Here is a 55,900-nt window from a genome sequence, read left to right as displayed (position 1 = left end):
CGAGGCGCGCCGCCGGTGAACACATCCGGGGCAATCGCAATCGCTCGCGGGATCGAATTCCTCGAATACCGGAGTCTCCATGCGATGCCCCTCACACTCCAGGTGGAAATATCCGCGCTCGTGCACATCCGCCAGCTTCTCAACTGTCATCCGGACTCGCATGTTGACGGTCCGAATGATGTACAGCGGCCCGTGCGGACGGGGGAGGCCGGTCCGGAGCACCCCTCGGCGTCCGGTAGAGTTGTGCAGGTCAACACGCGCCGCTAGCTCAGTTGGTTAGAGCAGCTGACTCTTAATCAGCGGGTCCGGGGTTCGAGTCCCTGGCGGCGCACAGACAGCGAGGCCCTCCGCGGTGCGGGGGGCCTTTCGCATGGGTGGAACATCGGTGCGGGCGGAACACAGCTGTCCCCCCGTTTGGCCGGTTACCCTCTGGCCATGACAGCCCGTGACCTGCAGGAGCGGATCAAGAAGCTCATCCTCGACCGTCGGCTGTCCTCCGGGGCCCCGCTGCCGACCGAGCCCGAGCTGATGGTGTTTCTCGGTGCGAGCCGGAACTCGGTGCGCGAGGCGCTCAAGGCGCTCCAGGCGATGGGGATCGTCGAGATCCGGCACGGCTTCGGGACGTACGTCGGCCCGATGTCGCTCGCGCCGATGGTCGAGGGGCTCGCGTTCCGTACCGTCGTCGGGCACTACCGCGGCGAGGACAGTCTGCTGCAGTTGCTCGAACTGCGGGAGGCGGTGGAGTCGGGGCTCGTGGCCCGGCTCGCGGGGCGGCTGCCGGAGCGGGATCTCGTCGAACTGGACGCGCTGGTACGGCAGATGGAGCGGGAGGCCGCCGAGGGCGTGGGGCTCGCGGCCACCGACCGCGCCTTTCACGCCACGCTCTACCGGGGGCTGGACAACGCGCTGCTGAGCGAGGTCCTGGAGGCGTTCTGGGACGCCTTCCACCGCGTCCACACCGATCTCGCGGCCGGCCCGCAGGACCCCGGCGTCACCTGCCGCCAGCACCGGGCGATCCTCGACGCGGTCCGGTCCGGGGATGCGAAACGTGCCGAGAACGCCATAAGAGAGCACTTCGACAACGTGCGTACACGACTGTCCACAACAGCACCGCATGATCCCCACACGCGCCCCAATGAACGCGTATGACCGGTAAACACCGCGTTTCGTCTCTTGCGATCAAGATGAGCACCGTAGAACCCTGGTTTTGAAGATACTGCCGATACATGGCAGTTGAGGGGGTACGGAACCGGTTGCGCGGTTTCGCGGGGAGGAGGGGCCCCGCCCTGGAACAGATGTCGGAGGGGGCATCGCGCAACCGGACGGTCGCAGTCGCATATCTCTGTGCATGGACTGTGTGGTGACTGTGGCCACCACTGACACGTCCGGCGGGGTCGAGGGGGACGCCGACGGGCGGCCGCGACAAACAGACACGCGCGTTTTCGCGTGTGGGGGGATGACTCATGACGTCGACGCCGACGGGCGCCCGGCAGGGCTTCGACCCGTCACAAACCACCGAACTCAGAGTCCCGGGACACCGGACCGGCGGCTTCCGCAGGATCAAGAACACACTTCCGAGATACGACTACGAGCACTACAGCCGCCTGGCGGGACCCCTCACCCAGCCCGCCCCGGACCGGCCGTACAAGGTCCAGTACCGCTCGCTGCTGTCGCAGGAGACCCACCGGATCCGCGCCGCGCTCATGCTGAGCGCGGCGCCGCTGTTGTCCCTGGTGCTGCTGGGCTGGCTGATGCAGCCCAAGCACTGGACCCAACGCGACTATCCCGCCTACGACTTCCTGCCCGCGCTGGACATCGTGATGCTGGTCGCGATCGGTCTGATCGAGTTCTTCCGCTGCATGAACGTGCTGTCCAACGCGCACGCCACGCTGGTCGCCCGCGACCCGGTCCCGGTGGTGCCCGAGACCGGCACGAGGGTCGCGTTCATCACGACGTTCGTGCCCGGCAAGGAACCTCTCGAGATGGTCACCACGACCCTGGAGGCGGCCATGAAGCTGCGCCACCGAGGTCTGCTGCACGTGTGGCTCCTGGACGAGGGCGACGACCCCGAGGTCAAGGCGGTGTGCGGGCGGCTCGGCGTACATCACTTCACCCGCAAGGGAGTTGAGCGCTGGAACCAGCCCAAGGGGCCGCACCGCGCGAAGACCAAGCACGGCAACTACAACGCCTGGCTGGAGGCGTACGGCGACGCGTACGACTACTTCGCCTCCGTCGACACCGACCACGTACCGCTGCCCAACTACCTGGAGCGGATGCTCGGTTTCTTCCGCGACCCGGACGTCGGCTTCGTCATCGGCCCCCAGGTGTACGGCAATTACGACACCCCGGTCACCAAGGCGGCCGAGTCGCAGCAGTTCCTCTTCCACGCCCTGATCCAGCGGGCCGGCAACCGCTACGGCTCGCCGATGTTCGTGGGCACCTCGAACGCCGTACGGATCAGGGCACTTCAGCAGATCGGCGGGCTGTACGACTCGATCACCGAGGACATGGCCACCGGCTTCGAGATGCACCGCGCCAAGAACCCCGTCACCGGCCGGAAGTGGAAGTCGGTCTACACGCCGGACGTGCTCGCGGTCGGTGAAGGGCCCAGCGCCTGGACGGACTTCTTCACACAGCAGCTCCGCTGGTCCCGAGGGACGTACGAGACAATCCTGAAGCAGTACTGGAAGGGCTTCTTCTCGATGCCTCCGGGCAAGCTCTTCAACTACACCATGATGATCATCTTCTACCCGATGTCGGCCCTCAACTGGATCCTGGCGGCGCTGAGTTGCGCCCTGTTCCTGGGCCTGGGCGCCTCGGGTGTGAACATCGACCCGACGATGTGGCTGATGCTCTACGGCAACGCGTCCGCGCTGCAGATCGGCCTCTACATCTGGAACCGGCGGCACAACGTCTCCCCGCACGAACCGGAGGGGTCGGGGGGCGTCGCCGGCATGGTGATGTCGGCACTGTCGGCGCCGATCTACGCCCGCTCGCTGCTGGACGCCGTACTGCGCAGGAAGAGCAGGTTCGTCGTCACGCCCAAGGGCGACTCGGCCAGCCCCGACACCTTGTTCGGGACGTTCCGGGTGCACTGGTTCTTCATCGTGATCTTCGCCGGGTCGCTGCTGGCCGGGTTCGGGAACGGGCACGCGCACCCGGCGATGCTCACCTGGGCCACGTTCGCCCTGCTGATCACCGCGTCGCCGATCCTCGCCTGGCGGTACATGCTGCGCCAGGAGCGGAAGAAGCCTCCCGTCGTGCCCACCGTCCCCCAGCAGAAGCCCAGTTGGGCGCCGGCGGGCAACAACGAGCAGACCCTGCAGATCGCGCTCGGTGCGACGGGGGGTCGTAAGGAATGAGGGAAGCCGGCCGGCGCCGTGCCCGTCGACTCGCGGTCAGCACGGTGGTCGTCATCGCCCTGGCCGGGATGAACGGGCCCTGGCTGTACAGATTCGGGACCGAGAGATACCACCAGTACGTCATCAACAAGCCCGAGTACAAAGCCGACAACGGGCACTGGGACATCATCCAGTTTCCCAAGAAGTACCGGCAGGACACCATTCACGCGGTGCTGCTGCACACCGGGAAAGTGCTGCTGGTGGCCGGTTCGGGGAACAACCAGGACAACTTCGACGCGAAGAAGTTCGAGTCGCGGATCTGGGATCCCGTCAAGGGCACGATCAAGAAGATCCCCACGCCCGCCGACCTGTTCTGCACCGGGCACACCCAACTCGCCGACGGCAATATCCTCATCGCGGGCGGCACCAAGAAGTACGAGAAGCTGAAGGGTGACGTCAAGAAGGCCGGCGGCGTCATGATTCTCTACAACGAGAACCCCGACAAGCCGATGACCGTGCGTCAGGGAACGAGGTTCACCGGCAAGGCGAACGGCAAGACGTTCGTGTCCACGGACTCGGTACTGATACCGCGCGCGAAGAAGGTGTTCGACAAGCAGACCGGCAGGTTCCTGCGGAACAACCCCGGTTACGCCCGGGTCGTCGTCGAGGCACCGAAGGAGGGCACCCGGTACGAGACCGGCGCGCAGGACAACTACCGGATTCTGGGGCTGACCGGCGCGGACGAACGCAACACGTATGGCATCGGGAACAAGTTCGGACTGGACAAGCGGGACTTCGAGGGGATCAGGAACGCGTACGAGTTCGATCCGGTCGCCGAGAAGTACATCAAGGTCGATCCGATGAAAGAGGCGCGCTGGTATCCGACGTTGACGACACTGAGCGATGGGAAGGTGCTCAGCGTGTCCGGGCTCGATGACATCGGGCAGTTGGTGCCGGGGAAGAACGAGGTCTTTGATCCGGCGACCAAGAAGTGGACGTACACGAAGACGAAGCGGCAGTTCCCCACGTATCCGGCACTGTTCCTGATGGAGAACGGGAAGTTGTTCTACTCGGGATCGAATGCGGGGTACGGGCCGGCCGACGTGGGGCGTGATCCGGGTATGTGGGATGTCGACACCAACTCGTTCACCAAGGTGCCGGGGTTGAGTGATCCGAAGATGTTGGAGACCTCGGCGACCGTGCTGTTGGCTCCGGCGCAGGACGAGAAATACATGGTGATCGGGGGTGGAGGGGTTGGGGAGTCGAAGTTGGCGACGAACAGGACTCGGCTCGTCGATCTCAAGGATGCCTCGCCAACGTTCGTGGACGGGCCCTCGTTGGAGAAGGGGACCCGGTATGCGCAGACGTCCATCCTGCCCGACGACACGGTGCTCGTTTCCGGTGGGTCCGAGGATTATCGGGGGCGTAGTGACTCCGACATTCTTCAGGCTCGGATCTATCATCCGGACACGAACACGTTCGAGGAAGTCGCCGATCCGTTGGTGGGGCGGAACTATCACTCCGGGTCGATTCTGCTGCCGGATGGGAGGGTGATGTTCTTCGGGTCCAATCCGTTGTACGCGGACAAGGCGAACACGAAGCCGGGGGTTTTTGAGCAGCGGATCGAGATCTATACGCCGCCGTATCTTTACCGGGATTCTCGGCCGGATCTTTCTGGGGGGCCGGAGTTCATTGCTCGGGGGGATTCGGGGACGTTCGTGTCTGAGCATGCGGCTTCTGTGAAGAAGGTGCGGTTGATTCGGCCCAGTGCTTCTACGCATGTGACCGATGTTGATCAGCGGTCTGTCGCGTTGGACTTCAAGACGGCCGGGAACAAGATCACGGTGACTGTGCCCAAGGACAGGAACCTGGTGCAGTCGGGGTGGTACATGCTGTTTGCGGACGATGATCTGGGGACACCCAGTAAGGCGCTCTGGGTCAGGGTTCCGTAGCGGTTGTGTTGTGGGTGCGGGGGCGTGGGGGCTGGTCGCGCAGTTCCCCGCGCCCCTAAAAGCAGGGGGTTGGGCCGAAGGCTAGCCAGAGGATTTGGCCAAGTTCAGTGCGTAACTGGGCCACCACTCGCCCGCCTTTGGACCGTTCTTGCATTCGCCGTCCGACTCTCCTGGGCGTTTGATCCACAGGTAGGCGTCCACCAAGGGGTCCGCTGTTTTTGTGGTCGGGGTTTCACCCAGGGACCTGCCTGGGGGGTTGCACCAGTTCTCGTCCTCGTCGCCCTCCGTATACGGTCCGTTGCCGTTGCGGCTGGTGTCGATGACGAAGTGTTTGTCGGCGGTCTTGGCCGAGAGCTGTTTGCCGTAGGTGATGGAGTCCTGGGTGGAGTAGAAGTTGGAGACGTTCACCGCGAAGCCGTCGGCCTTGGTGATGCCCGCTCGCTGGAGGGGCCGGTAGATCTCGTCGGGGTGGCCCCAGCCCGCGTTTCCGGCGTCCAGGTAGACCTTCGTGTTCTTCAGGGACTTGAGCTTGGTGATGGCGTAGTTCAGGAGGTCGTAGCGCTCGGCCTGGTGCTCGGCGGGTGTGCAGCCGTCCACCAGGTGGAGCAGGGCGTCCGGTTCCAGGATCACCGTGGCCGGGCGGTCCGCGATGCCCTGGGTGACCGCGTCGAGCCAGGTGCGGTAGGAGTCGCCGTCGGCCGCGCCGCCCTGGGAGTACTGGCCGCAGTCGCGGTGCGGGATGTTGTAGAGGACCAGGAGCGCGGTGCGGCCGGCCCGGTCGGCGGCCTCGGTGAAGCCCTGGGCCTCCGCCTTGGGGTTCTCCGGGCCGATCCATTCGCCGGTGGGCTGTTCGGCGATCTTCCGGATCTGTTCGGCGTCGGCCGTCTTGCCCGCCTTGGCGTAGGCGGCCACCTGCCGTGCCGCGTTGGTGTCCGGGTTGACCCAGATCGGGTCCGCTCCCTTGGGCTGTTGGGTGATCTTCGCTCCCGCGTCGGGTTTCTTGCCCCCGCCTCCGGAGGAGGAGCATCCCGCGACCAGTAGTGCCGCCCCCAGGACCAGCGCCGACGTCCGTGTGCCGAAGGCGACCGAGGTCCCCTGGCTGCCGTACATCCAACTCCCCCTTGGCTGTACCGATCCAAGGCTCAATCGTGACATACGTGGCGTGCCGCCCACGAGGACACCGGGCATGTTGTCGGTCGGCTGTTACACCCCCGCCCCGCTGGACAGGCGCTCGGCCCGGGGCAGGGGAAGGCGGTGGCCGTCATGCACCACGCGACCCGGGAGGACCGGCTCGCCGCGGCGCTGGTGGAGGCCGCCGACACCCTGAGCGAGACCTTAGACACCGGGGAGTATCTGCGGCGGCTGTCCGACCGGTGCGTGGAACCGCTGTCCGCGTGGGCTGCCGGAATCATGTTGATCGATGGCGATCGGACTGTGGCTCTGGCCGGGAGCGGGTGCGGTGGACGGGAAGCGGTGACGCTTGAGCTGCTCGCCGCTCAGCGCAACGGCGGGCCTTGTAGGGAGAGTTACGGCTCCGGGCGGGCTGTTTCACCGGTCGCGATCAGCGTGGCCCATGCGGACGGACGCTGGCCCGAGTTCACCGAGCGGGCTCTGCGGCACGGTGTCGTGGCGACCTTCGCGGTGCCGGTGCGGCGGCTCGACGCTCTGCTCGGCGCGCTCAATGTGTTCGTGCCGACGGTGCCCAACGGCGCCTCGGACGGCGGGAGTTCGGAGGTGTCGGTGGCGCAGGCACTCGCCGATGCCGCCGCTCTGGGGTTGCGAAATCATCGCGCTTACGCCCCATACCGAGCGCTGGCAGGTCGGTGTCGACGAGGCGTTCGGCGCGCTGCGCGGGTATGCGTGACGGCAGCGGCCGCCGATGGACTTGGTCGCCCGGGCGGCGCTCGAACGGGACCTGGGCGACGCCGAGTTGAGGGCGTCGTAGAACCCTGAACGACCTGTGCATATGACAGGGAGCTACCACACCGGGACATGGCGTCATTCGCCCTCTAGGCCCGGGCGCTCATTCGTTCTACAGTCGATTCGAGCGGCCCTGGCCCCTGCCGGTCACACCCTCCACCACGGGGTTTCCCAGACCTCCCGCGTCGTCCGCCGGGTTACTCCCGCAGCCCGTGCGTGCGCGGTCGAGGACCAGCCCGGTCGACGGCTTCCGGGGGGAGCGGGTCGTCGGCCGGGCAAGGTGGTGTCAGAGACCGGTTCCGGTGAGGTAGGCGGAGACGATCACATTCGCCGTGTAGCTGTGGCTGCCGCGGTCGAAGGTGCCGCCGCAGGTGATGAGGCGGAGTTCGGCGCGGCCCGACTGCCGGCTGCCGTAGGCCTGTTGGGCGTCGAAGCGGGCGCGGGTCAGGACGCGTACGTCGTCGACGGTGAACTCGGCGACCTTGCCGTCGTCGCGGATGACTCGGACGGTCTGGCCGGGCCGTAGCGTGCTGAGCTTGTAGAAGACGGCGGGGCGGGTCTCGGTGTCGACGTGGCCGACCATCAGGGCGGTGCCGGCGGCCCCGGGCCGCACTCCGTTGCCGTACCAGCCGACCACGCCCGCCTGGTCGAACGGCGGCGGGTCGATCGCGCCCTGCGCGTCGAGGCCGCGGGTCACCACCGGTGCCTGTACGGCGAGTTGGGGGATGTCGATGCGCTGGGGCAGTGCGTCTCCCAACGGCTTTGCCGCGGGCGGGAGTTCGGCCTCCGGGGGGCGGCCGACCGCCGCCACGTCGCCGGTCGTCGGCGCGGATATGCCCAGCCGTATGTCGGTCAGGTCCTGACCCCACAGCCAGAGCCCGAGCAGCAGCACGGCCCACGCCACCCCGGTCAGCAGCCGCCCGGTGCCGGTGGACCGCTCGTGCTCGGCGGGTCGGTCGTGATCGAACATGCCGGTCAGCCCGTCCTGCGGCTCCGTCGGGCGCTGCGCAGCGCCACGGCCGCCGCGGCGACACCGGCCAGCAACAGACCCACCACCGCCTGCGCGGTACCGGGACCGGCCGCACGCGCGTCCACGGCCGCGAGATGCGCCGTACCGCCACCGCCCGCGTGAACGGGGGCGACGGGTGAGGCGGGTGCGGAAGGCGCCACGGACGGGGACCGCGACCCGCTCTCCACGACCTTGATCGCGCCCTTCACCGTCACGCTGCCGCAGGTGATCTTCACGTCGTAGCTGCCCGGTTCCAGGGCGGTGCGGACGCGGGTCTCGCCGGCGAGGGTGCCGGCCGCGCCGACCAGCTCGGCGTCGGCGACGAACGCGTCCGAGGCCGCCGAGCCCGTCGTAGCGGCGCAGCCGCTGATTTTGAGGGCGACGTCGGCGCCGGGGGCGGGGGACGCGGGGGTCACCGAGACGGTGCCTCCGTCCGCCGCGTACGCCGTCGGGGTGAGTGCCGCGAAAGCCGCCGCACCTGCACAGAGAGTGACTTTGAGTGAGCCCATCGTGAACCTCCAGATAACTGGAGACTCCTCCTCGTCCCCCGGTCACGCATCCCTGGCGGGGCCCTATTGCTCCGTATGGGGGAGGGGGGGGTGGGAGTGCTTAGCATGGTGGCCATGACAGAGCGCAAGCCCATCGAATCGTGGCTCACCGACATGGACGGGGTGCTGATGCACGAGGGCGTCCCCGTGCCCGGCGCGGACGCGTTCATCAAGACGCTGCGGGAGAAGGGCCGTCCGTTCCTGGTCCTCACCAACAACTCGATCTACACCGCGCGTGATCTGCACGCCCGGCTGAACCGGATCGGCCTCGAAGTCCCGGTGGAGAACATCTGGACCTCGGCCCTGGCCACCGCCGCCTTCCTGGACAACCAGCACCCCGGCGGCACCGCCTACGTCATCGGCGAGGCCGGGCTGACGACGGCCCTGCACGACGCGGGGTACGTGCTGACCGACTCCGACCCCGACTTCGTGATCCTCGGCGAGACCAGGACCTACTCCTTCGAGGCTCTCACCAAGGCGATCCGGCTGATCAACAACGGGGCCCGGTTCATCGCCACGAACCCCGACAACACCGGGCCCTCGCCCGAGGGCGCCCTGCCGGCCACCGGATCGGTGGCCGCGCTGATCACCAAGGCGACCGGCAAGGAGCCGTACTTCGTCGGCAAGCCGAACCCGCTGATGATGCGGAGCGCGCTCAACACCATCGGCGCCCACTCGGAGAGCAGCGCCATGATCGGCGATCGGATGGACACGGACGTACTGGCCGGTCTTGAGGCCGGGATGGAGACCTTCCTCGTCCTCACCGGGCTGACGACCAGGGGCGATGTGGAGCGCTATCCGTACCGGCCCACGAAGGTCGTGGAGTCCATCGCCGACCTGGTCGACCTGATCTAGCTCGATGTGACCCGGTCGGGCCCGGGGGTCCGGTCAGCTGTCGGTGGCGGACTGCCAGTCCTCGATGTACGACGTCAGGTTCTTGTCGACGTCGGTCCAGTCGGGTTCGAAGATCTGGACGCCGGTCATGAGCTTGGTCAGGGCGGTCGCGTTGGCGTCGGTGGCCTTGACGTCCTGCCGGGCGCCGAAGCCGCCGCCGATCGCGCTGACCTGCTGCTGGGCGGTGCGGCTGAGCATGTAGTCGAGGAGCTTCTCGCCGCCTGCGCCGTGCGGGGCCTTGGTGACGAGGCCGGCCGCGTACGGGAGGGCGAAGGTGGTGGGCTGCCCGCCCCGCTTCGCCGGGAACCAGATCCCGAGGTTCGGCATGGTCTTGGACTGGGCGTAGTTCATCTGCACATCGCCGTTGGCGACGAGCAGTTCGCCCTTGTCGACCTTGGGCGCGAGCTTGCCGGTGGAGGCGGAGGGGCCGACGTTGTTCGACTGGAGCCTCTCAGATAGGCGAGGGCCGCGTCCTTCCCGCCGAAATCGTGAATTGCCTTGATCAGTACGGCGGTTCCGTCGCCGGCGACTCCGGGCGTGGAGTACTGGAGCTTGTTCTTGTAGGTGCCGGCGAGCAACTCCTCCCAGGTCGTGGGCGCTTGGGTGAGCTGCTTCTTGTTGTAGACGAACCCGAAGTAGTTGTTGACGACGGAGGTCCAGGTGCCGTCGGCCGCCTTGTCGGCTCCCGCACTCCTGGAGCCGGGCCCGGTCCATGACGGCGATCCGGTCGGCCAGTGTCAGCGCCTCGACCTGGTCATGGGTGACGTAGAGGATCGACACGTCGGGCAACTCCCGGTGCAGCCGGGCGAGTTCGGCGAGCATGCCGGACCGGAGCTGGGCGTCGAGCGCGGAGAGGGGCTCGTCTAGAAGGAGGACGCCGGGCCGGATCGCCAACGCCCGTGCGATCGCGACCCGTTGCTGCTGCCCGCCGGACAACTCCCGTGGATGGCGCCGGGCGTAGGCGCCCATGCCGACCATCTCCAGCGCCTCGGCGACCCGGGTACGGATCTCACCGCGCGGCACCTTGTGCGCCTTGAGCCCGAAGGCCACGTTGTCCTCGACCCGCAGATGCGGGAAGAGGGCGTACTGCTGCACCACCATCCCGACCCCCCGCCGGTACGGCGGCAGGTCGGTGACATCGCGTCCGCCGAGGAACACCCGCCCGGACACCGGCCGCACGAACCCGGCGACCGCCCGCAGCGCGGTGGTCTTGCCGGAGCCGGACGGTCCGAGCAGCGCCATGACCTCGCCGGGTTCGACGGTGAGGTCGAGGGAGTCGAGGACGACGGTGCCGTCGTAGGCGACGGTGACGGAGTCGAAGCGGATGCCTTCGGTCGAGCGGATGCCGTCGGTCATCCGAGGACTCCGGGCAACTGTCCTACCCCGTCCAGGACTTGGGTCGCCCCGGCCGCCCGCAGCGCGTCCGCGTCGTGGGCGCCGGTCAGGACACCGGCGACCACGCCCGCTCCGGCGCGGACCCCGCTGAGCATGTCGTACGAGGTGTCGCCGACGACGGCGAGCTGCCGTACGTCGTCCGCGGCGGCCGTCCGCAGGAACGCGGTGAGGACCATGTCCGGGTAGGGGCGACCCCGGCCGCCGGCGTCGGCGGGGCAGAGCGTGAGGTGGGCGAGGTCCTGCCAGCCGAGCGCGGCCAGGATGGCGTCCTGGGTGGTGCGGGCGAAGCCGGTCGTCAACACCACGGTGCGGCCTTGGGACGTGAGCAGTTCGATGGTCTCGCGGGCACCGGGCAGGGCCGCGACCCGGCCGGCATCGACGAGTTCCGCGTACCCCGCCTCGAAGGCCTTGTTGGCTTCCTGGGCCTGCGCTTCCGTCCCGAACAGGTGCCGGAAGACGGAGATCTTGGACTCGCCCATGGTGGCGCGGACGTAGTCGAGCATGTCGGCGGGTTCCGCGCCCAGGTACCGGGCCGCGGCGGCGAACGCCTCCTCGACGAGGCCGCCGTCGGCGACGGTGGTGCCGGCCATGTCGAGAACGACGAGACGGATATCGAGGTTCGTGGGCGTATGCGGGTTCATGGGCGTATGCGGGTTCATGGGCGTCTGCGGGTTCATGGACGTATGCGGGTTCATGGACGTCTGCGGGTTCATGGGTGGCTCACCAGTCCAGTTCGTTCGCGGTGGTTTCGGCGATCGCCGGGGAGCAGGTCATGCCGCGCCCGCCGGGCCCGGTGACCAACCAGACGCCGTCGCGCACCTGTTGGCGGTGGACGACGCGGGCGGGGTCGGTGCACTGCGCGTACACGCCGGCCCAGCGGCGGCGGATCTTCGGGAGGGGACGGCCGAGGAACGACTCGACGACCTCGGCGAGATGGTCGTAGGGGTCCTCGGTGGTGTCGAAGGCGAAGGGGTGCTCGTACTCGTGGGTGTCGCCGATGGTCAGGCCGCCGTCGGCGCGCTGCACCATGAGGAGTTGCATGGCGTGGGCGGCGGCGGTCGGCAACTGCGGTCGGTGGGCGGCCAGTTGATCGAGGGCGGGACCGCGGTAGGCGGGGTAGTAGCGGAAGCTGTCCGCGTCGGCGACCGAGGTGGTGAGGGGCTCGCCGAGCGGGTCGGTCTGCATCATCTGCAAGCGGACGCGGCGGACGGGGAGTTCGGGCCCGGCGAGTTCGCGGACGAGCCCGCCGAGCCAGGCGCCGGTGCACAGGATCACCGCGTCGGAGGCGTGCACGTCCCCGTGGTCGTCGCGTACCGCGTGCTCGCCGACCACCTCGCGGACCTCGCGGCCCGGCAGGAAGGTGTAGTGCGGGGACTTCGACAGCTCGGCGCGCAGGGCGAGTTGGGCGGTGCGGGGTTCGACGGCCGCGTCGCGTTCGCAGTACAGGGCGGCGGTGAAGTCGCCGCGCAGGGCGGGGTTGAGGGCGCGGGCCTCGGTGGGGGTGAGGAGTTTGTAGCCGCGGGCTGCGGAGTCCTCGCGGGCCACGGCGGCCTCGGCGACGGCGAGTTCGCGTTCGCCGCGGACCGGGGTCAGCGAGCCGTTGGCCCGGAAGCCGAGCCCGGGGACGCGAGCGCCGATCCCCTCCCACAACTCCCTTGCCCGCAGGGCGGTTTCGAGTTCCTCCCCGCCCGCGCGACCACTCACCCAGATCTGCCCGAAGTTGCGCAACGACGCGCCGCGAGCCTCCGCCTCGCGCTCGATCTGTACGACCTCATGGCCGCGTTCCACTGCTTGCCAGGCGTGCATGGTGCCCACCACGCCGCCTCCGACCACTGTCACTCTCACGACGGCCACGCTCCTCGGAATCCGGGAACCGGAACGGTCCGGCTCCCAACGAGAGCGTGAACGACCCATCACGTTTGGGCTAGACCCGTTACCTATCCGTGATCAATGTGGAGAGGGTGGCGCGTGGGTGGTTCACCCGGTGTGGCTGCCGCTTCAGCCGGTGTGGTGGGTGGTGAAGGAGAAGCGGTCGCCCCGGTACAGGCCGCGGACGCGTTCGAGCGGCTGCCCGTCCGTGTCCCGCGACACCCGGTGGATCAGCAGCATCGGGAGGGCGGGCGGGGTGCCGATGAGGAGGGCCTCACGCGGGGTGGCGAGCACGGTCTCGATGCGTTCGTCGGCGTCGCCGAAGCGGATGCCGCGGGCGGCGAGGTAGCCGTAGAAGGAGGAGTCGGGCTCGAAGTCCGTGTCCAGGTGCGGGAGTCGGGCGACGGCGACGTAGGTGCTCTCGAGGCCGACCCGCTCGTCGTCGGCGAGCAGGACGCGTTCCAGGTGCCAGACGGGTTCGCCGCGGGTCAGTCCGGTCTCGGCGGCGAGTGCGTCGGAGCAGGGGAAGCGGTCGAGCGTGACGAGGCTACGGCCCGGGGTGCGCCCCTGTCGTCGTACGCCCTCGGTGTAGCTGGCCAGGGACAGCGGCTGTTCCAGCTTGGGTCCCGCGACGACCGTGCCGCGCCCCTGCCGGCGCAGCCTGCCCTCCAGCACGAGTTCGCGCAGCGCCTGCCGCACGGTCTCGCGGGCGACCTCGTACCGCTCGGCGAGGTCGCGTTCGGTGGGGATCAGGTGGCCCTCCCCCAACTCGTCGACTAGCGCGGCGATTTGGGCCTTGACCGCGTAGTACTTGGGGATGCGGCCGTGCTCCGGGATGCCGGAGCGGACGGGGGCGCCGGGGGCCTGGTCGTTCGGGTAGTCCACGCGGAGATCGTCGCAGAAGGGGCGGGCCGCGTTATAGGCGCCTCCGGGCGAGCAGGGCGCCGACGGTGACGAGGAGGACGGACGTGACGGCGAGGACGAGGTGTGCGGTGCCGATTCCGGTGCGGGCGAGTTCGTCGGTGAAGGAGAGGTCCTCGGCGGGGGTCGAGGTCGGGGTGGGGAGGGGGGTCGCCGGGGAGGCGGCGGAGGTGGTGGCCTCGGGGTCGGTGAGGTCGCCGGGGGCCGCGGCCTGGACGTCGAAGCGGTAGTCGTTCGACTGCCCGATCCAGTCCCCGTCGTCGGCATGGCGCTGTACGACGGCCGCGTCGGCGGTGATCTCGTTGGCCACGGTGTCCGGGGCGAGGGCGAGGCGCACCTTCACCGTGAGGGTCTTGCCGGGGTCGACGGTGAACCCGGGAAAGCCGTCGTCGAAGGCGCCGACGAGTTCGGCCTCGTCGGTCCTGTCGAAGTGCACGGGGTGGGGGCGGGGGCTGGTGCCGTCGTAGAACTCGAGTCTGGGCTGGGACGGTTTCAGCGCGTGCTGCCGGTCGACGAGGACGACGACCGGGTGGATCCCGGTGCAGCGGCGGGCGGTGGTGTTGGTGAGGTCGAGATACCAGATGCCGTGGCCGCCGCCGGCCGTGTAGGAGTCGGGGCCGTCGTGGATGCGGGTGGTGAGGGGGAAGGCGCGGGCGTCGGGGGCGGCGCAGGCGGGGGTGGCGTCCGCCGCGTGGGCCGGGGGCGGGGCTGCGATGAGGAGGAGGGAGAGGGGGGCGGCTGCGGCGAGGCAGAGGGGCCAGGACCGGGGCCGGGACAGGGGTGTGCGCAGTGGGGGGTGCGGTGAGGTTCGAGGCCGGGTGCGGGGCGGGGTGCGGCGTCTCAGGGGCAGTCGCATAAGCACATGAGCGTGCCGGACGGGGGCTGTTGATCGGGGGTGCCGTGCCGGTGGGGGGCCACGAATGCCTCGAATGGGCGGGGTGGGGCGGCTGTTCGGCCCCTTGGTTCGCCGGGACCCGTAGACCCCTTGGATCCCGCAGGCCCCTACCCGTCCGCCCTTCCGAACAGTGGCCCCAGCAGCAACTGTGCCGCCCCCTCAGCGACTCCTCGCGCCCCGCCGGAGGCAACCCGTACGGGTACGGCGGCCTCGCGGGCGCCTTCGCGGCGGGCGCGTTCGTCGAGGACAGCGGCGACTCCGCGGACGAAGGGTTCCGGGTCGGCGGTGACGGTGCGGCCGCCCAGGAGGACGAGGTCGATGTCGAGGAGGCCCACGAGGTTCGCGGCGCCCGCACCGAGGACCCGTGCCGCCTCACCCACGTCGCCGCGCGCCACCGCGGCCAGGCACAGGGCCTCGATACAGCCCCGGTTCCCGCAGTCGCAGGGCGGGCCGTCCAGCTGGATCACCTGGTGCCCGAACTCCCCGGCCCCGGTCCGCGCCCCCCGATGCACACCCCCGCCGATCACCAGCCCGGCACCGAGCCCGGTCCCGAGATGCAGATAGGCGAACGACCCGCCCTCCCCAGCGACGGCCAGCCCGAGCGCGGCGGCGTTCGTGTCCTTGTCGACGACCACCGGCACCCCGAGCCGCCGCGCGAGCGCGTCCCGCAGGGGGAACCCGTCCCACTCGGGGAAACCGGTGACGCGGTGCAGGATGCCGTGGATGTGGTCCAGGGGACCGGGGAGCGCCACACCGACACCGAGCAGGAGCCCTACGGCGGGGCGCACCACCACGGACACCGGGTCACCCGTCGTACCGACAGCCTCCGTACCGACAACGCCCGAACCAGCAGGCTCCGTACCGGCAACCCCGCTACCAGCAGGCTCCGTACCGGCAGCCCTCGTACCAGCAGACCCCGTACCAGCAGACCCCGTACCAGCAAGCGCCGAGCCGACAGCCTCCGTACCGGCACCCCTCGTACCGGCAACCCCGCTACCAGCAGCCTCCGTACCGGCAGCCCTCGTACCAGCAAGCGCCGAGCCGACAGCCTCCGTACCGGCAACCCCCGTACCGGCAACCCCCCTACCGGCAAGCGCCGAGCCAACAGCCTCCGTACCGGCGACCGCCGCCCCGACACCGCCCCGCACGCCCACTCCCCCGGCCTCCCCGACCAGTTCCTCGACCTCCCGCCCCACCGCCTCCACGACAACCCCGGCCCCCGCCCCCAGATCCAGCGAAGCGCCCCGCTCCCCCACCACCGCACCCGTGAGATCGACCAGCACCACCCGCAGCTTGTCCCGGTCCAGATGGACCCCCACCGCGTGCCCGGCCTCCGGCACCAGCCTCAGGACCGTGCGCGGTTTCCCGCCCGTGGACGCGCGCCGGCCCGCCTCCGCGACGAGGCCGGAGTCACGGAGCCGAGCGGTGATCTTGCTGACGGCCTGCGGGGTGAGCCCGGTGCGTTCGGCGAGTTCGAGGCGGCTGATCCCGTCCGTGCCGGCCGTCCGCAGCAGGTCGAGGACCAGCGCGGTGTTGTGACTGCGGACGGCGAGCAGATTCGCCCCCACGGGACCTACGGAACCCGCAGGACCCATGGAACCCATGGAACCCATAGGACCTACGGCTCCCGCAGCGCCCGCACTTCCCACAGCTCCAGCCACACCGACACCTCCCGCCACACCAGCCGTACCCACCGCACCAGCCACACCCGGTGCACCCACCGCACGCACCCTCGCCCCTGCCCCGCTCCCGCCCCACACACTGTTCACACCCCCATTCTCCCCACCACTTGCACTTTGGCAACAGCGTTGCCAAAGTGGAGGGCATGACTGGACGCACGACTCGCACACCCCTCCGCGTCGGCCTCGTCGGCTACGGCCTCGCGGGCTCCGTCTTCCACGCCCCGCTGATCGCCGCCACCGAGGGCCTCGCCCTGGACACGGTCGTCACCTCGAACCCGGAGCGGCAGGAACAGGCCCGCGCGGAGTTCCCGGACGTCCGTACGGCCGCGACCCCTGACGAACTGTTCGCCCGCGCCGACGACTTGGACCTCATCGTCATCGCGTCCCCGAACAAGACGCACGTCGCGCTCGCGACCACCGCGCTGAAGGCCGGCCTCCCGGTCGTCGTGGACAAGCCGATCGCCGGCACCGCGGCCGAGGCCCGTGAGCTGGCGGCGCTCGCCGAGGAGCACTCCCTCCTCCTCTCCGTCTTCCAGAACCGCCGCTGGGACAACGACTTCCTGACCCTGCGCAAGCTGCTGGCCGAGGGCGAGCTGGGCGACGTATGGCGCTTCGAGTCCCGGTTCGAGCGCTGGCGCCCGCAGCCCAAGGGCGGCTGGCGCGAGTCCGGCGACCCTGCGGAGATCGGGGGTCTGCTCTACGACCTCGGCAGCCACGTCGTGGACCAGGCGCTGGCCCTCTTCGGCCCCGCCGCCTCCGTGTACGCCGAGTCGGACATCCGCCGCGCGGGCGCGGAGACGGACGACGACACGTTCTTCGCGATCACCCACACGAACGGCGTCCGCTCCCACCTGTACGTCTCCGCGACCACCGCTCAACTGGGCCCGCGTTTCCGGGTGTTGGGCTCCAAGGCGGGCTATGTGAAGTACGGCCTCGACCCCCAGGAGGCGGACCTCCGCGACGGCAAGCGCCCCGGCACGGAGAAGAACTGGGGCCAGGAACCCGAGTCGCTCTACGGCCGTGTCGGCGCCGGGGAGTCCCCCCTCACCGGCGGTGGCCGCCCCGAGCCGACGCTCCCCGGCGACTACCCCGCGTACTACGCGGCCGTCGCAGCCGCCCTCCTTGACGGCGCCCCCAACCCGGTGACCGCCCTGGAGGCGGCCGCCACCCTCGACGTACTGGAAGCCGCGCGCCGCAGTGCCCGCGACGGAGTGACGGTGACCCTGTGACCCAGAACAAGCCCGCGATCACCCAGCGGATCGCCCCGGAGATCACCCCGACGGTGGAGGAACTCGAGGCGCAGGAACGCCGGTTGGTGTTCCAGCGGTTCACCTACGAGGACGCCTGGACGCTGGGTTCGCTGCTCGTGGAACGGGCCCGCGAGAGCCAGGCGCCGGTCGCCATCGACATCCGGCGCGGCGGTCAGCAGCTCTTCCACGCGGCGCTGCCGGGCTCGTCCCCGGACAACGACGCGTGGATCGACCGTAAGCGCAAGGTGGTCGAGCGCTTCGGTGCCGCCTCCTACCTGGTCGGCACCCGCTTCCGCGCCAAGGGCAGCACCTTCGAGGACTCCTCCCGCCTCGACCCGGACGAGTACGCGGCCCACGGCGGCTCGTTCCCGATCAGGGTCGAGGGCGTGGGCGTGATCGGCACGGTGACGGTGAGCGGGCTCCCGCAGTTGCAGGACCACCGGTTCGTGGTGGCGGCGCTGGAGGAGTTCCTGGGCGACGGACGGGATTAAGCAGGAACCGACTCCGGTTGGCACTGTCCATACGTCCGACAGCGGAGGGAACAGCAGCGATGAGCGATACGCCGAGGAAACCGAGGGAAACAGTCGGACGGTACGGCATCTGGAGCGTGGGCCTGCGCACCGAGGATCCGGCCCGGCGCGGTGAACTCGCCGACGCGGCAGCCGAGTTGGAGCAACTCGGTTACGGCGCCGTCTGGTTGGGCGGCAGCAGCGCCGCACGGCACGCCGTACCGCTGATCGAGGCGACCTCGACGCTCGCCGTCGGCACCAGTATCCAGAGCATCTGGCAGTACGACGCGGCCGAAAGCGCCGCGAGCTTCGCGGAGTTGGAGGCGGCCCACCCCGGCCGCTTCCTGCTCGGCCTCGGGGTGAGCCACGCCAAGCTGGCGGACCAGTACCGCCGCCCGTACTCGGCACTCGTGAGCTACCTGGACGCCCTGGACTCTGCCGGAGTCCCCGCCGACCGCCGTCTCCTGGCCGCTCTCGGCCCGAAGACCCTGGAGCTGGCACGGGACCGCTCGGCCGGCTCGATCCCGTACCTGGTCACCCCCGAGCACACGGCCAAGGCCCGCGACCTCCTCGGCGAAACCCCGCTGCTGGCACCGGAGTTGAAGGTGGTCCTGGAATCGGACCCGACCCGGGCCCGCACCCTGGCCCGCGACTACCTGGCCATGTACCTGGCTCTCCCGAACTACACCAACAACTTCCTCCGCGACGGCTTCACAGAGTCCGACATCGCGGACGGCGGCAGCGACCGCCTGGTGGACGCGGTGTTCGCATGGGGCGACGACGCCCGGATCCGCGACAGGATCGAGGCCTTCCGCGAGGCGGGTGCCGACCATGTGGCCCTACAGCTGGTGGACGGCGCCTCACGCGAGTCACTCCCACGCGAGGCCTGGCGCAGGCTCGCCTCACTGCTGGGCTGAGCGGCAGTTGCCTTTGGGGGTGCGGGGCCGTGTCGATATGCGGCTCCGCCGCGTGGGCCCGACCAGCCACAGCACAAGCGCACCCGCCGACAACCCGCAGCCCCCCACCCCCGCCCCTCAGGCGTCCTTGAACTCCTGCCGCTGCTTTCCCAACCCCGCGATCTCCAGCTCGACCACATCCCCGGCCCGCAGGAACGGCTTCGGCTCGGGCTGACCCAGCGCGACACCCGCCGGCGTACCGGTGTTGATGACGTCCCCGGGGTACAGGGTCATGAACTGGCTCACGTAGCGCACCACTTCGGCGACCGGGAAGATCTGCTCGGCGGTCGTCCCGTCCTGCTTCAACTCCCCGTTGACCCACAGCTTCAGCGACAGCGCCTGTGGGTCCGGCACCTCGTCCGCCGTCACCAGCCACGGTCCCAGCGGGTTGAACGTCTCGCAGTTCTTCCCCTTGTCCCAGGTCCCGCCCCGCTCGATCTGGAACTCCCGCTCGGACACGTCGTGCGCGACCGCGTACCCCGCGACATGCGCGAGCGCCTCCTCGTGCGAGGACAGATAACGGGCCGTACGTCCGATGACTACCGCCAGTTCGACCTCCCAGTCCGTCTTCACGGACGTGCGGGGCACGAGCACGGTGTCGTACGGCCCGACGACCGTGTCCGCCGCCTTGAAGAAGATGACCGGTTCCGCGGGCGGCTCGGCGCCGGTCTCGCGGGCGTGGTCGTGGTAGTTCAGCCCGATGCACACGACCTTGCCGATCCCGGCCAGCGGCGGCCCGACCCGGAGCCCGTCGGCGTCCAGCGCGGGCAGTTCCCCGGCGTCGGCGGCGGCGCGGATCCGGCCGAGCGCGGCGGTGTCGGCGAGCAGCGGCCCGTCGATGTCCGGGACGATGCCGGACAGGTCCCGCAGGGTCCCCTCGGCGTCGAGCAGCGCGGGCCGCTCCGCCCCTGCCGTACCGACTCGCAGCAGCTTCATGTTCACCATCTCCATCGATCGTGCGGGGCCGTCGACCGATGGGTGCAGCCATCGGATGACTGGCCGATCCTCCAAGCTCACGGTCCAGTCCGCAATACCCGGTTCACGGACTGGACCGGCACCGCGCCGCTCAGCTGTACGGACTCAGCTATACAACAGGGCCCGTTCGACCGCGCTCCAGGCCGCGCTGGTCGTCACGTACAGCGCGACGGCGAGCGGTACGACGGCCACGGTGACGAGGGTGAGGAAGGACATGAGCGGCAGCACCCGGCCGACGGCGCTGGCGACGGCCGCCGTCCGCCTGGTCCGGACGTAGGTGAAGGTCGCGACCACGGCGACGACGGCGAACAGCCCGACGTAGACGAGCCCGGCCGGCCCGAACACCCCGCCCCCGGCGAGCGCGTCGGCCCAGCGTCCGTCGAGCGGCGCGGCGAACAGCCGGTGGGAGAGGAGGCCGTCGCCGCCGCCGGAGAACAGGCGGTAGAGGAGGAAGAACGCCGGGAGCTGGAGCAGGCTCGGCAGCAGTCCGGACAGCGGGGAGACCTTCTCCTCGGCGTGCAACTCCAGTACGGCGGCGCTGAGTTTCTCGGGCTGCTTCGCGTACCGCTTCCGCAACTCGGCGATACGCGGCTGGAGTCGCGCCCGCGCCCGCTGGCCGCGCGCGGCGGCCCGGGAGAGGGGATGGACGAGGAGTCGTACGAGAACCGTGAACAGGACGATCGCGACGGCGACCGCGGCCGTGCCGAACAACGGGTGGAGCAGGTCGGCGAGTTGGCCGACCGTGCGGGTGAGAACGGACATGGGTGAGCCCTCCGGGGGTCTCGTCGTGCCAGGAGTGGGCATGGCGATGCGACGACCCGCGCGGAGGCGATGAAACGGGATGCCTTACGCGGTGGTCGTCCGGAGGGGGTGTCCCGGGGCTCGGGGGCGTGGGCGGCCCGAGGCGTCGGGGTCGCGCTGGGGCAGGAAGGCCGTACGGCGGGCCCGGTCGCGGATGGCCGTACGGACCCGGGCGGGCGGTACGGCGGGGGCGCGGCGCGCGGTGAGGAGGGCGCGGACGGCGAGGGCGGTGGCGGTCGCGGCGAGCGCGACGGTGACGGCGGCGGGGAGGCCGCCGGTGTCCACCAGCGTCAGTGGGAACAGCAGGAGGAGGAAGAGGAACGGGAGGGTGGCGCGACCGCGGTTCATCGGCTCTCCGTCCCCCAACTGGCTTTTCCGTACCGTCAGTTATACCGGACCGGTCATAGAGGCTCGCTCATGCCGGGTCGGTCTCGATCGGCTGGAGCAGTCGGCGCGGCCGGAGGAGGGCGCGGCTGACCGGATCTCCGGGGTCCGGGTTGAGTCCGGGGCCCGGCACCATGAGGACGTCCCCGGCCGGAACGACGAACCCGCAGGTGGGGCACTCGCCGTAGGGGCCGAGTTCGGTGTCGCAGGCCGTGTGCAGGAAGAAGCGGAGCTGGGGCTCGCCGAACTGCTCGCGGCCCCACCGGCCCAGTGAGCGCAGGGTCGGCCACAGGGCGATCGCGCGGTCGGTCGGGACGTACTCGTCGCGCGGCGGGGACTCCTGGTACCGGCGCTTCTCCAGGATGCCGGCGGTGGTGAGGGCCTGGAGGCGGGCGGCGAGGACCGCGCGCGGGATGCCGAGGTGGACGAGGAAGTCGTTGTAGCGCCGGACGCCGTAGAGGGCGTCGCGGACGACGAGCAGCGTCCAGCGCTCCCCGACCACCTCCAGCGCCCGGGCGATCGAGCATTCCTGTGTCGCGTAGTCCTTGCCCAGTGCCATGCCGCCCACCTTAGCCACTTTCCGACGTCAAGGTTCATTGAACGAACCTATGGTGTTACGGTACTCCACATGACTAGGTTCAGTGAACGAACTCTCAGCCGGACTTCCACGGCTCCCGGGACCTCCGAGGCCCCCGAGGCCGCCCCGGTCTCCGAGCCGAGCGTGCCGCACCCCCGCGCCACCCTCGCCCTGACCAGCGCGGCCACCGCCGTGGCGCTGATGACGTACACCGCGCCGATGGTCACGCTCCCGGACATCGCCGCCGCCCTGCACACCCCGCTCTCCGCCCAGGCCTGGCTGCTGAACGGCACCCCGCTGGGCCTGGCCGCGCTGCTCCTGGTCGCCGGCAGCCTCGCCGACGACTACGGCCGCCGCCGGATCTTCCTGGCCGGCACCTTCGCGCTGGGCATCACCACGGCACTCTCCGCGCTCACCTCCTCGACCCTGCTGTTCACGCTGACCCGGATCGCGCAGGGCGCGTCCAGCGCGGCGCTGCTCGCCAGCAGCCTGGGCCTGATCGTGCACGCCTTCCCGACCCCGCGCGGCCGACTGCACGCGACCGGAGTGTGGGGCGCGTTCGTCAGCGGCGGCATAGCCGTCGGCCCACTGGTGACGGGCGCGATGCCCGACTGGCGCCTCGCCTACGCCGTCCTCGGCGCCGCCGCGCTCGTCGTGGGCGCCCTCGGCATCCGTACGCTGTCCGAGTCCCGCGCACCGCGCGGCGGACGCCCCGACCTGGCCGGAGCGGTCACCTTCGGGCTGGCGCTGGTCGCCCTCGTCGCCGCGCTGACCCTGGGCCGCGACGGCTGGCTGCGCGCCCCGGTGGGCCTGCTGGCGCTGGCGGCCGTGGTGCTCGTCGGCGTCTTCGCGCTGGTGGAGCGCCGGGGCGCGACCCCGATGATCGACCTGAGCCTGCTGCGCCACCGCCTCTTCCTGGCCTCCTCGGCGGGCGGCCTGTTCACGGGCTTCGCAGTGATCGGCCTGTTCAGCTTCCTGCCGGCGCTGCTCCAGCAGACGCTGGGCCTGTCGGCGATGGACACGGCCTGGCTGTTCCTCCTCTGGTCGGGCCTGTCCTTCACGGTCGCCCTCCAGGCCCGCCGCCTCGCCGGCCGCGTCTCCTCCCGGCACCAACTCACCCTGGGTTTCCTGCTGCACGCGGCCGGCGTCCTGACGATGCTCGGCGCGCTGGACTCCGGTTCCTGGCTCCGGCTGCTGCCGGGACTGGTGATCGCCGGGGTGGGCAGCGGTCTGCTGAACGCCGCGCTGCCGCTGCTGTCCGTGGAATCGGTGCCGGCGGCCCGCGCCGCGATGGGCTCCGGCGCACAGCAGACGTTCCGGTACATCGGTTCCTGCGCGGGGGTCGCGCTGACGATCGCGATCGCCACATCGGCCGGGGGCGGTCTTGCCCAGGGCGCGGACATCGCGATGGTGGTGTCGGCGGGGCTCGCGGTGGTGGCCGCGGTGAGTGTGGGGGTGTTGCGGGAGCGGGCGTGACGCCTCAACCAGGCCGCGTCTTCACCGGAGTTGGGCCTTCAGCGGGCTTGGGCCGTCAACGGGAGTGCGTGGAGGTGAGCGTGCCCCACACCGCCATGCGGTACCTGGAGGTGAACTCCGGGGTGCAGGTGGTGAGGGTGATGTAGTAGCCGGGTTGGCTGTAGCCGTAGGACGGCTTGACGATCGAGCGCGGGATCGGGCGGATGACGCCCGAGTCTGCGGCGGAGGTCTGCGGCAGGATCTTGTCGACGGTGTACGTGTAGGTGGCCGTGCTCGTCTCGACCTGCACGGTGTCCTTGAGGCGCAGGCGCGGGAGGTACCGGAACGGCTCGCCGTGGGTGTTGCGATGCCCGGCGAGCGCGAAGTTCCCTGCCTGGCCCGGCTGTTGGGTGCCGGGGTAGTGGCCGACGTACCCCTTGTTGAGCACGTTCTGCTTGCTGACGCCCTCCGCGACGGGGACGCGGAAGTGGAGGCGGGGGATGGTGAGGACGGCGTACGCCTGGGAGGCGCGGGGAGTGGTGGATCCTCCGGCGCCGGTGGCGGTGGTGGTGTTCCGGCGGGACGAACTGCCGCCGGTGGCGCCCGTGTTGTCCGACGGATTCGCGCCGCCCACGGCACCCGGTGCGGGTGCCGATGTCGGCGACTGTGTCGCCCATTGCCGCTCCAGCGCCTCCACTTGATGCTCGGCGCCCTGACGGGCCTCCCGGTTGGTCCACCACAGCTCGTGGACGACGAGGAGGAGCAGGACGACCCCGGCGGTGACGAGCAACTCCCCACCGGTCCACAAGGCGCGTCGGCCCAGCGCACGGCGTCGACGGCCGCGGTGCTGCACGACGGGAACCCGCATGGGCCGCACGATAAGGGCCGGTTCGCGAACTCACCAGACCCGCGGCCCGGTTGACCGCGGAGGCGCCTGTTCGATCCTTCGTACACGGGTTTTAGAAAGGGGTGGCGCAACCCTCGACAACCTCACACGCCGCACCCGATGCTTCCTGGTGGCACGAGCCGGGGGGATGGCCGACGCCGGTGGGACGACCGGCGGTTGAGCGAATCGGGAGTAGAGATGATCCGACGCAGAACCCTGCTGGCCGCAGCGGGCGGTGGGCTCCTCGGCACCGCCCTGGCGGCCGGCACCGCACGCGCCGACGCGACGGTCGCGGTCAACCCGGCGACGAAGTACGGCACTTGGGAGGGCTGGGGCACCTCGCTCGCCTGGTGGGCGAATGTCTTCGGCGCCCGAGACGACTTCGCCGACATCTTCTTCACCACCAAGTCGACGACGTACAACGGCACTTCACTGCCCGGCCTGGGCCTGAACATCGCCCGCTACAACCTCGGCGGGTGCAGTTGGAACACGGTGAGCGGCGCGTCGATGGTCGCCTCGGCCAACATCCCCGCGTTCAAGCAGATCGAGGGCTACTGGCAGGACTGGAACAACGAGGACCCCACGTCCTCGGCGTGGAAGTGGACTGCGGACGCGACCCAGCGGGCGATGCTGGTGAAGGCGACGGCACGCGGGGCGACCACCGAGCTCTTCGCCAACTCCCCCATGTGGTGGATGTGTCTGAACCACAACCCGTCGGGCGCCTCCGGCGGCGGCAACAACCTCCAGTCCTGGAACTACCGCCAGCACGCCTCCCACTTGGCGGCCGTGGCCCTCTACGCCAAGAACAACTGGGGAGTGAACTTCGCGACGGTCGAGGCCTTCAACGAGCCCTCGTCGAGCTGGTGGACGGCGACCGGCACGCAGGAGGGCTGTCACATGGACTCGACCGTCCAGGCCGCCGTACTCCCGTACGTGCGCAGCGAGTTGGACGCGCGAGGCCTGACCAGCACGAAGATCTCGGCGTCCGACGAGACGAGCTACGACCTGGCGCGGACGACCTGGAGCGCCTTCTCGTCCACGACGAAGGGCTACGTCAACCGCGTCAACGTCCACGGCTACCAGGGTTCGGGCGGCCGTAGAGACCTCCTGTACACGGACGTCGTGACGACGGCGGGCAAGGCCCTCTGGAACTCCGAGACCGGCGACAGCGACTCCACCGGCCTGACGATGGCGAGCAACCTGCTCTACGACTTCCGCTGGCTGCACCCCACGGCATGGACGTACTGGCAGGTCATGGACCCGTCGTCCGGCTGGGCGATGATCGCGTACGACCAGAGCACGCTCACGGCCGGCGCGGTGCAGACGAAGTACTACGTGATGGCCCAGTTCAGCCGCCACATCCGCCCCGGCATGACGATCCTGGACACGGGCGTGAGCTACGCGGCGGCGGGCTACGACGCGACGGCGAAGCGGTTGGTGATAGTGGCGGCGAACACGGGCTCGTCCTCGACGACCCTGACCTTCGACCTCTCCAAGTTCACGACGGTGGCGGGCGGTACGAGCGGTCTGGTCCCGCGCTGGAACACTGTGACGGGCGGCGGAGGCGACTTGTACGCCTCCCACTCGGACACCTACCTGAGCGGCAAGACGGTGAGCGCGACGTTCGCGGCCGGGGCGGTGCAGACCTTGCAGATCGACGGGGTGGTGATCTGACCGCTCAACTCAGCGGTGGCGGCGGGCGGTTGGGCCCGCTCGCCCAACTCGAAGGCGGTGGTGGGCAGTTCGGCCTGTTCGCCCTGGCGCTCGGCGGTTTCGGAATCGGTCTGACCGAGTTCGTGATCGCCGGGCTGCTCCCGCAGGTGAGCCGGGGCCTGAACGTCTCGACGGCGGCGGCGGGTTGGCTGATCTCCGGCTACGCCCTGACGGTCGCGGTGGGCGCGATAGCGATGACGGCGGCGACAGCACGGCTGCCCCAAAAGCCGGTCCTGGTGAGCCTGTTGGCCCTGTTCGTGGCGGGCAACCTGCTGTGCGCGATCGCGCCGAACTATCCGACGATGCTCCTGGGCCGCGTGGTGGCGGCCCTCTGCCACGGCTCGTTCTTCGGCATCGGCTCCCTCGTCGCCCGCCGCCTGGTCCCTCCGGAACGGGCCTCCCGCGCGGTCGCGATGATGTTCGCCGGCCTGACGGTGGCGAACGTGCTGGGCGTCCCCTTCGGCGCCCTCGTCGGCGAACGGTGGGGTTGGCGGGCGACGTTCTGGGCGATCACGGCGATCGGTTCGGTGGCGCTGGCGGCGATCGCCGTACTGGTGCCCGGCTGGGCGGGACGGGTTGGTGGAAGTGCAGGCCTGAGGGCCCAACTCCGCTCCTTCCGCTCGACCCAGGTATGGCTGACCCTGACGGCCACGGCGCTCGGCTACGGCGGCATGTTCGGCGCGTTCAGCTACCTCGCGTACACCTTCACCGAGGTCACGGGCTTCTCGACGACGGACGTGGCCTGGCTGTTGGTCGTCTACGGCACGGGCCTGGTCGTGGGCAACATCGCGGGCGGCCGGGGCGCGGACCACAACCGTGACGCGACGCTGCTCGTGTCCCTGACCGGCCTCGCGGTGACGTTGGCGGTGTTCGGGTTGCTGGCGAGCAGCCGCCCCGCGTCGGTGATCCTGGTCTTCCTGCTGGGGGTGTTCGGGTTCGCGACGGTGCCCGGAATGATCACGCGGGTCACGGACGCGGCGGGGGGTGTGCCGCTGGCGGCGAGCGCGAATGTGTCGGCGTCGAATGTGGGGAACGCGGTGGGGGCGTGGGCGGGGGGCCTGGTGATCAGTGCGGGGTGGGGGTATGCGGCTCCCTTGTTCGTGGGGGCGGGGATTGTGGGGGTGGGGTTGGGAGTCATGGGCTGGGCGGCACGGGCGTCGGCGGCACAGAGGTCGGCGGACAGCACCAGAGGCGGGGCAACAGCAGAAGCCGTAGAAGTGCGGCGGTCATAAAACCGGCGGAAACCGGAAAGCCACCCGCTGTTCCCCACGAGGATGCCCGCCGAAGGCCCTCACACCGCTCCCCCACCGCACTCTCACCGGCCGACCTGGGCATATCTCTCCCCTTGCCTCCATCTGTGTCGGCATCGGCAGTACCGTGTCGTTCATGCGCCCCGACACGCCCGCCGAGAACGTCGACCATCCCGCCGAAGCGGCCCGCCTGGAGCGGACCGCCGCCCGCTACCCCGAGGACGCCGAGGCCCTGCTCCTCCAGGCCGCGGCCCATCTGGAACTGGCCGGCGACCGCCCCGCCGCCACCGCGCTCTACGACCGCCTGCTGTCGTCGCCGGACGCCCTGGAGACTCCGCACCTGGTACGGGCCCTCAAGGCCTCGAACCTCTGGGAGTACGGCCACGAGGCCGAGGCCAGGGCGATCATCGACGGGGTACGGTCCGCGTCCCCGCGCGATCCCGCGCCCTGGGTGATCGTCGCGGAGTCTCTCGAATCCCACGACGAGTTGGAGGCGGCGCAGGAGACGTTCACGGAGGGGGTGACTCTGCTCCTGACGGACGTACCCGAACCGCCGTACTCCACCCACCCGTTGCTCTTCGGCCGACACCGGGTCCGCCGCATGCTGGGCGTGTCGCACGACGAGTGGGACACCCTGGCGGATTCCCTGCATTCGTCGTCCGTCTCCTTGGACGAGCTGCACGACCCGAAGAGGGTGTGGTCCCTGGGGTCCGACAACCCGGCGGAGCTGGAGGCCGAGATCTCGCGGCTACGGGCGGAGTTGGGCGCGTTCCGGGAGGCGTTGTCCCGGCCGTTCCCGGTGGCTGTGCTGCATTGGCCCGAGGGGGAGTTGGCGGAACTGGTGGGGGCGTACGAGTCCCTCGCGGTGGAGTATCCGTCGCATGAGGAGCACCTCGCGACGATAGAGGGGTCGCTTCAGGAGCTGGCGGCGAGCGGTACGCCGAACCTTGGGATCGTCACCGGGACTGTGCCTTCTTATGAGGCGTTCGCTGCGTCGGAGGGGGCTTCGCCGGGGGAGGTTGACTTGTTGCCGCAGTATGCGACGACGCTGGCGGCGCGGGGGCGGGCTGTGGGGTGGCCTCCGCAGCGGGGGGCTTCTTGTTGGTGTGGGTCGGGCGACTCGTATGCCGACTGCCATGGGCGCACGGAGGCATAGCGGGCTAGGCGAGCAAGGCCCAAGGGGCACTGCCGAATTGAACGCACGCGGGCGTCCGTAAGAGATCACTCTTTGTTGGCGCGCTCGGTCGTGCCTGCGCGTTACAGGGATCGGGGAGAAGTAGTGGCGGAACCTGAGGACCGACCGGGGCCGATTGCGGGCGTCTACGAGAAGCTGATCACCCGCAGTGTGCGATCCGATCTTGAGCAGTTCGAAGCTGCGGGTTGGAAGGCCATCGATGCTGAGGTCAGCACCGAATCCGCTCCCCATGTCCTAGGTCGATATGTGGGCGAAGCTGTCAGGCATCGGCTGAGTCAACTACCTGTCGGCGACCAGGTAGCCATTGCCAACAAGATCCTCGCGTCACTGTCCTCAGATGGGTCCGACCTCAGTGAAACAGAGGCCGTAGGCAACATCGTCGAAGGCCCGCGCCAGCTGCTCGCGCTCGCCAAGCAGGAGGCACCAGGTGCCTACTCCCTGCGCCCGCTGATTCCCCTCTCCGAAACCTCACTCATCACCAACGCCCCCGAAGACCCCAGTCTCGGCTCGGAATTGAGGGCGGAGTTGGCCACCGCAGACCGTATCGACCTGCTCTGCGCGTTCGTGAAGTGGTACGGCCTCCGCGTCCTGGAAAGCTCTCTCCGCGAGGCCGCCAGGCGCGGCGTCCCCATTCGTGTCATCACCACGACGTACATGGGCGCTACGGATCGGCATGCCCTCGACCGTCTCGTCCAAGACTTCAGCGCCGAAGTGAAGGTCAACTACGAGACCCGTTCAACTCGGCTGCACGCCAAGGCCTGGCTGTTCCGTCGCCATAGTGGCTTCGATACCGCGTACGTAGGCAGCTCCAATCTCTCCAAGGCGGCGCTCCTGGATGGGCTGGAGTGGAATGTGCGCCTGTCGTCCGTTGCAACACCGCATGTCCTGAACAAGTTCGAAGCCAGCTTCGACTCGTATTGGAACGACATGGCCTTTGAGACGTATGACCCGAGGCGCGATGCCCGCAAGTTGGATGAGGCACTCGGCGCCGCGGGCAGCTCAACTTCCAGCCAGGACTCCAAAATCAGCCTCTCGGGTCTTGAGGTTCGACCGTATCCGTACCAGGCAGACATGCTTGAGCGACTGCACGTCGAACGTGAGGTCCGCGGCCGCGATCACAACCTGCTCGTTGCCGCGACCGGAACGGGCAAGACCGTCATGGCTGCCCTTGACTACCGCAATCTCCATAGGGCGTGGGGCGGTAAGCAGTACCCCCGACTGCTGTTCGTGGCACACCGCAAAGAGATCTTGAGACAATCGCTACGGAAGTACCGCGAAGTACTCGATGACGCATCCTTCGGTGAACCGCTCTTCACGGGCGAACTGCCGCGCGACTGGAAGCACGTCTTCGCTAGCGTTCAGTCACTTACCGATCAACGACTTGACCAGTTCGACCCTGAGCACTTCGACATCATCGTCATCGACGAGTTCCATCACGCCACCGCATCGACTTATCGTCGGGTGCTCAAGCACTTCAAACCGAAGCAACTTCTTGGCCTGACTGCCACCCCGGAGCGGGCTGACGGGCTCAACGTGCAGGACGAGTTCTTCGATGGCCGGATCGCCGCCGAGATGCGACTGTGGGAGGCCCTCGACAACGACCTCCTCTGCCCGTTCCACTACTTCGGCATCCCTGACGGTACGGACCTCACCCGCCTCAACTGGCGCTCTGGGACGTACGACCAGAGCCAACTCGGCGAGTTGTACTCCGCCGACCACGCACGGGCCCGCATTGTCATCAAGCAAGTGCGGGACAAGGTGTCCAACCCAACGGAGATGCGGGCACTCGGCTTCTGCGTCAGCAGGAAGCACGCTCACTTCATGGCGAGATGCTTCCAAGAGGCCGGCCTGAAGGCCGCAGCCCTGGACAGCGGTTCAAAGCCGGAGACTCGCGACCGGGTTCTCTCTGAACTCAAGGCAGGCGAAATCCAGGTCATCTTCTCCGTGGACTTGTTCAACGAAGGCTTGGACATCCCCGACGTCGACACGCTGTTGCTACTCCGCCCAACGAGCAGCGCAACCGTCTTCCTTCAGCAACTCGGTCGAGGCTTGCGCCGTACACCGGACAAGCCCGTGCTCACGGTGCTCGACTTCATCGGCCAGCATCGCGCCGAGTTCCGGTTCGAGGAGCAGTTCCGCGCGATGACAAATCTGTCGCGCAACCGACTCCTTGAGCACGCCGAGCACGATTTCCCGCTACTGCCGTCCGGTTGCCAAATCATCCTTGAGGGCAAGTCCAAAGACCTCGTACTGAACAACATCCGCACCCAGATCAAAGCGAACGTCCAGACCCTCGCTACGGAAGTCAGGACCTACGGCACACCCCTCCTCGCCGACTACCTCCGCGAGAGTCGCCGCGAAATCAAGGAGCTGTACAAGTCCAGCAACTCTTGGACAACAGTCCTACGCCGTTCCGGCCTGGCCGACCTACCTGAACAGGTAGGCGAGGAAAACCTGTTGAAGCGCGTCCACGCCTTCCTGCACGTCGACGACCTCGAACGCGCAGAAGCCTACGCCCGTCTACTGAGCGATGACGCCCCGACATATGAAACCCTCAATCCGAGGGACAAGACGTATGCACGCATGCTCTTCTTCAACCTCTGGGACAAAGCCGGTGGCTTCGGCTCCTACGTGGACGGACTTGAATCACTCCGCGAACAGCAAGCCCTTCGCAGCGAACTCCGCCAGGTCCTCAAGTACGTGATGGACCAGGCCGATCACTTCCCCATCCCCCTGGAAGGTCCGCACGCGCATCTCCCCTTGAAGGTCCATAGCGCGTACAACCGCTCAGAAATCTTGGCCGCACTCGGCGTCGCCCGCCTCGGCGGACAGATGCCTGGCTCCTTCGCGCAGGGTGTCTTGTGGGACGAGCCAAACAAAACCGATGCGCTGCTGATCACGCTCGAAAAGAACGAGAAGGACTCCTCACCCACAGTCCGGTACAAGGACTACGCGCTGAGCCCCTCCCTCTTCCACTGGGAGTCACAGAGCACGACCGCGGACACCTCGCCCACGGGCCTTCGCTACCAGGAACACTCCCAACGCGGCAGTCACGTAATGCTGTTTATGCGGCGCTACAAGGACACGGACACGGGCAAGGCCCAGCCGTGGATACTGCTTGGCCCAGCGACCTACACCGAGCACAAGGGCAGCAGGCCCATGGCCATCACCTGGCAACTACGCCACGAACTGCCTGCAGACGTGTGGTCGTACTCAACCATCAACTCGTAGCAAACGCTGACGCAAGTCTTCGAAGGTGAGCGACGTAGGCCTCACTGCTCACCTTCGAAGACCTCGTTACGGACGCCGCCCCAGAGCTGAGCCACCACCGACTGACTCGGCCTAACCTCGGGCTTTCACGAGGTGGTTTGTCCGAGGCTTGATCACAAACGCGAGAAGTGCTCCTGACCTGGAACGATAGGACTTGTCGAGGGTCCAGATCGTGTCGTGGAAAGAAGCACTTCTCAGGTGAAGAAGCGTATCGGGTCGTACCCGCGTGTCCGCGTCGAGGGCAGTGGTCGTGGAGTGGTCTCGCAGGCGGGGGCCGTGCTGCTGGTGGAGACGGTCCGCAAGTCGGGTCTGGATACCGCGATATCGGCGGCTCTGACACCCTGGCGCAAGCCGCGGGCGGTGCACGATCCCGGCAAGATACTGCTGGATGTGGCGCTCGCGGTCGCCCTTGGCGGTGACTGCCTGGCCGACGTCGGCATGCTGCGGGCCGAGCCGGCCGTGTTCGGGCCGGTGGCCTCGGATCCCACGGTCTCCCGGCTCATCGACGTCCTCGCCGCAGCCGGCCCGAAGGCCCTCACCGCGATCCGCACGGCGCGAGCCGAAGTACGCCAACGTGTATGGAAGCTGGCCGGCACGTCGGCGCCGGATGCGACCGGCTCGGTGACCGTGGACCTGGACGGTGTCCTGGTGATCGCGCACTCCGACAAGGAAGACACGGCTGCAACCTGGAAGAAGACCTTCGGCCACCACCCGCTGACGGCCTTCGTCGACCACGGGACAGGCGGGTCCGGCGAGCCGGTGGCCGCTCTGCTCAGGCCCGGGAATGCGGGCAGCAACACCGCCGCCGATCACATCACCACCACCCAACTGGCCCTGGCCCAGCTGCCCAAGTCCTACCGGCGCGGGCGCCGAACACTGGTCCGCACCGACTCCGCGGGCGGCACCCACGAGTTCGTGGCCTGGCTGACCAAACGCGGGCGGTGGCTGTCGTACTCGGTCGGCATGACCATCACCGACGCCATCCACCAGGCCGTACTCAAAGTGCCGCCCGCGGCATGGACGCCGGCCGTCGAGCACGACGGAGCAGTCCGCGACGGGGCCTGGGTCGCCGAACTCACCGGCGCCATGCTCGACGGCTGGCCAGGCGGCATGCGGCTGATCGTCCGCAAGGAACGGCCGCACCCCGGCGCCCAGTTGAGGATCACGGACGCCGACGGCATGCGGATCACGTGCTTCGCCACCAACACCACCGGCCAACCCATCGCCGAACTCGAACTCCGCCACCGCCTGCGGGCACGGGCCGAGGACCGCATCCGGGCCGCCCGCGCGACCGGCCTGCGCAATCTGCCCCTGCACGACACCGCGCAGAACCGGGTCTGGCTGGAGATCGTCCAGATCGCACTCGACCTGCTGGCCTGGATGCCGATGCTCGCACTGAACGGCAAGGCCCGGCTCTGGGAACCCCGGCGCCTGCGACTTCGCCTGTTCAGCCTGGCCGGCCAGCTCGTCACCACCGGCCGCCGCCGGATTCTCCGCCTCGCCCGCCACTGGCCCTGGACCCATGTCGTCACCAGTGCCCTCGAACGGCTCAGCCAACTACCCACCCCAGACTGACCAGCAGCTTCCCCGTCCCTGCGAGCAGAACCACCGTCTCGGAGCAGTGGAATCCGGCGCCCACCCGACACGACAGTCGGGCTACCCTCCTGCCCACCAGCAGCCACGGAACGCGAAACGGTCTGCCGACTCCGTCGGCAGACCGTCAAGAAAGATCGAGGCTAAGGCCGAGCCTTGCACTAGCTGACTGGCTGCAACGGGTCGCGAATTATCTCCCCAGCCCTCTGGAGAAATCCAGCATAAGCCGCCACCATCTCATTTCTAGCCCGCTCAGAACTGGCCCAGTCTGCGTTCCGATCCGCGGAACCCTCAGCTGCAACCCGAAGCAAAGCACCTACAGCACCCGTCGCCTTCCTCATCAACGCGTAGGCCAATTCGCTCGCCTCCTGCGGCCCCCACAGCGCCAACTGACTTGTTTTGTCTTGGAGCGCGAGTGCGCTCGCGCGTAACTCGCTACCTGTCACCTCGCCAAGCCTTGTCCCATTTTGCACTTCAGGTGCAATACGCGCCAATATCTCATCAAGTGCCGCATAAGCCGCAAGGAGACCGGCAAAGGACTGATGCCGCTGACTGCGCACCCATTGCCAATGCTCCACCGCCGCCTGGCCATGCACCTGCGCTAGCGCTGCCTCAACCGCCTTGCGACCGCCAACCTCCGCTCCGCGCTTGGCGTAAATCCCGGCGATCACGGCACCCATGACTGCGGATATGAAAGCGATGACGCTTGCGATGATCGTCCCCGTCGTCTCACTCATCGCACCATCCTCGCCGCAGCCAGGAGCGACTACAACGCAACACGAGTAGGCCTACGTCAGCTGGCGTCCTTCATAAAGGCAGAACCGATTAACCTCACTCCATGACGACGAGCATGTCCGGGTTCCAACCCGGCGAAATCCTTACACGCACTGAGATCCATCCCGTACTCGGCGGTAGCGGATTTTCTGGGATTTGTCCGTCCAGAGAGAAACAAAACGTCCTTATCTTCTCGGATACGAAGATTGGCGAACGTTTCGGATATCACGATGGCTGGCTCGCCGAGGATGACGATCTGGGGCCCGTGTTCACCTACACCGGAGTCGGGAAACGGGGTGATCAGGTCTTTAAAGGCGGGAATGCGTCAATCCTGGAGCATACAGAAAAAGGGCGCACTTTGCACTTATTCATCGCGGTAGGAAAGGTTCCAGGAACCGATACCCGGACCCACAGGTACATCGGGAAGTTCAAGATTGACGAATGGCATCCGTTCGAGATACGTGAAGCAAGGGACGAATCAGGTCACGCTCGTAACGTCATCGTCTTCCGACTGCGACCCATCGGCCCCCATATCCGACTGGCATCCGACACACTTCAACCGGCGCCCGCGCCTCAATCTCGGTTCAACCGGAAAGCCGGTCGCCTCACACGGAGGATTAGACGCCAGAGACGACAGAAACTACCGCAAACCGATGTCACTCGGGTAGCAGAGGCCCGAGACGATCTGGCAGACACTTTCGAGGAATCCGAGTCTGCGGCCGGTCAAAGCATCGGCCAGATGGAGTTGTCGATGCGTGACTCAACATCGCATCTCATCTTCGAGCTCTTCAACCAGACGAACAACACCGTGTACGAACCAGCGGGCAGCACAGCAGGCGAGTCGATCGCTCAGGCCATCTCCCAACTCCTGCTTGCCCGGCACTACTTGGGTCAGCTCAGCCACGCTCAACCCTTCCATCTCATGGTGCTCGCACCAGCACTCCCCCGGCAGGACCTCCGCGGCCTACTCTCCGAGAACGGGATCGGCCTCGTGTACCGCAACGAAAGCGGTGGCTTCTCGGAGTACGAGGGAGGCACCTCCGTCTTCCCCAACGCCCCTCGGACCTCGCGCTGCCTGGAGTGTCCTCTGCCCGCCTGAAGAGGAGTCGCGTCCAGGCTTTCAGTGGGCTATGACGCTCAGGGCCAAGTGAAGAAGACGCAGGCGCCAGTCGCACTTTGTTTGCCTACCGAGCCGCTTGCTCCAGCTGGGCTTCAAAGTGCCGCTGCGCCCGATCGATAACTTCCTCAGGGTCGCAACCATGCGCTCGAAGCCAGTGCAGAAGGTCGGAGATGGCATCGATCGCCGCCGCCTCCGTCGCCACCGCCCGCAATCGACTGGGCTGATGTCCACCGCAGTACCCACCAGACACGTTCAGTCCAGCGTCGAACTCGCACCACGTCACCTTCCGATCGTCATGGAGTTGAACACCCCAACGATCAGTGATGGCCGTTACGAGAGCCATACCCCGCCCCGTTTCGGCATCGTCGGTTGCGTCGACGAGCGTCGGTAGAGAGCGGGGGTCGGGGTCGTGGACCTCGACGCGCAGGTGGGTGCCGTTCATGGAGACCGCGAGGGTGGTCGGCGTACCTACACCAACGTGAGTGATCACGTTGGCAACAAGCTCGCTCACGCAAAGCTGGACCGCGTCGGCCAGTTCCCGCAGGCCCCAAATTCTCAAGTGAATCCCCAACACCTGCCGCAGCACTGCCACTTCCTCGGGCTCCGCCAGAAACGGGAGTTCCCACGCCCGCCTCGGTGTGCACGTTGTGCAGTCCATGCCCCAACCCCTCCACCTGCACAGCAGGTTGCGATGCGTAACTATCTTCACACCTAGAGTTGCATTGGAACTCCCAAAATGGAACTCTCATTTTGAACGCGAAGGAGCGCGCGTCAGCATCGTGCGCCCCCGGCGTGCGCAGCCTTGCTGTTCGATTCGCACAAGCCGCACGATCTGACAGATCAACATGAAAGGCTGAAACTATGCCAGTTGGACCCACCACGCGCAGGCGCCAACTGGGCGCAGACCTGCGCCGACTCCGCGAATCCAAGGGCTTGACCCTGGAGGAGGCAGGCGCTCGCGTCGGCATCTCAAAGGCGACGCTGAGTCGCTACGAGACGAAGGAGGGCACAGTCAAGTGGCCGGCCGTTGATGCCCTTTGCCGCGAATACGAAGCATCCGATACAGAGCGCCTCGCCCTCGTCGAGCTAGCCAAGGGCGCCAGGATCCAAGGCTGGTGGCGATCGCTCGCCGACCCCATCCCCGAGTCCATGAACCTCATGCTCACGCTTGAGGACGAAGTCGTACGCGAAGACCACTACGCGTGCATGTACATCCCCGGGTTGCTCCAAACTCGCGCCTACGCACAGGCAGTTCATCGGGCATCGGAGGTGGAGTGTCCGGAGCGCGAAGTGCAGCACATGGTCGACATCCGCATGAAGCGCCAAGAACTCCTCAACCGAAAGGAACCACCGCACATCTGGTGCGTGATCGATGAGGCAGCGCTCCGTCGCCAGGTTGGCGGTCGTGAGGTCATGCAAGAACAACTCGGCCACCTACTCACTCTGTCCGAACGTCCCCACATCACCATCCAGGTACTTGCCTTCTCAACGGGCGCGCACGCAGCGGCAGTTGGTAGCTTCGCCGTCCTACGCGGTCCAGCTCCAGATCTGGACGTGGTGTACGTGGATCTACTCAGCGGCGGCCTGTTCATGGAGAAGCCACAGGAACTGAGGCGTTATAGGTTGGCGTTCGAGTACCTCAGCGCACAGGCACTCGATTTTGAGTCCTCTACGGACATCATCCACCGCATAAGCAGGGAGTTTTAATGGCGGCGCCCTCGACGCACCAGTGGTTCAAGTCCTCGTACAGCGGGGGCAGCGGGACAGAGTGCGTCGAGTGCGCCTGCACGAGGGACGGAGCCTTGATACGCGACTCGAAGGACCAAAGTGGTCCCTCACTCGTCGTCCGCAGAGAGGCTTGGCTCGCATTTAATCTGGCCTTGCGAGACGGCAAGATGTTGCAGCTCTAGGGGATACGGCATCAGGCATGCCGCCCCACTCTCTCCAGTGAACGACATCCTCCACACCTCGCCGCCGCTCCGCGACACGCCCGCTCTGCTTGGGAACATCCTCGGCCCGGTACCCGACGGTGATCCCCCATGGGGCCGTATTACTCCGGTACCCCGAACTCCGCCCGGAACGGCTGGAGATGCTCCGGCATGATGCCGAAGAAGCAGGCGCCGAGGCCTTCATCGACTGCGGTCAGGAGCATCAGCAGGGAGGCCTGCCCGTGTCGATGTACCAGTACGGCGCGGACCAACGAGCCTCGGCGCGGTCCTCCCAGCCCTTGTCGGGTTCGGCGTAGCGCTCCAGGTAGGCGGCTTTGTGCGCCAGGAGTACGACGAACAGCGGGGCGTCCTGCACGGTCGGGGTATGTTCTCGACCCGATGGGCACGAACGGCCAGAAGCGGGCGCGGTCGGCCGGGTCGATCAGGGCGAGGAACGCCCAACCATGGGAGAAGCTGGCCGAGGAGCTCGTAGCGCGGAGGCGGGGATGCGTTCGGTCGCCTCCGGGGGGGCAGGGCTTACCGGAGTAGTGACGGATCATGCGTAGTCGGCGGACCACTTCGGAGAATTCCATTCCGGGAGGTCCCGCCACGAACTCACCGACCACCGGGCGCTGTTGAGGTGTTAATCAGCCGTCGCGCGCGAAGGGCAGAAGCGGCTAACCCGTCGGCCAAGAGAATGTTCCGGAGACGTTCCAGTCGCCGTAGGGTGAGGACGAGTGGAGATCCCTGAGTCGGTGCTCAAGGAGGCTGTACGTGCTCTTGGACGATGACGAGTGGCGTCGGATGTTTGACGCGTACGAACGTGACGTGTGGCGGTTCGAAGCTCAGCCCACCTACACCATGCCCAGGGAAGCCGAGAACGTCGCCCGCTTCCTTCGCCGTGAGCCGAAGCCCGCCGACCACAATGCGCGCTGGCATGAACGAGTGCGCGGATATGTGGCATCGGGGCGCCGTATTGGGCGAGTTCGGGTCGTCCGGCGACCCTTGACCGACTATCAGCGATACCAGCTCGCGTGGGGAATTCCGGGGAACATAGTCGCTGGCGAAGACATCCGTGTCCTGGACGTCACGCAGGAAGACTACGGGCTCCCCCTGTCGGGAACCGACTGGTGGATGTTCGACGACGAGCAAGTAGTGCGTCTCAACTACCGGCCGGACGGGACACAGATCAGCCGAGAGACGTTCACGGGAGACGCTTCCCCATACCTGGAGTGGAGGCGGATTTCACTGGCCCACTCGGTACCGTTCTCCCAGTACGTGAAAGAGATCGAGTGACCTTCAAGCCAGAGAAGGCGGGTCAGCCAAGAAGTGATCTGGCACCCCAACGAGCTGCGCACTCGAACGAACCACTCACCTGCACCCTGATACGGCGCCTCCGCATCGGTACTGCCCGATACCCCTTGCGCGCAATCCCAGCACACCGCGCTCGATGCGCAATCTGCTGCAATCCCGAGATACGCCCGACTCCCGCTCACGCATCCTGGATCTCCAACAACCGCATCCGGAGGGTGATATGACGCTCAGGTTCCTCGGTACGACCAGTGACGACGGGGACTGCCCCACCCTGTACGAGATCGAGGGCACGGACGAGATCCTTATACAGGGTGAGCGGGAAACCGATCCCGCGCACCTCACCCAACTGCGCGACGTCAAGGAGTCCGAGACCTTCGTCCGTGTGCCTCGCGGCCTGCTCAGTCGCTATGCACCGAAGAGTGACGTGCCTGAACTCCAGCCGTTCGCCTCGATCTCCGGCCTCTTTCGCGACTTCAAGCACACCGCTTGGCGCTTGGAAACCCGCCGTGGTTACGCCTCCGACCGCAACAGCCCCAAGTGGGCTCGGTTCGTCGCGGGTGACGACATCACCGGTGAACCGGACAACTCCTGGCGTGAGAACGTGCGCGTGCAGACCGCACTGGGCAAGCGGTTCGAGCGGGTCCGGGTGGTCGACCAACCGCTCACCCAGGGACAGGACTTTCTCCTCGCGAGCGCGCCCAGCAATGTCGCCGCAGGGGAGGACATTCGCCACCTGACTCGCGCCCAAGCACAGCAACTGCGGCTGCCGGACTACGACTTCTGGCTCTTCGACTCCAAGATCCTCGCCCGCTTCGCGTTCGACACCGAGGACACCACGCTGGGCGTGTACATCACCGAGGACCCGGCCGAAGTCCTCGTCGCCTGCCAGGCCCGGGACGCCGCCTGGCACCATGCCGTCCGTACCGAAGAGTTCGCCAGGCGGGTACGTTCCACCGTGTGAGCACGGACTATCAGACCGCCAGAGAGGCCCTCGGCGCGCGGTTGCGCGAGCTGCGCACCGAGGCTGGTCTGGAGGGCAAGGACCTTGCTGCCAAGCTCGGTTGCCAGCCTTCGAAGGTCTCTCGGCTGCAGAACGGCAAGCAGACTCCGACCGCCGCCGATCTGACCGAGTGGGCGCAGGCGTGCGACCGACCGGAGGCCGAAGCCGAGCTCCAGGGTCTGCGAGCCGGGCTGGAAATGAAGCAGCGGCACCGCTCTTGGCGACGCCAGTTGGCCGGCGGACACCGCGGCCGTCAAGAGATCGCTGTCCGCCAGACAGAGGCCACGACGGCGATCCATGGGCTTGAAGTGTCGCGCGTACCAGGGCTGTTCCAGACTCCGGAGTACGCCCGCGTCATCTTCGACTCCAACGCGGAGTTTCGGGGTATCCCACCGACCACCGAGGCCGCCGTCGAAGCCCGCATGCGCCGCCAGGAGTCGCTGTACGACCCAGCAAAGACCTTCAGGTTTCTCGTCTGCGAGGCCGCGCTCTACCACCGCTCGTGCCCCGCGGACGTAATGGCCGAGCAGTTGGACCGGCTGTACAACTTGGTGGGCCAGCGCCGGATCGAGCTCGGCATCCTGCCCTTCGGCGCGCAGTTGCGGCGTACGGCCCCACACGCCTTCTGGATCTACGACCGACGGTTGGTCATCGTCGAGACGATCAGCGAAGAGCTGTGGCTCACCGGCGAAGAAGACATCCAGTTGTACGAGCGAGCTTGGGAATGGCTCGCCGAGTCCGCCGAGTACGGGCCGTCAGCGCGCCGCTTGATTGGGCGGGCAAGGGCATCTTTGAATCCCTCATAGGCAATCCGCTGCAAGCCCCGCCACTTCATACGCAATCACGCGCAATCACCGTATCCGTGCGCAATTGCGCCGCCTAACGTCCTAGTCATGACCACAAAGCCCGCCTTGTGCGACGGACCTTGGATGGCGACCAGCGCACCCTCCTCACACGGAACGGATGACGAGTCGGATTCACCACTGCTCGGTCGGCTTCTCGTACGGTCTGCTGTCGGGCTGCGCGACCGCACCGCAGTGCAGGCCCTCGTCGAGGAGGAGTTGCTTCTCGCTCGGGACCGCGTGCGTAGAGCCCTCGTGACTCAGCAAGATGGCGTCACGGCGTGCAGGTGGGAGAGCATGGCCGGGCATCTTTACACGCTGGGACTCGACGAAGGCGAGCGAGCATTCCTCGGGTTGGTGTTGTCGATCGTGGGCGTGCAGCAAAGCTATCTCGCCTCGGTGGAATACCTCGATGAGCGCCGCCTGAGAATCGTGCTCCAGGCAATGCTTCGGCTGGCTGACAACAACCAGATCGCAATCGGCACACGAATGTGAGCCTACGAAGCCGGCAGACGCCCTCTGGGACACCCCGAGCTTGATAACACCCCCGCTGCTCCCGCCGTCGATACGCCTTCGCCATGTCGCACGGTGGGCTCCGAGGTCCCTCTCCCAAATGCACTACGCCTATGCCCGGTTCCCGGAAACGGGCTACCCGAAAATCCCTCAACCGCGAGGTGAAGCAGTGCTCCACACAACCCCACCAGGACCCGACAGGCCACCGGGTCCGACCCCGCCCACCCTCGGGACGAGCGCGAAGGAGAGCACGCGATGACCACCGCTGTAGCAACCACACCCCGCACCGGCCGCTCCCTCGTCCCCGACGCCGACTTCCCCATGCTCGCGGCGTTCTGCGCCGACGAGTACGGCCTCGAACGCGCCGTCGCCGACCGGGTCGTAGACCAAGCCCTCGCCCTGGTCTTCGTCATGGGCTCGACAGGCGAAGGCGCTTCCATGGCCCCGTCCCAGCAGGTCGACCCCGGCTGGCACACGCTCATCCTGCACACCGACTGGTACGCCAACTGGTGTCAGGAGCAGTTCGGTTACTTCCTGCATCACCAGCCGAACAGCAAGACCCGTACCGGCGGCCTGATGACCGAGGTCGTCAAGAAGATCCGGGCGGCCGGCTTCAAGGTCGATGAGCGGCTGTGGGGTACGGCAGCGGAGTGCAACCCGCCGGCCTGCTGTGGCGACGGGCCCTGCTGCTGAGTCTTACCCAACTCCACGGGCGGCCCAGCATCCCCCGTGCCGGGCCGCCCGGCCAGCTCCTCATCCCAGAACGGACTCGCACTGTGCCGCTCACCGTGCTGACCGCCACCAGCCGTGTGACTGTGTTTCCCCTCGAAGGCCTCACCGTCGCCTACACCACGCAGTCCAGCGACGAACGCGGACTGGGAGACATCGGGCTGGTCACCGTCGTAGGCAAAGAAGGAAGAGAAGGTGATCAAGACGACGGAGACGCTCTCTGGCAGTTGGCGCGCGGCCTCGGCGGCCGTACGAACGGTGGGGACCAGGCCCGATGGATCATCACGCAGGCGAGTCGCGCGCGGACGGTCAGGGCGTACACGGACCTGCCGTGCGTGAAGTGGACGGCGCACGTCAACCGGCGCTTCGAGCTCGACGCGCTCTTCGCCAATCACGACATTCTGATGACCGGCCGGATTGCGCTGATGAGGCTCTGAGTAGCGATCCGAGATACTCGGCGAGACCTCCCCGCGCCGACGCCGACTCCCCGGCCCTACTGCCCCGTTGCGCACTATTTGCACAGAGGATCTTCACTGATCCCGACCTGGGTTCATATGATGCGGAGATCAACAGGCCCGGCCAAGTGGAGACTTGGGCGGGCCTCTCAGGTTCCTGTGGGGGTTTCATGCGTATACGCGTTGCGGCCGGCGTTGTCTCCGGTGCCGTCGTTCTGTCCGCGCTCGGCTTTCCGGTCGGCGCTCAGGCGGCGGAGCGTAGAGGTGCTGCGACGGGGCTGAGTTCCTTCGCCTCGGCGGCCGTTCAGCCCAGAGACTCCCTGGGCAACACCAAGTTCTCGCACGCCGTCATCAACGGCGGCAAGGACATCGTCCTCGGTACCACCGGCACGAAGTCCGTCACCGTCACGTTCACCGCCACGGACCCGAGCGGCGTCGCTCTCACCGAGGCCTTCCTGTGGCAGGGGACCGACAGTTCGACCACGGACGGCATCACCGGTGGGCTGGGGACGGACGACGACCCCGACTGCACGGAGACGGCGACCCAGGGGACGTACACCTGCAAGGCCGTTTTCAATATCCATCCCGCCACCGATATGAAGGACAACGGGGTGGCCGGGACCTGGAAGCTGTTCCTGGGGGCCTGGGATCTGTACGCGAACGCCAGTTACAACGACGACGTCGCCACCGCCGCGATCAAGAAGGCCTCCACGCTGACCGCCGACGCGACTCCCGAGCCGGTCAAGAAGGGGAAGACCATCGCGGTCACGGGCAAGCTCGCCCGCGCGAACTGGTCGACGGGCAAGTTCGCGGGGTACGTGTCCCAGCCCGTGAAGCTGCAGTTCCGGAAGAAGGGCAGCAGTACTTACACCACCCTCAAGACGGTCAAGACCAACAGCACCGGCGTTCTGAAGACCACCACCAAGGCCACAGTCGACGGTTACTACCGCTACGTCTTCGCCGGCACCGCCACCACCGCCGCGGCGACCGCGCCCGGCGACTTCGTCGACGTCCGGTAGGCGGCTCGGTTCGGATTCGGGCTCGGATTCGGGTTCCATTCAGGTTTGGTTCAGGCAGTCGCGGCTCTCCATTCCTCCTGCCCGTTCCGCCGAGTAAGAGATCTACGTGAACCGGCGGGAGGCCCTCCCGCCGGTTCCGATCGCGTGTGTACCGTCCTCCCTTGTGTCGATCGGTGATCACTCAACTACCGTTCTACGCGCGAAGATTCACCACAGTCAGCGACATCCGCAGCACCCGCACCCCCCGTTCACTCCACCCCCCACTCATGGAATCCCCCCACTTCACGGAGGTTCACCGGATGCCCAGTCTTGGCAAGTTCACGTCACATCGTAGGTTCACCACCGCTCTCACCGTGTTCGGCATGCTGGCCACGGGAGCAGCAGTTCAGGCCGCCACCGTCACCCCCGCCGCTGCGGCCACCACCCACCGCGTCCTCTTCGACGACGGCCACGCCGAAGAAGCGGGCAACGCGGACTGGATCATCTCCACCAGCAAGCCCGACCCGCTGTCCCAGGACTCCTCTCCCTCCTCCGACAAGGACTGGACCGGAGCCCTCTCCTCGTGGGGCATCGCGCTGCAGAAGACCGGTGACTACAGCCTCAAGACCGCTACCGGCGCGCTGACTTACGGGGGCTCGTCGGCGAACGACCTCTCGAACTTCGACACGCTCGTGCTGCCCGAGCCGAACATCAAGTTCACGACCGCCGAGAAGACCGCCATCATGAACTTCGTGAAGGCCGGGGGCGGGCTGTTCATGATCTCCGACCACACCGGGTCCGACCGCAACAACGACGGCTACGACGCGGTCCAGATCCTCAACGACCTGATGACCAACAACAGCGTGGACTCGACCGACCCGTTCGGGTTCTCCATCGACTCGCTCAACATCGGTTCCGGCTACCCGGCCGCCATCAGCGACAGCAGCAACCCGGTGCTGCACGGCTCCTTCGGTACCGTCACCAAGAGTCTGATCGCCAACGGTACGACCGCCACGATCAAGCCCGCCGACAACTCCGCCGCCAAGGGGCTGCTGTACCGCAGCGGTTACTCCGGCAACACCGGCGCCTTCTTCGCGACCAGCACCTTCGGGAGCGGCAAGGTGGCGTTCTGGGGCGACAGTTCGCCGATCGACGACGGCACCGGGCAGTCCGGCAACACGCTCTACGACGGCTGGAACGACACCGGCGCCACCAATGCCGCCCTCGCCCTCAACGCCACGGCCTGGCTCTCCTCGTGAGCCGACACCGGTACTGAGTCGGCGACTCCGGCTCCGGGAAAGCCCCCCGGCGCCGAAGTCGCACCTGCTCATCTCTCTCAGCCGCCGATGTCGGACCTCACCGCCGCCTCGACGAGCTTCGCCGCATCCGCCGGCCTGATCGTCCCGGCGGCGACCGCAGCCGCCGTACGGATGGCCCACTGCCTGACGAACTCCGCGTGGGTGGGGTACAGGGCGGCAAGTCTCGTGCTGGTGAGGGGAGTTGTCGTGCCGAACAAGAAGCAGAACTGCGCCGATCCCGTCTGGCCCAGGCCCGAGAGGGCGGCGACCGGTGCGTCTACCGCAGGGGTGCGGATTCCGCCGGTGGCGTTGCCGTTGGCGTCCAGGACGAAGGCCGGGGTGCCGTCGCTGCTTGTGGTCACCTGTAGCTGAGGGGTCTTGGCTGGTGGGATTCCGGTCAAGACCCAGCTGCGCAGGGCGTGTTGGGCGCCGTTCATGACGTAGTGCGCCGGGCCGGTGTTGATCGGGGCGGCGCAGGAGAAGCCGGGGGTGCCGGTCGGTGGGTCGAGCATGGTCCCCAACTCCCGCAGGGTGACGGTCCCGTCGCCGGTGTCCGTGGCGCCGACGTTGGCTACGTAGTCGTCGGCGTGCGCGGTGCCGGCCACCTCCCAGAACCGTAGGCGTGCCGTGTTCGGTTGACGGGCCGTCAGGTATCCCAGGAGCATCAGGTCCGTCTCCGTCTGCACGGTCAGCACCGGCACATCCGTGTCGGTGCGGAACTGGACGACCGCGGGGGTCGGTACGTCGGCCTGGGGCGCTTGCGAGAGGGCTGCCGCGAATCCGGCCCTGCTGTGGACGAGGTATCCGTCATAGGTGTGCGCCAGGGGCTGGACCGCGTTGATGTACGTGGTGAGGCGGAACGCCGACTGGGACTCGCCCTCGGCCAGCACCGCGCGCGGGCGGAGCCCGTCGAGGATCGTGGCCGCGGAGTCCCGTACGGCCTGTCCGGCCTGGGAGAAGATGTCGTAGGAGTAGCTGTCTCCCGGGTGGGAGAGCGTCGCGTAGCGGGCTGGGTCGGCGGCCTTGGTGGCCGCCACGCCGGCCGCCTGGGCGGAGACGCCGATCCAGGCGTAGCCCTCGCGGATCAGTTCGTTGTGGGTGTAGATCCACTCCGGGGCCACGTCCAGGCCTGCGGAGACGTTGAGCCACTCCACCACGACCGTCCCGTTGAAACGGGATGGATTGGATGGCCTGTTCATGACAATTCTTGTCGTGTACGGCGCGGTGCTCGCAGGTGTCACGGCCCAGCGGCCGTCCGAGCCCAGCGGCGCGGCCGAGCTGTAGGACGTGGCGGTGCCGGAGAGGAAGAACTCCGACTGCGTGTACCCCACGCTCGCCAGGTCGAATGCCGTGCCTTGCAGTACGACTGCGCCCTTGCCGCCGGTGACCGGACCGGTGACCGTCGCCGTACCAACTGCGGTCGCAGCCTGGGTAGTTGGCGCCAGGATCCCCAGGAATCCTAAGAGCAGGCAGACGTTTGCCGCGACAACCAGCAACGAACGCGGGCGACTTCGGGTAGGTGGCCGTTGTCTCGTGTTCATGAGTGATGCCTCCTCATAGTCGAGGCCTCGTAGTCGACGCCTCACGGTTGATGTCTCTACGGCTCGGGAAGTCCCGCCCGCAGTCGCGCCAGCGCGTCGGCCGTCAACTCGGCCAGGTCCAGGCGGCCTTCGCTCTCCAGCCACATGAAGACCGCAAGCCGTAGGGTGTTCGCCGCCACGACACCGGTCAGGCGCGGGTACAGGTCGCTGCTCGCGTCCGTTCCGGTGCGCTCGGCGATGACCACGGTGAGCTGCTCGCCCAGCCGCTCGAAGATCGCCAGTTGCGAACCCAGCAGGGCCCTGCTGGCCATGACCATCCGTACCTTGACGGCCAGTTGATCCAGTTGCTCGGGCGGCAGGAACGCCGAGAACGTCAGCGCGTGCCGTAGCGACTCCCACAGTGGTTCGGCGGGCGGGCGGGTGCGCAGTCCGTCGGCGATGTAGCCCATGCCGTCGACCAACTCGGCCACGATCGCCTCCTCCTTGCCGGAGAAGTAGTTGCGGAAGGTGCGCGGGGACACGTCCGCGGCCTCGGCTATCGCGTCGGCGGTGACGTTGTCCACCCCGCGCTCCAGCGCCAGCCGCATCGCCGCGCTCGCCAGCGCGGTGCGCGTCCGCGCCTTCTTGCGCTCCCGTAGGCCAGTCAGACCTGTCTCCGCCGTCACGCCCCGGACGGTACTCCGACTTGCCGGAAGGGAAAAGATGCCGGGACGGCAAGTTTTTTGGGAGGGGCGAGCCGACCCTCACGTGCTTCAGCCCGCACCCGCCTCTACGGAACCCTGGACAGTGCCGCTCCGGAAGCTGCGGGCTCCGTTGCCTTCGACTGCTCCAACTCCGTTGGTCTGCGCCCACGTTGGCGGACGATCAGCGTCCAGCCGATCGCCGCGACCGCCGTCAACGCGAGCGCTGTCAGCATCCCTGTCGTATGCGAACCCGCGCTGTCCGCCACTCTCGCCACCGGATTCGGCAAGCCCAACCGATCCGCCAGCCAACCCACCGCCGCCGTGGCCGTGATCAGCGCGCCGGTCACCCGTAGCGCGGGCTGTACCCGGAGGCGGGCCAGGACCAGCAGTGAGGGCAACGCCAGGCAGACCAGCAGGAGTTGGACCAGTTCGATGCCCAGGTTGAAGGCCAGGAGGCTGGTCGCCAACTGGGCTGTGGACAGGTGCATTTCGGCGAGGACGAAGGAGAACGCCATGCCGTGGCCCAAGCCGAAGACGCCGGCCACCAGTGCTTCCTTGCCGGGGAACAAGGGGCGGATCGCGTGGATCGCGCCCACCAGGATGCTGGCCGCTATGAACGCCTCCACCGGTCTGCCGGGGATCTCGAAGCGGGTCAGGGCAGTTGCGGCCAGGGCGACCGAGTGGCCGACCGTGAAGGCGAGTGTGATGCCGCCTATGCGTGTGAGTGCCGCGCGGGGGCCTGCCAGGCCCCCCTTCCAGCGGCCGCCGGTTGCCAACAGGGGTGCGGGCAGCAGCAGGATGAGCAGGAACAGGAGGTGGTCGGTGCCGGTGAGGATGTGGTCGCCACCGAGTTCGAGCATGGCGACGAAGCCTCGCCAGGCGCTGCCCTCGCCGAGGTCGACCGTCAGCGGCGGGACCTTCATGTGGCGGACGTCGAGGCGGATGGTGCCGACCTGCGTGGCGCCGTCGCCGGTGACCCGGCCGGCCGACCAGTCCTGACGGACCGACACCAGGGTTATGTGGGTGACTACTTGGTGCACTATCACGTCGTAGTCGAGGGTGAAGTGGCGTACGTCGGCGCCGACGGGCGGGGTGAACACCGCCTTGGCCAGCAGCTCGCGGTACGGGCCGGTGGAGGTCTGTTCGGTGCGGCTGAGGGTCAGCGCGCCGATGGTGACCTGCCAGGCCTCGCCCTTGAGGGTGGTCGGGTGGATGTGGGCGGCGAGGTAGCTGCGGATCGCCTTCGATCTGGTGGGGAGGGCCGACGAGGCGAGGGTGTTGAGGTCGATGCCGCTGGCCGTGGTGAAGTCGCCCACCGGCAGGGCCAGTTGCGCGGTGACCTCGTCCTTGTACACGTCGAGCTGGACCACCGAGTGCGGCATCGGGTGCGCGGCGGCCGGCGACGCTCCGAGCAGGAGCGTCGCCGGTACCGCGATCGCGATCCCGGCCACCAGGCGAAGTAGCGCTGTGGTCAGCCAAGTTCGCGGTGTGGTCATGAGAAGGTGAACTCGCTGCCGTAGTCGCGGGTATGGTCGCGGTACACGGTGTGGTAGTGGATCTGGTCGCGGTACACGACGCCGTTCTGGCAGACGAACTCGACCCAGACGCCGGGTCCGTCGATGCGCACGTAGTCGCCCTGGGTGTCGAGGGCGGTGGTGCCGGAGTAGGCGACGTAGGTCTGGTTCAGCTCGTGTTCGTACGTCTTCATGAGCTTCTTCGCGGTGGCGTCGTCCACGTTGGCGATCCAGGGGTGGATGGCCTTGAGGACCAGTTGCTTCTGCTTGGGCGAGAGCGTGCTGACCTTGATGCCCTCCTTCGTCTCCGGGAACTGGCCGTCCTGGCCCGGGCCGAGGAGTACGTCGCTGAACGACGCGGAGAGCTTCGCGGTGGCCAACTGGTCTGTGTTCAGGCTGCCGGTGAGGGCGAGCAGGCCGTCGCGCATGGTCGCGAGCGGCGCGTACGTGGTGCCGTCGTCGTCCGTCCAGGAGCTCGGCTCGACCCCGACGAAGAACGGGCTGGAGCCTGCGGCCTTGCCCTTCTTGTAGGTGAGGTTGAGGGCCAAGTGGTGGCCGCCGAAGTGCAGTTGCCAGGTGCCGGTCGTCGAGGGGGTGCCGAGGAAGGCGAGGAAGTAGACGCCGCTGCCGTAGCCGCCCATTCCGCCGCCTCCGGTGCCGCCGGAGGGTGGAGTGCCGGTCGGGACGTCAGTCGGCGCGTCCGTCGCGGAAGTGCTGGGGGACGCCGTCGCGGACGGGTCCGCCGAGGCCGTGCTCGACGCGGTGTCCGACGGCGCGGGGCCCGCGGAGCTGGTGCTCTGAGCCGAGTCGAGGATGTCGTCGGCCTTGATGATCTGGGTGATCTGGTCGTACCCGGTGTTCTTGCCGGTACCCGTGGCCAGCTTCAACACCTTCATGGCGGCGGCCAGTTGGGTGTCCGTCAGGGAGCCGAGCTGGATGCCGGGGCGGCAGGACGAGCCGCACGGGAGGTTCGACCACGCGGTGGCGTTCGCCTGCGAGAAGTCGAGCAGGGTGGAGGCCTGCTGGTCGGCGTCCAGCGTGTTCAGGAACGCGTTGGCCGCGCTGACCACGGCGGCGGTGCCGGTGGCCTTCTTGTCGACCGGGCGCTTGACGCCCGCCGCCGACTTGGCGGTGCCGGTGTCCGTCGAGGCATTCGCCACGGCGAAACCGCCGCCGACCAGCACCATTGCCGTGACGGCTCCGGCTATGCCACGCCAGGTCCTTCTCGTGCGCACCAGCCGGGTTCTGTCCTTACTCACGAACGACTCCTTCGATTCCAGTAATTCCGGAAATTCCAGAACGGGATGCCTGCCCATCCGGGCAGCACCCATCGCCGCTCGTCAGCGGGTGCAAGCAGGTTCGCGCGATTGTTGACAACAATATCGACGCTCTTACCTAAATCTCAATGGACCATCACGTAGATAAAATAAGTTTCAGGTTTCATAGCAACGGGACGTCAATTCAAAGAATTCGCCCAGCATTTGACAGGTTATGCTTGTCGCGCGAATTAGGGTTTCCTGCTATCGGAGAGGCACATCATGGCCAAGGTCCCCAGCGTTCCCAGCGCGGTTCTCGCCGCGAGCGGGCTCGTCGGCGGGTACGGCGTCGCCCGCTGGACGAAGAAGCGTCAACTGGGCGGGGTCGTACTGGCCGTTGCCGGGGCCGCCGCCGCGCAGCAGTGGCGCCGGCGGGCCGGCGGAAAGGCGGCCGGTGCGCTCACCGTCGCCTACGTCGCCGCGTTCGCCGGGTCCCACCCGCTGGCCAAGAAGGTCGGCGCCTGGCCCGCCGTCCTCGGGGTCGCCGGCGCCGTGGCCCTCGCGTCCTGGGCGGTCGCCGACCGACGCGACTGACTCCGTCGGCGACCGGAGGGGCCAACTCGCCCACCGCACCCACGCGTTGTCACCAGGAGGTGCGCTCGCTACGGCCGCTCAGCAGCCGTGGGCCGACAGCACGCCCTCCGCCGACTCCTCCTCCTCGCACGGCCGGAGGCGTCTGCCCACCGCCGACGCCACCAGCACCCCCGCGCCGATCACGAGCGTCGCGAACGCCCACTGCTGGGGCCATGCGGTCTCGTCGGGCCAGTTGGCGTACCCCTCGGGGTGCGTGATGTACATCAGGGCGGCCGGGGGCACCGCCACCAGCAGCAACGGCCAGGCCAGGTCGTCCCGGTGGCCGAAATAGCCGGCCAGGAGCAGCAGGAGCAGTTCGAGGACCAGCGCGCCCGGGGCGGACGCCCCCGTCCAGACGACGCAACCGAAGTACGCCGCCGACGCGAGGGCGACGCCGAGTATGCGGGTCAGCCAGCGTTCCGGCCAGGGACGCGTCCGCAGGGGGCTCAGCAGCTTCTCGGTCATGTGTACGAGGGTTCCCCGGGGCGTCGGGGCGCGACAGAGTACGCGTACTCAGATCCGGCGAACCCGGATCTGTCCAACTCGGGGCCGGCGAACTCGGATTCAGCGAACTCGGGGCCGGCCAAGTCGGATGCGGCGAACTCGGATCCGTCCAACTCGGATTCAGTGAACTCAGGTTCGGCGAACCCGGCACCCTCGCCCCTCGCCCCTCGCCCCGCACCCCGCACCCCGCACCCCGCACCCCGCACCGACCAGCCCGACACCGCCCCCTTACGCCGACCCCGCCGTACCCACCGCAGGCGACTTCACCGCCGTCAGCGGCGTGGCCACGTCCTCCAGCGACCGGCCCTCCGCCCGTACCGCCAGCACCGCCGCCACCAGGCCCGCCGCGCACATCAGCCCCGCCCCGATCTGGAACGCGAGCACCGTGTCGGCGACCTTGCCCGTGGCGGTGAGGTCCGCGAAGAGGAGGGGGCCGCTGATGCCGCCGGCCGCCGTGCCGAGGGCGTAGAAGAAGGCGATCGACATGGCCCGGGTCTCCATCGGGAAGATCTCCGAGACCGTCAGATACGCGCTGGACGCGCCCGCCGACGCGAAGAAGAGGACCGCGCACCAGCACGCCGTCATCGTGGCCGCGCTCAGCGAACCCCGGTCGAAGAGCCACGCCGTGCCGAACAGCAGCAACCCCGAGAGCAGGTACGTCGACGAGATCATCACCCGGCGGCCCACCGTGTCGAAGAGCTTGCCGAGCAGAAGCGGGCCCATGAAGTTGCCGACCGCGATGACCGCGAAGTAGTAACCCGTGTTGCCCGTCGGGACGTTGAAGAAGGTCGTCAGGATCGCGCCGAAGCCGAAGGTGATCGCGTTGTAGAGGAACGCCTGGCCGATGAAGAGGGAGAAGCCGAGCGTCGCGCGCTTGGGGTAGTCCCGGAAGATCGTGCGGGCGATCTCCGCGAACGAGACGCTCCTGCGCTGGTGGATGGTGATCTCGCCCTCGGCGGGCGGCAGTTGGTGGCCCTGTTCCGCCTCGATCCGGCGCTCGATCGAGGTCACCACCTCGTCCGCCTCCTTGTCCCGGCCGTGGATCAGCAGCCAGCGTGGGCTCTCCGGGACGTGCCGTCGTACGAGAAGGATCACCAGGGCGAGTACGGCGCCCAGCGCGAAGGTCAGGCGCCAGCCGACGTCCGCCGCGAAGACGCTCGTGTTCAGGGCGACGATGGACAGGAGCGAGCCGCCCACCGCGCCCACCCAGAAGCTGCCGTTGATGATCAGGTCCACGCGGCCCCGGCAGTACGCCGGGATCAGCTCGTCGATCGCGGAGTTGATCGCCGCGTACTCGCCGCCGATGCCGAAGCCCGTGAGGAAGCGGAACGTGAAGAACCACCAGGTGGAGAAGGAGGCGGCGGTGAGCGCCGTCGCCGCCAGGTACACCACCAGCGTGATCATGAAGAGCTTTTTGCGGCCGTAGAGGTCGGTGAGGCGGCCCCAGAAGAGGGCGCCCACGCAGGCGCCCGCCACATACAGCGCCGCCGCGATACCGGTGACCTGGCCGGAGCTGATCGGCAGACCGCTGCCGGGCTCGGAGAGACGGCCCGCGATGTTGCCGACGACCGTGACCTCCAGGCCGTCGAGGATCCATACGGTGCCGAGGCCGATGACGATCGTCCAGTGCCAGCGGGACCACGGGAGGCGGTCCAGCCGGGCGGGGATGGACGAGGTGATCGTCCGGCCGGTACCGGCCGGGGTCTCGGCGCTCCCCCGCCCGCCCGGACTCGCGCCGGCACTCGCACTCGCACTCGTCATGGGGTCCTCCTCGTCGAGCGAACCCCCTCCGGGTGCCCCCGGAAATCGCCCTCTACACCCCGCCTACACCCCCACCACCCGCGTCACCGTATAGATCAACAACCCCGCCAACGACCCCACCACCGTGCCGTTGATCCGGATGAACTGCAGGTCACGGCCGATGTTCGCCTCGATCTTGCGGGTCGTGTGCTCCGCGTCCCAGCCGGCCACCGTGTCCGTGATCAGGGAGGTGATCTCCTTGCGGTAGGTCGTGACGACGTAGACCGCCGCGCCCTCCAGCCAGCCGTCGACCTTCGCCTGGAGCTTCGGTTCGACGGCCATCCGCGCGCCCAGCGACATCAGCGACGCCCGCACCCGCAGCCGTAGCTCACTGCGCTCGTCCTCGGCGGCCGAGACGATCATCGAGCGTACGGACGTCCACGCGCTGGCGATCAGGTCCTGGACCTCGCCGCGGCCCAGGACCTCGCCCTTGAGGCGCTCCACGCGCGCGCGGGTCTCCGTGTCGGACTGGAGGTCGGCGGCGAAGTCGCCGAGGAAGCGGTCCAGGGCGCCACGGGCCGGGTGGGAGGGCATGTCGCGCATCTCGGTGACGAAGCGGAGCAGTTCCTTGTAGACGCGCTCGCCGATCCGCTTGTCGACGAATCTCGGGGTCCAGCCGGGCGCTCCGCCCTCGACCGCGTCCATGACCTGCTCGTCGTGCAAAACCAGCCAGTCGTGCGCGCGGGCGACGATCAGGTCGACGACCCGCCTGTGACCGCCGTCGGCGACGATCTTCTCCAGCGTCTTGCCGATGCCGGGCGCGATCTCCTGGGCGTCGGCGCGGCGGGTGATCGCCTCGCCGACGATCGCCTGTACGTCGGAGTCGCGCAGGACGGTGAGGGCTCCGCGGAGAGCCGCGGACAGCTCGGCCGTCACCCGGTCGGCGTGGTCCGGGTCCGCCAGCCAGGCGCCGAGGCGGCTGCCGATGCCGACCGCGCGCAGACGCTGCCGTACGACCTCCTCGGAGAGGAAGTTCTCGCCGACGAACTCGCCCAGCGAGACGCCCAGTTGGTCCTTCTTGGTGGGGATGATCGCCGTGTGCGGGATGGGCAGGCCCAGGGGGTGGCGGAAGAGCGCCGTGACCGCGAACCAGTCGGCCATCGCGCCCACCATGCCCGCCTCGGCCGCCGCCGCGACATAGCCCGCCCAGGGGCCCGCGCCCGAGCTCGACGCCCACTTCGCGAGCACGTACACCACTGCCACGAAGAGCAGCAGGCCAAGCGCCGTCAGCTTCATCCGGCGGACGCCGCGCTGCTTCTCCTCGTCGGCCTCGCTGAACGTGGTCATCGTGCGGCGGGACGCACCGCCCCCGGCCGCGCTCGCCGCGCCGCGTTCCGCGCCCGCTCCGGTACGTTCCACCCGCTCCATCCGCTCCACCCGTTCGCCGGTACCGTGCATATTGTCCCTTCCTGACCGACTCCTGGAACGGGACAGGAGTTCCCGCTGTCACCCGAAAGTGCAGAATGGCAGGGTCCTGCCACTCACCCGAGGAGATCCGCACCGCGTGACCAAGCGACGTGCCGGGGGCGTGGGGGTGCCCCCCACACAACATCGTGCCCTGCTGTCCGCGATCATCACCCTGATCGTGGCCCTTTCCGTCTCCATCTACGTCGGGGTCTCCGCCGACGACGGCAGCGGCGGGAACTCCCCCGCCGGCGGGCGCGCCCCGCACAACTCCGCCGCCCCCGCCTCGGCCGGTACCTGGGTCGGCGCCTGGTCCGCCGCCCCGGTGGCCGGTGAGCGCGGCACCGAGCGGACCGGGCTCGCGGGCCGCTCGGTGCGCAACATCGTCCACACGAGCGCCGGCGGGACGGGTGCCCGGATCACCCTCTCGAACCTCTACGGCGAGACCCCGCTCACCCTCACGCACGTCTCGATCGCCGTCGCCGCCGGCCACAACAGCTCCGCCGCCGCCCGGGGCACCATGCGCCGGCTGACCTTCGGCGGCGCCACGTCCGTCACCATCGCGGCCGGGCGGCAGGTGCTCAGCGACGCCGTACGCCTCCGAATACCGCAGGGCGCCGACGTGTTGGTCACCACGTACGCGCCCAAGGACTCAGGCCCGGCCACCTCCCACCCGTACGCCCGCCAGATCTCCTATCTCGCCACCGGCGACCGCACCGAGGACACCACCGGCACGCCGTACACCGAACGGACCGCGATCTGGCGCTACTTGACCGCGCTGGACGTGCTGAGCGACGAGGCGGACGGCACGGTCGTCGCGTTCGGCGACTCGATCACCGACGGGTCCACCTCGACCGAGAGCGCCAACCGCCGCTGGCCGGACGCCTTTTCGCAGCGGCTGCGCGCCGCCGTGACCGCCGGGCAGGACGTGCCGCGCTACAGCGTCGTCAACGCGGGCATCAGCGGCAACCAGATACTCGTGAGCCTCGACGGCCGGCCCGCCGAGAACCAGAGCGGCCTCGACCGCTTCGCCCGTGACGTGCTCGGCCGCCCGAACGTCAAGGTCGTCGTCGTCGACCTCGGCGTCAACGACGTCCTGCACGGCGCCCCCGCCGACCGGATCCTCACCGGTCTGCGCACCCTGGTACGCCAGGCGCACGCCCACGGCATCAAGGTCGTCGGCGCGACCCTGATGCCCTTCGGCGGCCACCCCCGCTACTCGACGGGCCGCAACGCCGTACGCCGGCAGGTCAACGCGGCGATCAGGAGCGGCAAGGTCTACGACGCCGTCGTCGACTTCGACAAGGCGCTGCGCGACCCGTACGACCCGCGCAGGTTCGCCCCCGAGTACGACTGCGGCGACCATCTCCACCCCAACGACCGGGGCTACCGGAAGATGGCCCGCACGATCGACCTGGCGGACCTCAAGGGCGGGGTCCCGGCCCGGCTCTGAACCGTGCCCGCTGAAAAAACTCTCAGTCCCAGTCCCGGTGGCGCCGCTCCCGCCGCTCCCGGTGCCGCTCGCGCCGTTCCTCGTGCCGTTCCTGGCGCTCCTCGTGCCGGCGCCGCAGCGCCTCGCGGTGCTCGTCCATGGCCTCGCGGTGGGCGTCGTGCAGACCGGACAGGGCGTCGCGGTGCGAGCCGTGGAGCTCCCTCGCCGAGGAGCCGCCCTCCAGCTTCTGCCGGCGCCGCTCCTCCTTGAGCCGCTGCCGCTCGGCCCGGGGCAGCTTGCGCTCCACTCCGACCCCGCCCCAGAAGGCGAAGCCCGTGACGATCACGCGCGGGGCGCCCGGCTCGCCCGGCACGCCCTCCTGGCTGTGGTCGAAGCCGCCCATGATGCCGATGCCGCGGACGACGACCTCGACGCCCGGCGGCACGATCACCTGCACACCGCCCATGATCGCGATGCAGTTGATCTCGACCTCGCGGTCCGCGAAGGTGGCCTCGCGCAGGTCGATCTCGCCGCCGCCCCAGAACGCGAAGCAGGTGAACCGCTTCGGGACCGTCCAGCGGCCCTTGCGCTGGAACGCGGACATGATGGCCACACCACCGGACGAGGACCCCTCGCCGCCGACGATCCGCCCGGCCCAACTCCCGCTGTCCACCGGGTCCTTGACCATGTTCACCGGCGGTGGGGCAACCCCGGGGGCCGGCAGGTCGCGGGTGATGGGGGTCAGTTCGGCGTAGGTCCGCGCCTTGTACGTGGCCTCAAGACGCTCCTCGAACTCCTCCATGTCGAGGCGCCCCTCGGCGACGGCGTCGCGCAGGACCTCGGCCACGCGCTCACGGTCGGCGTCGGATGCGCGGAGCTCCGGGACTGCGTCGTCGGTCATACGGAGCAGCCTACGAGGTCG

Annotated in this window: 52 protein-coding genes, 1 tRNA gene and 3 pseudogenes (1 of these 56 only partly in view); 28 read left to right on the top strand and 28 right to left on the bottom strand. The window is 68.2% G+C overall.

The annotated features are described in order from the left end of the window. A protein-coding gene (locus tag ACIRRY_RS46945) for a peptidoglycan-binding protein (protein ID WP_403985701.1) crosses the window boundary here: on the bottom strand, positions 1–81 show its 5' portion. The gene continues 1,263 nt to the left of window position 1, outside the view; only the first 81 of its 1,344 coding nucleotides appear in the window; its start codon is at positions 79–81; its stop codon lies beyond the left edge, outside the window. A gap of 176 nt (positions 82–257) precedes the next feature. Between ACIRRY_RS46945 and ACIRRY_RS46940 the strand changes: the two genes are divergently transcribed. The 4 genes from ACIRRY_RS46940 to ACIRRY_RS46925 all read left to right on the top strand — a co-directional run bounded on the left by ACIRRY_RS46940 (position 258) and on the right by ACIRRY_RS46925 (position 5,293). Then, a tRNA-Lys gene (locus ACIRRY_RS46940) sits at positions 258–331 on the top strand. Between the two features lie 104 nt (positions 332–435). Next, positions 436–1,149: a FadR/GntR family transcriptional regulator gene (locus ACIRRY_RS46935; RefSeq protein WP_393762250.1), complete on the top strand. Its 714-nt coding sequence runs from the start codon at positions 436–438 to the stop codon at positions 1,147–1,149. A gap of 314 nt (positions 1,150–1,463) precedes the next feature. Further along, positions 1,464–3,362, top strand: coding sequence for a glycosyltransferase family 2 protein (locus tag ACIRRY_RS46930; RefSeq protein ID WP_403985698.1), 1,899 nt, complete (start codon positions 1,464–1,466; stop codon positions 3,360–3,362). Further along, a complete protein-coding gene (locus ACIRRY_RS46925; RefSeq protein ID WP_403985696.1) occupies positions 3,359–5,293 on the top strand; it encodes a galactose oxidase-like domain-containing protein in 1,935 nt (644 codons plus the stop codon). The genes ACIRRY_RS46930 and ACIRRY_RS46925 overlap by 4 nt, the downstream gene beginning before the upstream one ends. Before the next feature lie 81 nt (positions 5,294–5,374). Here the strand turns inward: ACIRRY_RS46925 and ACIRRY_RS46920 are convergent, their stop codons facing one another. After that, entirely contained in the window at positions 5,375–6,403 is a 1,029-nt protein-coding gene (locus ACIRRY_RS46920) for a glycoside hydrolase family 6 protein (protein WP_403985694.1), read from the bottom strand. 153 nt (positions 6,404–6,556) lie between these two features. Between ACIRRY_RS46920 and ACIRRY_RS46915 the strand changes: the two genes are divergently transcribed. Further along, entirely contained in the window at positions 6,557–7,246 is a 690-nt protein-coding gene (locus tag ACIRRY_RS46915; protein WP_403985692.1) for a response regulator receiver protein, read from the top strand. Between the two features lie 253 nt (positions 7,247–7,499). Here ACIRRY_RS46915 and ACIRRY_RS46910 read toward each other — a convergent pair whose 3' ends face one another. Both ACIRRY_RS46910 and ACIRRY_RS46905 read right to left on the bottom strand, forming a co-directional pair. Then, positions 7,500–8,183 (bottom strand): class F sortase, encoded by a 684-nt coding sequence (locus ACIRRY_RS46910; protein ID WP_403985690.1) that lies wholly within the window; start codon positions 8,181–8,183, stop codon positions 7,500–7,502. 5 nt (positions 8,184–8,188) lie between these two features. Then, a complete protein-coding gene (locus ACIRRY_RS46905; RefSeq protein ID WP_403985688.1) occupies positions 8,189–8,731 on the bottom strand; it encodes a hypothetical protein in 543 nt (180 codons plus the stop codon). Positions 8,732–8,845: 114 nt separating this feature from the next. Here ACIRRY_RS46905 and ACIRRY_RS46900 point away from each other — a divergent pair, with 114 nt between their 5' ends. After that, the gene (locus tag ACIRRY_RS46900; RefSeq protein WP_403985686.1) at positions 8,846–9,625 is read left to right on the top strand and encodes an HAD-IIA family hydrolase; all 780 of its coding nucleotides are present in this window, start codon (positions 8,846–8,848) and stop codon (positions 9,623–9,625) included. Between the two features lie 33 nt (positions 9,626–9,658). On the opposite strand, the pseudogene ACIRRY_RS46895 reads toward ACIRRY_RS46900, so the two are convergent. The 7 genes and pseudogenes from ACIRRY_RS46895 to ACIRRY_RS46865 all read right to left on the bottom strand — a co-directional run. Next, positions 9,659–10,353 (bottom strand): annotated as a pseudogene (locus tag ACIRRY_RS46895) (2-aminoethylphosphonate ABC transporter substrate-binding protein); the annotation flags it as partial. Further along, positions 10,346–11,020 (bottom strand): annotated as a pseudogene (locus ACIRRY_RS46890) (ABC transporter ATP-binding protein); the annotation flags it as partial. The pseudogenes ACIRRY_RS46890 and ACIRRY_RS46895, both read right to left, overlap by 8 nt. Then, complete coding sequence (locus tag ACIRRY_RS46885; RefSeq protein WP_403985719.1) at positions 11,017–11,718, bottom strand: phosphonatase-like hydrolase; 702 nt, start codon at positions 11,716–11,718, stop codon at positions 11,017–11,019. The pseudogene ACIRRY_RS46890 and the gene ACIRRY_RS46885, both read right to left, overlap by 4 nt. Before the next feature lie 61 nt (positions 11,719–11,779). Further along, positions 11,780–12,904, bottom strand: a complete 1,125-nt coding sequence (locus tag ACIRRY_RS46880) for a TIGR03364 family FAD-dependent oxidoreductase (RefSeq protein WP_403985684.1) — start codon at positions 12,902–12,904, stop codon at positions 11,780–11,782. 153 nt (positions 12,905–13,057) lie between these two features. Next, the gene (locus ACIRRY_RS46875) at positions 13,058–13,813 is read right to left on the bottom strand and encodes a GntR family transcriptional regulator (RefSeq protein WP_403985682.1); all 756 of its coding nucleotides are present in this window, start codon (positions 13,811–13,813) and stop codon (positions 13,058–13,060) included. Between the two features lie 31 nt (positions 13,814–13,844). Beyond that, positions 13,845–14,705, bottom strand: coding sequence for a hypothetical protein (locus ACIRRY_RS46870; protein WP_403985680.1), 861 nt, complete (start codon positions 14,703–14,705; stop codon positions 13,845–13,847). 146 nt (positions 14,706–14,851) lie between these two features. Continuing rightward, positions 14,852–16,312 (bottom strand): ROK family protein, encoded by a 1,461-nt coding sequence (locus ACIRRY_RS46865; RefSeq protein ID WP_403985678.1) that lies wholly within the window; start codon positions 16,310–16,312, stop codon positions 14,852–14,854. Between the two features lie 257 nt (positions 16,313–16,569). On the opposite strand from ACIRRY_RS46865, the gene ACIRRY_RS46860 reads away from it, so the two are divergent. From ACIRRY_RS46860 to ACIRRY_RS46850, 3 genes are read left to right on the top strand one after another with little or no spacing between them, the layout of a single operon-like run. Next, positions 16,570–17,655: a Gfo/Idh/MocA family oxidoreductase gene (locus tag ACIRRY_RS46860; protein ID WP_403985676.1), complete on the top strand. Its 1,086-nt coding sequence runs from the start codon at positions 16,570–16,572 to the stop codon at positions 17,653–17,655. After that, positions 17,652–18,167 (top strand): heme-degrading domain-containing protein, encoded by a 516-nt coding sequence (locus tag ACIRRY_RS46855; protein WP_403985674.1) that lies wholly within the window; start codon positions 17,652–17,654, stop codon positions 18,165–18,167. Before ACIRRY_RS46860 ends, ACIRRY_RS46855 begins: the two co-directional genes overlap by 4 nt. A gap of 59 nt (positions 18,168–18,226) precedes the next feature. Beyond that, positions 18,227–19,102 (top strand): LLM class F420-dependent oxidoreductase, encoded by an 876-nt coding sequence (locus ACIRRY_RS46850; RefSeq protein WP_403985672.1) that lies wholly within the window; start codon positions 18,227–18,229, stop codon positions 19,100–19,102. Between the two features lie 117 nt (positions 19,103–19,219). Here ACIRRY_RS46850 and ACIRRY_RS46845 read toward each other — a convergent pair whose 3' ends face one another. The 4 genes from ACIRRY_RS46845 to ACIRRY_RS46830 all read right to left on the bottom strand — a co-directional run bounded on the left by ACIRRY_RS46845 (position 19,220) and on the right by ACIRRY_RS46830 (position 21,860). Beyond that, positions 19,220–20,077, bottom strand: coding sequence for a fumarylacetoacetate hydrolase family protein (locus ACIRRY_RS46845; protein ID WP_403985670.1), 858 nt, complete (start codon positions 20,075–20,077; stop codon positions 19,220–19,222). A 144-nt stretch (positions 20,078–20,221) separates the two neighbouring features. Continuing rightward, positions 20,222–20,878, bottom strand: a complete 657-nt coding sequence (gene yidC, locus ACIRRY_RS46840) for a membrane protein insertase YidC (RefSeq protein WP_403985668.1) — start codon at positions 20,876–20,878, stop codon at positions 20,222–20,224. An 84-nt stretch (positions 20,879–20,962) separates the two neighbouring features. Continuing rightward, on the bottom strand, positions 20,963–21,265 hold the full coding sequence (locus ACIRRY_RS46835) for a DUF6412 domain-containing protein (RefSeq protein ID WP_403985666.1): 303 nt from the start codon (positions 21,263–21,265) through the stop codon (positions 20,963–20,965). Between the two features lie 67 nt (positions 21,266–21,332). Continuing rightward, positions 21,333–21,860 carry a winged helix-turn-helix transcriptional regulator gene (locus ACIRRY_RS46830; RefSeq protein ID WP_403985664.1) on the bottom strand — a complete coding sequence of 176 codons (528 nt, stop codon included), beginning with the start codon at positions 21,858–21,860 and terminating at the stop codon, positions 21,333–21,335. Between the two features lie 69 nt (positions 21,861–21,929). Here ACIRRY_RS46830 and ACIRRY_RS46825 point away from each other — a divergent pair, with 69 nt between their 5' ends. After that, a complete protein-coding gene (locus tag ACIRRY_RS46825; protein WP_403985662.1) occupies positions 21,930–23,354 on the top strand; it encodes an MFS transporter in 1,425 nt (474 codons plus the stop codon). 55 nt (positions 23,355–23,409) lie between these two features. On the opposite strand, the gene ACIRRY_RS46820 is transcribed toward ACIRRY_RS46825, so the two are convergent. Then, entirely contained in the window at positions 23,410–24,201 is a 792-nt protein-coding gene (locus ACIRRY_RS46820; RefSeq protein WP_403985660.1) for a class E sortase, read from the bottom strand. A gap of 216 nt (positions 24,202–24,417) precedes the next feature. Between ACIRRY_RS46820 and ACIRRY_RS46815 the strand changes: the two genes are divergently transcribed. The 5 genes from ACIRRY_RS46815 (at position 24,418) to ACIRRY_RS46795 (ending at position 33,222) form a co-directional block, all read left to right on the top strand. Next, on the top strand, positions 24,418–25,893 hold the full coding sequence (locus ACIRRY_RS46815; RefSeq protein ID WP_403985658.1) for a beta-1,6-galactanase: 1,476 nt from the start codon (positions 24,418–24,420) through the stop codon (positions 25,891–25,893). A gap of 29 nt (positions 25,894–25,922) precedes the next feature. Beyond that, positions 25,923–27,164: an MFS transporter gene (locus tag ACIRRY_RS46810; protein ID WP_403985656.1), complete on the top strand. Its 1,242-nt coding sequence runs from the start codon at positions 25,923–25,925 to the stop codon at positions 27,162–27,164. Between the two features lie 154 nt (positions 27,165–27,318). Beyond that, positions 27,319–28,338, top strand: coding sequence for an SEC-C domain-containing protein (locus ACIRRY_RS46805; protein ID WP_403985654.1), 1,020 nt, complete (start codon positions 27,319–27,321; stop codon positions 28,336–28,338). A 123-nt stretch (positions 28,339–28,461) separates the two neighbouring features. Continuing rightward, the gene (locus tag ACIRRY_RS46800; protein WP_403985652.1) at positions 28,462–31,608 is read left to right on the top strand and encodes a DUF3427 domain-containing protein; all 3,147 of its coding nucleotides are present in this window, start codon (positions 28,462–28,464) and stop codon (positions 31,606–31,608) included. Positions 31,609–31,845: 237 nt separating this feature from the next. Continuing rightward, on the top strand, positions 31,846–33,222 hold the full coding sequence (locus ACIRRY_RS46795) for an IS1380 family transposase (protein ID WP_403985651.1): 1,377 nt from the start codon (positions 31,846–31,848) through the stop codon (positions 33,220–33,222). A 179-nt stretch (positions 33,223–33,401) separates the two neighbouring features. Here ACIRRY_RS46795 and ACIRRY_RS46790 read toward each other — a convergent pair whose 3' ends face one another. Then, on the bottom strand, positions 33,402–33,977 hold the full coding sequence (locus ACIRRY_RS46790; protein WP_403985650.1) for a hypothetical protein: 576 nt from the start codon (positions 33,975–33,977) through the stop codon (positions 33,402–33,404). A 101-nt stretch (positions 33,978–34,078) separates the two neighbouring features. Between ACIRRY_RS46790 and ACIRRY_RS46785 the strand changes: the two genes are divergently transcribed. Beyond that, positions 34,079–35,113: a hypothetical protein gene (locus tag ACIRRY_RS46785; RefSeq protein ID WP_403985649.1), complete on the top strand. Its 1,035-nt coding sequence runs from the start codon at positions 34,079–34,081 to the stop codon at positions 35,111–35,113. Positions 35,114–35,198: 85 nt separating this feature from the next. On the opposite strand, the gene ACIRRY_RS46780 is transcribed toward ACIRRY_RS46785, so the two are convergent. Continuing rightward, a complete protein-coding gene (locus ACIRRY_RS46780; protein WP_403985648.1) occupies positions 35,199–35,792 on the bottom strand; it encodes an ATP-binding protein in 594 nt (197 codons plus the stop codon). A 203-nt stretch (positions 35,793–35,995) separates the two neighbouring features. Here ACIRRY_RS46780 and ACIRRY_RS46775 point away from each other — a divergent pair, with 203 nt between their 5' ends. After that, the gene (locus ACIRRY_RS46775; protein WP_403985647.1) at positions 35,996–36,841 is read left to right on the top strand and encodes a helix-turn-helix domain-containing protein; all 846 of its coding nucleotides are present in this window, start codon (positions 35,996–35,998) and stop codon (positions 36,839–36,841) included. Beyond that, a complete protein-coding gene (locus ACIRRY_RS46770) occupies positions 36,841–37,044 on the top strand; it encodes a DUF397 domain-containing protein (protein ID WP_403985646.1) in 204 nt (67 codons plus the stop codon). Before ACIRRY_RS46775 ends, ACIRRY_RS46770 begins: the two co-directional genes overlap by 1 nt. Before the next feature lie 241 nt (positions 37,045–37,285). Here ACIRRY_RS46770 and ACIRRY_RS46765 read toward each other — a convergent pair whose 3' ends face one another. Further along, on the bottom strand, positions 37,286–37,438 hold the full coding sequence (locus ACIRRY_RS46765) for a hypothetical protein (RefSeq protein WP_403985644.1): 153 nt from the start codon (positions 37,436–37,438) through the stop codon (positions 37,286–37,288). Between the two features lie 398 nt (positions 37,439–37,836). Between ACIRRY_RS46765 and ACIRRY_RS46760 the strand changes: the two genes are divergently transcribed. The 3 genes from ACIRRY_RS46760 to ACIRRY_RS46750 all read left to right on the top strand — a co-directional run bounded on the left by ACIRRY_RS46760 (position 37,837) and on the right by ACIRRY_RS46750 (position 40,182). Then, positions 37,837–38,358, top strand: a complete 522-nt coding sequence (locus ACIRRY_RS46760) for a DUF6879 family protein (protein WP_403985642.1) — start codon at positions 37,837–37,839, stop codon at positions 38,356–38,358. 238 nt (positions 38,359–38,596) lie between these two features. Beyond that, complete coding sequence (locus ACIRRY_RS46755) at positions 38,597–39,337, top strand: DUF6879 family protein (protein WP_403985640.1); 741 nt, start codon at positions 38,597–38,599, stop codon at positions 39,335–39,337. Further along, positions 39,334–40,182 carry a helix-turn-helix domain-containing protein gene (locus ACIRRY_RS46750; protein WP_403985638.1) on the top strand — a complete coding sequence of 283 codons (849 nt, stop codon included), beginning with the start codon at positions 39,334–39,336 and terminating at the stop codon, positions 40,180–40,182. Before ACIRRY_RS46755 ends, ACIRRY_RS46750 begins: the two co-directional genes overlap by 4 nt. 171 nt (positions 40,183–40,353) lie before the next feature. On the opposite strand, the gene ACIRRY_RS46745 is transcribed toward ACIRRY_RS46750, so the two are convergent. Next, positions 40,354–40,485: a hypothetical protein gene (locus tag ACIRRY_RS46745; RefSeq protein ID WP_403985636.1), complete on the bottom strand. Its 132-nt coding sequence runs from the start codon at positions 40,483–40,485 to the stop codon at positions 40,354–40,356. 30 nt (positions 40,486–40,515) lie between these two features. Here ACIRRY_RS46745 and ACIRRY_RS46740 point away from each other — a divergent pair, with 30 nt between their 5' ends. The 5 genes and pseudogenes from ACIRRY_RS46740 to ACIRRY_RS46720 all read left to right on the top strand — a co-directional run. Continuing rightward, the gene (locus tag ACIRRY_RS46740; protein WP_403985634.1) at positions 40,516–40,713 is read left to right on the top strand and encodes a hypothetical protein; all 198 of its coding nucleotides are present in this window, start codon (positions 40,516–40,518) and stop codon (positions 40,711–40,713) included. Between the two features lie 273 nt (positions 40,714–40,986). Then, positions 40,987–41,424, top strand: coding sequence for a hypothetical protein (locus tag ACIRRY_RS46735; RefSeq protein ID WP_403985632.1), 438 nt, complete (start codon positions 40,987–40,989; stop codon positions 41,422–41,424). A gap of 83 nt (positions 41,425–41,507) precedes the next feature. Next, on the top strand, positions 41,508–41,897 hold the full coding sequence (locus ACIRRY_RS46730; protein WP_403985630.1) for a hypothetical protein: 390 nt from the start codon (positions 41,508–41,510) through the stop codon (positions 41,895–41,897). A gap of 188 nt (positions 41,898–42,085) precedes the next feature. Then, positions 42,086–42,934, top strand: coding sequence for a hypothetical protein (locus ACIRRY_RS46725; RefSeq protein ID WP_403985628.1), 849 nt, complete (start codon positions 42,086–42,088; stop codon positions 42,932–42,934). A gap of 299 nt (positions 42,935–43,233) precedes the next feature. Then, positions 43,234–44,166 (top strand): annotated as a pseudogene (locus ACIRRY_RS46720) (hydrolase); the annotation flags it as partial. 83 nt (positions 44,167–44,249) lie between these two features. Here the strand turns inward: ACIRRY_RS46720 and ACIRRY_RS46715 are convergent. From ACIRRY_RS46715 to ACIRRY_RS46700, 4 genes are all read right to left on the bottom strand, one after another. Next, the gene (locus tag ACIRRY_RS46715) at positions 44,250–45,752 is read right to left on the bottom strand and encodes an alpha/beta hydrolase domain-containing protein (RefSeq protein WP_403985626.1); all 1,503 of its coding nucleotides are present in this window, start codon (positions 45,750–45,752) and stop codon (positions 44,250–44,252) included. A 56-nt stretch (positions 45,753–45,808) separates the two neighbouring features. After that, entirely contained in the window at positions 45,809–46,417 is a 609-nt protein-coding gene (locus tag ACIRRY_RS46710; RefSeq protein WP_403985624.1) for a TetR/AcrR family transcriptional regulator, read from the bottom strand. 104 nt (positions 46,418–46,521) lie between these two features. After that, on the bottom strand, positions 46,522–47,931 hold the full coding sequence (locus tag ACIRRY_RS46705) for a HupE/UreJ family protein (RefSeq protein ID WP_403985622.1): 1,410 nt from the start codon (positions 47,929–47,931) through the stop codon (positions 46,522–46,524). After that, entirely contained in the window at positions 47,928–49,208 is a 1,281-nt protein-coding gene (locus ACIRRY_RS46700) for a DUF3500 domain-containing protein (RefSeq protein ID WP_403985620.1), read from the bottom strand. The genes ACIRRY_RS46705 and ACIRRY_RS46700 overlap by 4 nt, the downstream gene beginning before the upstream one ends. Before the next feature lie 279 nt (positions 49,209–49,487). Here ACIRRY_RS46700 and ACIRRY_RS46695 point away from each other — a divergent pair, with 279 nt between their 5' ends. After that, positions 49,488–49,799, top strand: a complete 312-nt coding sequence (locus ACIRRY_RS46695; RefSeq protein WP_403985618.1) for a hypothetical protein — start codon at positions 49,488–49,490, stop codon at positions 49,797–49,799. A 78-nt stretch (positions 49,800–49,877) separates the two neighbouring features. Here ACIRRY_RS46695 and ACIRRY_RS46690 read toward each other — a convergent pair whose 3' ends face one another. The 3 genes from ACIRRY_RS46690 to ACIRRY_RS46680 all read right to left on the bottom strand — a co-directional run bounded on the left by ACIRRY_RS46690 (position 49,878) and on the right by ACIRRY_RS46680 (position 53,540). Continuing rightward, entirely contained in the window at positions 49,878–50,303 is a 426-nt protein-coding gene (locus ACIRRY_RS46690; protein ID WP_403985616.1) for a hypothetical protein, read from the bottom strand. Between the two features lie 267 nt (positions 50,304–50,570). After that, the gene (locus tag ACIRRY_RS46685) at positions 50,571–52,103 is read right to left on the bottom strand and encodes an MFS transporter (RefSeq protein WP_403985614.1); all 1,533 of its coding nucleotides are present in this window, start codon (positions 52,101–52,103) and stop codon (positions 50,571–50,573) included. Between the two features lie 63 nt (positions 52,104–52,166). Further along, positions 52,167–53,540, bottom strand: a complete 1,374-nt coding sequence (locus tag ACIRRY_RS46680) for a DUF445 domain-containing protein (RefSeq protein ID WP_403985612.1) — start codon at positions 53,538–53,540, stop codon at positions 52,167–52,169. A 106-nt stretch (positions 53,541–53,646) separates the two neighbouring features. Here ACIRRY_RS46680 and ACIRRY_RS46675 point away from each other — a divergent pair, with 106 nt between their 5' ends. After that, positions 53,647–54,999 carry an SGNH/GDSL hydrolase family protein gene (locus ACIRRY_RS46675; protein ID WP_403985610.1) on the top strand — a complete coding sequence of 451 codons (1,353 nt, stop codon included), beginning with the start codon at positions 53,647–53,649 and terminating at the stop codon, positions 54,997–54,999. 22 nt (positions 55,000–55,021) lie between these two features. On the opposite strand, the gene ACIRRY_RS46670 is transcribed toward ACIRRY_RS46675, so the two are convergent. Continuing rightward, positions 55,022–55,879: a DUF1707 domain-containing protein gene (locus tag ACIRRY_RS46670; protein WP_403985608.1), complete on the bottom strand. Its 858-nt coding sequence runs from the start codon at positions 55,877–55,879 to the stop codon at positions 55,022–55,024. Between the last annotated feature and the right edge of the window lie 21 nt (positions 55,880–55,900).

Source organism: Streptomyces sp. NPDC101776 (assembly GCF_044766845.1).
GTDB lineage: Bacteria > Actinomycetota > Actinomycetes > Streptomycetales > Streptomycetaceae > Streptomyces.
The sequence above is the reverse complement of the archived record's forward strand: the minus strand, read 5'-3'. Positions and strand labels throughout refer to the sequence as shown.

What these genes read in the sequence shown, in the direction of transcription:
- ACIRRY_RS46775 (WP_403985647.1), top strand. Translation starts at nt 35,996, where the DNA reads ATGCCAGTTGGACCCACCACGCGCAGGCGCCAACTGGGCGCAGACCTG.
- ACIRRY_RS46715 (WP_403985626.1), bottom strand. Translation starts at nt 45,752, where the DNA reads ATGAACACGAGACAACGGCCACCTACCCGAAGTCGCCCGCGTTCGTTG.
- ACIRRY_RS46905 (WP_403985688.1), bottom strand. Translation starts at nt 8,731, where the DNA reads ATGGGCTCACTCAAAGTCACTCTCTGTGCAGGTGCGGCGGCTTTCGCG.
- ACIRRY_RS46690 (WP_403985616.1), bottom strand. Translation starts at nt 50,303, where the DNA reads ATGACCGAGAAGCTGCTGAGCCCCCTGCGGACGCGTCCCTGGCCGGAA.
- ACIRRY_RS46705 (WP_403985622.1), bottom strand. Translation starts at nt 47,931, where the DNA reads ATGACCACACCGCGAACTTGGCTGACCACAGCGCTACTTCGCCTGGTG.
- ACIRRY_RS46915 (WP_403985692.1), top strand. Translation starts at nt 6,557, where the DNA reads ATGCACCACGCGACCCGGGAGGACCGGCTCGCCGCGGCGCTGGTGGAG.
- yidC (WP_403985668.1), bottom strand. Translation starts at nt 20,878, where the DNA reads ATGTCCGTTCTCACCCGCACGGTCGGCCAACTCGCCGACCTGCTCCAC.
- ACIRRY_RS46850 (WP_403985672.1), top strand. Translation starts at nt 18,227, where the DNA reads ATGAGCGATACGCCGAGGAAACCGAGGGAAACAGTCGGACGGTACGGC.
- ACIRRY_RS46860 (WP_403985676.1), top strand. Translation starts at nt 16,570, where the DNA reads ATGACTGGACGCACGACTCGCACACCCCTCCGCGTCGGCCTCGTCGGC.
- ACIRRY_RS46670 (WP_403985608.1), bottom strand. Translation starts at nt 55,879, where the DNA reads ATGACCGACGACGCAGTCCCGGAGCTCCGCGCATCCGACGCCGACCGT.
- ACIRRY_RS46885 (WP_403985719.1), bottom strand. Translation starts at nt 11,718, where the DNA reads ATGAACCCGCATACGCCCATGAACCCGCATACGCCCACGAACCTCGAT.
- ACIRRY_RS46830 (WP_403985664.1), bottom strand. Translation starts at nt 21,860, where the DNA reads ATGGCACTGGGCAAGGACTACGCGACACAGGAATGCTCGATCGCCCGG.
- ACIRRY_RS46920 (WP_403985694.1), bottom strand. Translation starts at nt 6,403, where the DNA reads ATGTACGGCAGCCAGGGGACCTCGGTCGCCTTCGGCACACGGACGTCG.
- ACIRRY_RS46790 (WP_403985650.1), bottom strand. Translation starts at nt 33,977, where the DNA reads ATGAGTGAGACGACGGGGACGATCATCGCAAGCGTCATCGCTTTCATA.
- ACIRRY_RS46680 (WP_403985612.1), bottom strand. Translation starts at nt 53,540, where the DNA reads ATGCACGGTACCGGCGAACGGGTGGAGCGGATGGAGCGGGTGGAACGT.
- ACIRRY_RS46900 (WP_403985686.1), top strand. Translation starts at nt 8,846, where the DNA reads ATGACAGAGCGCAAGCCCATCGAATCGTGGCTCACCGACATGGACGGG.
- ACIRRY_RS46740 (WP_403985634.1), top strand. Translation starts at nt 40,516, where the DNA reads ATGGCCGGGCATCTTTACACGCTGGGACTCGACGAAGGCGAGCGAGCA.
- ACIRRY_RS46695 (WP_403985618.1), top strand. Translation starts at nt 49,488, where the DNA reads ATGGCCAAGGTCCCCAGCGTTCCCAGCGCGGTTCTCGCCGCGAGCGGG.
- ACIRRY_RS46845 (WP_403985670.1), bottom strand. Translation starts at nt 20,077, where the DNA reads ATGAAGCTGCTGCGAGTCGGTACGGCAGGGGCGGAGCGGCCCGCGCTG.
- ACIRRY_RS46815 (WP_403985658.1), top strand. Translation starts at nt 24,418, where the DNA reads ATGATCCGACGCAGAACCCTGCTGGCCGCAGCGGGCGGTGGGCTCCTC.
- ACIRRY_RS46870 (WP_403985680.1), bottom strand. Translation starts at nt 14,705, where the DNA reads ATGCGACTGCCCCTGAGACGCCGCACCCCGCCCCGCACCCGGCCTCGA.
- ACIRRY_RS46785 (WP_403985649.1), top strand. Translation starts at nt 34,079, where the DNA reads ATGACGACGAGCATGTCCGGGTTCCAACCCGGCGAAATCCTTACACGC.
- ACIRRY_RS46925 (WP_403985696.1), top strand. Translation starts at nt 3,359, where the DNA reads ATGAGGGAAGCCGGCCGGCGCCGTGCCCGTCGACTCGCGGTCAGCACG.
- ACIRRY_RS46910 (WP_403985690.1), bottom strand. Translation starts at nt 8,183, where the DNA reads ATGTTCGATCACGACCGACCCGCCGAGCACGAGCGGTCCACCGGCACC.
- ACIRRY_RS46835 (WP_403985666.1), bottom strand. Translation starts at nt 21,265, where the DNA reads ATGAACCGCGGTCGCGCCACCCTCCCGTTCCTCTTCCTCCTCCTGCTG.
- ACIRRY_RS46780 (WP_403985648.1), bottom strand. Translation starts at nt 35,792, where the DNA reads ATGGACTGCACAACGTGCACACCGAGGCGGGCGTGGGAACTCCCGTTT.
- ACIRRY_RS46755 (WP_403985640.1), top strand. Translation starts at nt 38,597, where the DNA reads ATGACGCTCAGGTTCCTCGGTACGACCAGTGACGACGGGGACTGCCCC.
- ACIRRY_RS46685 (WP_403985614.1), bottom strand. Translation starts at nt 52,103, where the DNA reads ATGACGAGTGCGAGTGCGAGTGCCGGCGCGAGTCCGGGCGGGCGGGGG.
- ACIRRY_RS46825 (WP_403985662.1), top strand. Translation starts at nt 21,930, where the DNA reads ATGACTAGGTTCAGTGAACGAACTCTCAGCCGGACTTCCACGGCTCCC.
- ACIRRY_RS46770 (WP_403985646.1), top strand. Translation starts at nt 36,841, where the DNA reads ATGGCGGCGCCCTCGACGCACCAGTGGTTCAAGTCCTCGTACAGCGGG.
- ACIRRY_RS46930 (WP_403985698.1), top strand. Translation starts at nt 1,464, where the DNA reads ATGACGTCGACGCCGACGGGCGCCCGGCAGGGCTTCGACCCGTCACAA.
- ACIRRY_RS46935 (WP_393762250.1), top strand. Translation starts at nt 436, where the DNA reads ATGACAGCCCGTGACCTGCAGGAGCGGATCAAGAAGCTCATCCTCGAC.
- ACIRRY_RS46725 (WP_403985628.1), top strand. Translation starts at nt 42,086, where the DNA reads ATGCGTATACGCGTTGCGGCCGGCGTTGTCTCCGGTGCCGTCGTTCTG.
- ACIRRY_RS46735 (WP_403985632.1), top strand. Translation starts at nt 40,987, where the DNA reads ATGACCACCGCTGTAGCAACCACACCCCGCACCGGCCGCTCCCTCGTC.
- ACIRRY_RS46820 (WP_403985660.1), bottom strand. Translation starts at nt 24,201, where the DNA reads ATGCGGGTTCCCGTCGTGCAGCACCGCGGCCGTCGACGCCGTGCGCTG.
- ACIRRY_RS46805 (WP_403985654.1), top strand. Translation starts at nt 27,319, where the DNA reads ATGCGCCCCGACACGCCCGCCGAGAACGTCGACCATCCCGCCGAAGCG.